Here is a 57,671-nt window from a genome sequence, read left to right on the forward strand (position 1 = left end):
CTTGCTACTTCGCTTGCTAAATCGTTATTCGCTTGCGTTAGAGCTGTCTTGTCTGCTTTGTCGACTAACTGCTCTTTCGCTTTGTCTAACTTACCTTGCGCTTCTGTTACTTTTTCTTGCGCTTCTTGAACTTCAGCTGCTGTCGCATTGTCACCTTTAGCTAATACTGCTTTGGCTGCTTCCTTCGCTGCTGCAACATCTGCTTCTGCTTCTTTCTTAGCGGCTTCGTATGCTTGAATACTTTCTGGTGTCTTACCTTCTGTACTTACAGCTTCATCTAACTTCGATTTATCCTCAGTTAGTTTATTTTTCGCTGTAGTTGTCGCTGCGGTTGTTACGGCATCTTCTGCCGCTTTCAAGGCTGCTTTGGCTGCGTTTACTTTCGCTAGCTCTGCTTGTACAGCTTCTGGTGCCGCATTGTCGTCCGCTATTACTTTTTTCGCTGCTTCCACTGCTTTATCCGCCGCTTCTTTTGCTTTAGTATATGCGTCAACTTTGCTTTGTGGCTTGTCATCTGTAGTTGGTTGACTTGCTACTTCGCTTGCTAAATCGTTATTCGCTTGCGTTAGAGCTGTCTTGTCTGCTGGTTTCACCACATACGTTACTCTTACGTTTTCTGTACTTTGATCTGTATAAGTAACAACAACGTCAAGAGTATGGTTCCCTACTGTAGTTGGATACTGTGTTCCTTCTTTCAGTACAGCTGATGCTTTGTTAGCTACATCTACAGCAGCAAGTAACTCTGCATTTGTAGGATTTTCACCGATTACTTTTGTAATCGTCTTAGTCGTCGGAGCTGTGTGTTCTGGAATAGGATGATTTTGGTTATTTGCTTGAGATTCAACATCGCCATTTCCTCTAGTAGAGGCTGTTGTGATATTTGTATTCCTGTTCACTTTTGTATAGTCAAGTGTAACCTTACCATTTGCTAGACTGATACCATCTGGTAAGGTTGTTGAAGAGCTCCAATTATTTCCTCGTTTAACCAGTGTTACTGTGGCATTGGTATTTTGTTTGTTCTTATAAGTTAAGGTCACTTTTTCTGCATCTGTCGGTAATGTAACTTCTACATCTCCATTTTGACGTGTAGCACTAGTTGTTGCACTCGGTTGTTCAAACTTAGCCTTAATTCGTTTAGTCTCTGAAATTTTCGTTGCGCTAGAAGCTTTTACCGCAACTTCCGTCCCGTCTTTTACTAAACTTTTTGGAAGGGTAAAGCTATTGCCACTAGCTGTAATTCCTGCAACAGCACTCCATCCTTGATCAGTTTTTCTAAAATGTTGTGTTTCTGAACGATTACTAGTTTGATTATGATAAGTCAAATCAAACTCAGTAGCTTCCTGCGGTACAGTAATTACAACCGAACCATCTGGTTGGGCTATACCACTTACATCCTCTAATCTTCCTAAAACCTTAGTAGTAGCTGCTATACTAAAGTCAGAGCCGTCCTTCTGCTGCTTAACTGTAACTGTTGAACCTGCTTCTGCTGTTTCAGCTTGGATTAGGATTTTGCCCAGTCCATTTTCATCATTTATAATCGAAATTGTGCTATCTGCATTGGCGTCATCCTTATTCCAGTTGCTACCAGTTTTAGTAAAACCAACAGTTTTTTCTTGTCCAGTAGCATTTGTATACGTAAGCATAACCTTAGTAGCTTCGTCTTGACCTACCATTGATGTTACCGTTAGAGTTTCTTTATCTTGTGAGATAGTTGGAGATTGAGGCGCTTGGACCGTCACTTTTGTAACCAAGTCATCTCGTGAGATAAACTTACTTTCTGATCCGTCCTGACTTGTAACAGTTGCATTTCCATCGCTATCCACTGTAACAGTCGCTCCTGGGTTAGCAGCTTGTAGAGCCTTCTTAATCTTTTCAATATCTGAAGAATTTAGTTTCTCTGGATCGGTTACAGGTACTTTCTGCTCTGGGTTGACTAACGGTTTACGGTTCTTTGCAGCTTCTTTTTGCTCTTCTGTCAGCTCCAACAAATCTTTGTGGGAAATCAAGCCACTTGTTCCATCTGGTTGTACAACATAGGCATCTCCATTTTGCCCAACGTTTACAGTAGCACCAGGATTTTTCTCCTGAACCTTCTGAGTAATCTTCGTCAATTCCTCTTTGGTTAGCTTATTTGGATTAGCTACCTTCACTTTTTCAGTTGGTTTTTGGATTTCTTTTGGAGAAGTCGAATCATCTGCAGAATCTGCTTGCCCATTTTGTTTCACAAAATCACTGACAGCAGCTTCTTCCTCTTGTCCATCCGGTCTGGTCACCTGAACCTTACCATCATCTGTTATTTCAACTTTAAATCCTGGATTAGCATCTTCAATAGCTTTTTTTAGCTTATCTTTCTCGGTTTGATTTAGACTACCTGGATTTTCAACGGTAACTTTTTCTGCTGGGCTTACAAAGTCACGGCTAACTTCTGTAGGAAGTTCTAGTTTAAGCGATTCTGATAGTGGTGATACAAGATAGTCTAAAACAGGTTCATCTGTACCTTCCTTAACCACTGCCGTAACTAGACGAAGTTCCTCATTCCCCACCAATTCTTGTCTATACTTATCAGGAGTAAACTCAACTGTTCCATCCGCCTTAACATCACCACTAGCAAGAATAGTATAGCCAGTAGCTTTTTTAGGCTTATTATCAGAAGCACCTGTGCCTACAGCATCCACATCATTCCCACCTTTAACCAAGAAGGTTTTCAGTTTTGCTTTATCAGGAATATTTGCTGCTTCTCCTTTTGTTCCAGAGTTTGCTTTGATGACCGGTTTTCCTGTAGTCTTTCCTTTCAAACTCTCAGCTGTTGTTTCAAAAGTCGGTTTCGTAAATGGAATGTATAGATAGAGTTTTTCTGTATTTTTTAGATTATCTGCGGTTGTAACCGTAACAGTAATTTGATGGATACCTGAATTGTCTTTTTTAATATCTCCTGTTAATGGCATCGTACTAGTTAGAGGACCAACCTGATTCATTTCACCATGAACCAAGCCTGTTTTTTCTAAATTAGTTACTTCAATATTTTTGATAATCTGGCCAGCAGGGACTTGAACCAGTACTTGTAGTTGTTTTTCAGTATAATTGTCACGATATAGTGCTTTATACTTACCTTCCTCAAAGCTAGGAGCTGCTCCGCCCTCTCCACTTTGTCCAAACCCAATACGAATCTGACTCCTATCGTAGTTGGCTTCTTTAGCATCTGATGATTCAGACTCTAAGAGTGAAGTTCGCTTGCCTTCTGCAGTCAAATAAGACTGATCTGAAACACGTGACTTGACAGTATAAGAACCTTTTGTAATAACAACATTTTTGAAGGTTGCATTTCCATCATCACCAGCAATACTGGTTGCTACTTCTTTTCCGTCATGGTAGAGAACCATCTCTACACCTTTGGTTCCGTTAGTTGCAGTGATATCCTTTATCGTCCCTGCTTGCTTTTGCAAATCAGTATTTAAACTTGGTTTTTTCGGTTTCACAACAAAATTTAACTGAACCAATTCACCAGAACCGTCAGCAAAGATTCGCTCTACAAGATAAGATTTCACTCCCGGAGTATTGACGATAGTCTTTGCAACCTCTTGGTTGTTTTCAACTTTGACACCATCCTTAAAAAGATTATAAGAAGTTGGATGTGATTCAGCATTATCCCCTACCTTATCCCTATTTTTAAAGTAAGATTCAAGGTCAATGCCTCCATCGCTTTTAGCAATTAAAGATGAAGAGGTACCTGGAGTTGTTGATACATTATTATTTCTCGGCTGCCAAATTTGCCCTTGTACAATCTGATAGTAGCCATTCCCTTCCAACTGAGCCGGATACTTCTCAGCCTGGTCTCCTTCACCGGCAGCTCTACCGTACCACTGATTGACTAGCAAGCGATTAACTGATTTCCCTGACAGCCTAAACCCTTTAACACCCAAGGCGTAATAGAGATTACGGAAAGTCGTATCTGGGGAAGTCGTCTCAAAGGTCAAATGGTAGCTATCATCACGTCCTCCGTCCAAAGAGAAGGTGTAGACTTTCTCGGTTTCATTTTTGATACCAGAGTATTTAGAAGCTGCCTTTTTCTCAACTTCAGTTGGGAAGTTTTTATCAGCATGGTAGTAGAAACCTTTCTGCACCCACCAGTTAACTTCTTCCTTGGCTAAGCCATCCAGACTATCCGTCCGATAACCATAACCTCCACTTTTTGCTGCCGCTCCTGTTGATGCAACAGTCCCCTGCTTTTCATCACTAATTCCATCAGCTGATTGTAAGGCCTTTAGAATTTGATCCTCTCCGTTACCTGCATCTCCACTAGTAGCAGTGGTGCCACCAGTCCTATGATCATAACGAGAAATAGTTACTGAGTTTGCTTTTACAGTGTGGTTTTTAGGTAGGGTAAACCAAAAAGTATTTGATAAGTAGTGGTGTGGACCCCGTCCTACTTTTCCCTTATTGATATCAATCTCCCATTTAAAACCAGTTTCTGTTTTCTTGACTATCCCGTAGATAAAATCTTTCGCTTCCGGAATACGAAACTCTTTTCCGTCCCAATATGCTCTTGAACGTTGCGAACCATAGACATAGGTTCCACGGGCATAAGGTGAACCTGCATGTCCATCTTCTAAAAAGTAGTTGATCCCATCTACATAAGCATTACTTGGCACAGCTATGTAGCCTGAAGGAACTTCTTGTCTGCTTCCTCTTGAACGAGGTTGAATCGCTGTTGTCACCGGAGTGTTTAACGGTTGTTCATCCTGTTCTGTATCATCCTCATCATCGTCAAGTGGAATAGGGTCATAGTCAGACTGGCTGTCTTTGAGCACCCGAGGCTGAAGGACTCCAGTGCTGCTTGTTTTGGCTGCTATCGTGTCAGCAGATCCTGCCCTTTTCTCTCTCACCTGAGAACTTTCTTGAACAGACTCTGGCTGGCTAGAGTCTACTCCAGTAGTTTTAGGGGCAGCTACTGTCTGTCCTTGATTAGATCCTTCCGCTGACCTCCCTTGCCCTTTTATCTCCTTTGTGATCTTGCCTTCAGCAAGTTGCTCAAGTACAACCTCCTTCGACTCTCCCTCATCCGACTCCTGCAGAGCCCCATCAGGGTTACCATCAAATCCAGCGACCACGTCATTAGTTGTAGCTGGAGTGACTGTCTCACTCGCTGCTACTGCACCGTTGGCAAAAAACATCAATGCGGCAACCGCAACACTGGCGGCACCAAAGTGGTACTTACGAATGGAGTAACGGAAGACCTTTTCTCTGTTAGACTTTCTAAAATCCATAACTCTTTCTCCTTAAAGATATGATTGAAGAGAACATGTCATTTTCCTCTTCAATTGACAATAATATTAAATAGCAACTTACGACTATTTACCCCACTATACCTCCTATGAAGAGTATACAGTCTAGTAGCAATTATACCACCCCCCCCCCCCGAATTTTGCAAGGAAAAACATTTAATTTTTTCTGTTTTTAGAGTATTTTATGGTAAATTGTTATCTTTCTAATTATATGTATTGGATTTTTTGATTAAACTGCAAAAAACGAGGACTATTGTATTTTTTTATTTATAAAATTTCGGGTATAAGTTTTACAAAAAAATCCAGTCTCAACAATGTCTCAGAATCACATTTGTACTAGTGTAGTTTCAGTTTACCATAATTATACTAGTACAATTTTTCATTGTCTTCACCTTCTAACTAGATATGATGGAAAGGATTGGTCGATGCTTGGCTAGGTAAAATCTCTAGTTCCCAGCCTTTTTCCTCTTTCCATTGAGTAAGGAGTGCTGCGATTTTTTCCACAAACAGCACTTCGATATAGTGACCTGGATCCAATGCCAGCAAGCCATCAGACAACATATCCTGGGCAGTGTGGTAGTAAATATCACCAGTGATATAGACATCCGCTCCTTTAGCTAAAGCATCCTTATAGAATGACTGCCCGCTTCCACCACAGATGGCCACTCTTGAAATAGGCTTCTGCAAATCTCTCTCTTGATAATGCACCATTCGAAGGCTATCTAGGCCAAAGACTTGCTTGACACGCTGGGCCAAGTCCCAAAATGTCTGAGGCTGAATATTCCCAATACGACCAATTCCACATTCTGGACCTGTTTCCTGAAGATAAGTCGTCTCATCAATGCCTAGCATCTGGCAAAACCAGTCATTGAGCCCATTATCAACGATGTCAATATTGGTATGGCTGACATAAACTGCAATGTCATGCTTGATGAGGTCAATGTAAATCTGATTTTGCGGACGGCTGGCGACCAAGTCCTTGATGGGACGGAAAATCGGCGCGTGCTTGACAATAATCAAGTCCACACCCTTTTCAATGGCTTCAGCCACCGTTTCTTCACGAATATCGAGAGCCACCATGACCCTTTGGATATCCTTGTCCAAAGTGCCGATTTGCAGACCACGACTATCGCCCTCCATGGAAAATTCCTGAGGGCAAAAGGCTTCATATGCGTTAATTACTTCACTTGCTAGCATGGAGAACCTCCTTGATGGCTTGAATTTTATCTACTAGAACTTGACGTTCCTCCAGATTTTTTTCTGGAATTTGTCCGAGGGCAAACTCTAGCTTAACAGCTTCTTTTTGCCATTTTTGGACAAAGACTGGACTGACCTCTTTGCACAAGAAAGGTCCAAAGCGAACATCAATGGCTGATAGCTTCATTTGTCCTGCTTCCACCACCAAAATCTCGTAAAACTTGCCAGCTTCTTCTAGAATGCTTTCTGCCACAATCTGAAAACCATTGTCTTGCAACCAAATGCGCAAGTCGTCTTCACGATTATTGGGCTGGAGAATCAAACGCTCTACGTTAGCTAACTTGTCCAAGCCTTCTTCTAAAATCCTAGCAATCAAACGGCCGCCCATCCCTGCGATGGTAATGACAGACACTCGGTCTTCCTCTTCAAAAGCTGCCAAACCATTGGCTAAACGGACTTGGATTTTCTCCTTTAACCCGTGACTTTCAACATTTTTGACTGCAGATTGGTAGGGCCCGTCCACCACCTCACCTGCAATGGCACTTTTGATTTGTCCTCTCTCAACCAACTCGATGGGCAGATAAGCATGATCACTTCCCACATCTAATAAAATGGCTCCCTGTGGTACAAAGGAAGCTACCAATTCTAATCTCTTTGAAATCATCTTCTCTCACTTTCCAAACTCTATTACCTCTTATTATACCACATTTCGGCTGGCAATCTTGTACCTAAAAAGACCGCAATCCACAGATTGCAGCCTTTCTTTATTTTCTGGCTTGATAGCGACTAGTCAGGATGAAAATCACGGTAAAGACCAACATCATGATACCATAAACAGGTAGCGTTTGTCCTGTAAGTGTCGAAATTTCAAGCAATTTTTGAATTCTTGGGAAGAGAGCTGTGGCTAGGAAGCCTCCTACTGACCAAACAATCAAGAGGACACGCCATAGGGTAAATGGCATGCAGGCTCTAAATACGGATAAGAAACCAATAGACCCAAGCAGATAATAAAGTAGGGTTGAGATTTCTATCTCAGACCAACCTTGACTCGCTCCAAATATTTTCACAAACAGGACGCTGAACACAACCATGAGAGCACTTGGTAGAGCACGAAGCATGGATCTTCTGAGGAAATTTGGCTCAACAGGTTTGATATTTCGCTCAAAAGTCAGAACGAATGGTGGGAAACCTTCCACAAACTGGTCAATCATAGTAATCTGGATTGGAATGAAGGGGAAAATCAAGATCCATTCAGACCGTCCCAGAAGAGCACTGGCGATACAGATAACTGCGAGCAAGAATGAGTAGATGGTCTTTATCAAGAAAATCGGGGCGATATGGGCAATGTTATTGACCACACGACGACCTTCAAAGAGAATCTCAGGAACATCATTAAAGTCTGAGTTCAAGAGAACCAGATTGGCAATCTGACGAGTCGCTGGATCTCCCTCAGCCATTACGATGGAACAATCTGCCTCACGAAGGGCCAAGATATCATTAACCCCGTCCCCTGTCATAGCCGTTGTATGTCCTGATTTTTTCAGCGTTTGGATGATGAGTTTCTTTTGATGAGGGGAAACACGTCCGAAAATAGCTGTCTCCTCCGCCATGGCCATCAATTCCTCATCGATGATTTTCGAACAATCTACATAGCTATGGTAGTCCGCAAAACCAGCCTTCTGGGCAATGCTGGACACCGTAACGGGATTGTCACCAGAGATAATTTTGAGGCCCACTTCCTGAGAACGGAGATAGTCCAGCGTCTCTGCTGCTCCCTCTCGAATAGGGTCCAAGATTTCCAACAAGGCCAGAGCCTGAATATCAGAAGGTTTCTGTGGTTTGTGATGGTCTAATTTCTCCTGACTGAGAGCTAAGACCAAGACACGTGAACCTCTCTCCAAGGCCTCTCTGGCTTCTGGGACTTCAGAGTCCAGCAACATCTCAGGTGCCCCTAAGAAAACTGTCCCCAAACATTCTAACTCCATGGCTCCCCACTTGCGGTCGCTGGAGAAGGGAAGCTTGGAAATCATAGGATAAGTAACTTCTCCCACAAAACGCTGTCGAATGGCTTGGGCAGTTGGATTCTTATCCTCACTATGAGCCATATAGCTGGCCAAGATGCTAGCAAGCGCTGACTCTCCATACTCTTCGGTCAAAGGAAGAACAGCCTCCACCTGCATCTTTCCTTGAGTGATGGTACCCGTCTTGTCCAGACAGAGCATATCCACGCGCGCCAAGGTCTCAACAGAGTACATCTCCTGCACCAAGACCTTTTTCAAGCCCAGCTTAATCACTGCAGCCAAGAGCGAAGTAATGGTCAAAAGGGCAATTCCCTTGGGCAACATTCCCAGAAGTGCTGTCGACGAGTTTACAACGGAAGACTTGAGAGGCAGGCCTTTTAAAAGCAAGGCTTCTAGCAAGAGAGCTAGACCAAAAGGAATGATAATCTTCCCAGTAAAACCAGCTAGCTTGTCCAGCGATTTCATGATACGAGAGTTGATGGGTTTAACGGTCTTGGCTTCCAGCATGAGTTTGGCAGCATAGTTCTCAGATCCAACATGGTGAACTTGAGCTGAAACTGCCCCACTGGCTAAGAAACTTCCTGACAAAAGCAAGGCATCCACTTCCTTTTGTACCAAATCACTTTCCCCCGTCAACATGGCTTCATTGACTTCCGCAAAGCCTTCCAAAACTAAGGCATCACTGGGAATCTGCTCTCCAGCAGACAGACGAATGACATCTCCTAACACCAATTCTTCAGGATTCAGAGCCACTTCTTGGCCATCACGAATAGTCTTGACCTTTTCCTTGGTCATGAGATTGAGCCTGTCCACCATGTGTTTGGCCCGTAGCTCGGTCACAATTCCAGAAAAAGCGTTAAAGCAGATAACAGCAAAGAAGACCAGATTGCTCCAAGCCTGCACAAAGGCAAGGGCCAAAGCAATGGCAAAGTTCAAAGCGTTAAAAAGGGTAAAGACATTTCGTTTGATGATTTGCCAAGTGCTGGTACTGGCCGAAGCAGTAAAATCATTGACCAAGCCCTTAGTCTGTCTTTCCTTGACTTCTCTTTGGGTTAATCCCATAATCTTATTTTTATCCATAAATTCTATCATATCATTTTTTCTAAAAGAATTCTAATCTCATCCCAAATATGCATCTAGTCAAGGGAAAAGTTTGCCAGCCCTCCTTTGATAAGGTATAATAATAACAAGAAAACAATCGAAGGAGATCGCATGTTTTATACTTATTTGCGTGGATTAGTTGTATTGCTCTTATGGTCCATCAATGGCAATGCCCACTATCATAATACTGATAAAATTCCTAATCAAGATGAAAATTATATTTTGGTTGCGCCTCACCGCACTTGGTGGGATCCAGTTTATATGGCCTTTGCGACCAAGCCAAAACAGTTTATCTTTATGGCAAAAAAAGAACTCTTTACCAACCGTATCTTTGGCTGGTGGATTCGTATGTGTGGCGCCTTTCCTATCGACCGTGAAAATCCTAGCGCCTCAGCCATCAAATACCCTATCAATGTTCTCAAAAAAAGTGACCGCTCTCTCATCATGTTTCCAAGTGGGAGCCGTCACTCAAACGATGTCAAGGGGGGCGTAGCTCTGATTGCCAAAATGGCCAAGGTCCGTATCATGCCGGTTACCTACACCGGTCCCATGACTTTGAAGGGCTTGATTAGCCGTGAACGTGTCGATATGAACTTTGGAAATCCAATCGATATCTCAGATATCAAGAAAATGAATGATGAAGGCATTGAAACAGTCGCCAATCGTATTCAAACAGAATTCCAACGTCTGGACGAAGAAACGAAACAATGGCACAATGATAAAAAACCAAAGCCACTCTGGTGGTTTATCCGCATTCCTGCCCTCATCCTTGCTATTATACTCGCTATCCTAACCATCATCTTTAGCTTTCTCGCAAGCTTCATCTGGAACCCAGATAAGAAAAGAGAAGAACTTGCATAGAAGAAATGAACCTTGGCCAAACAGCTAAGGTTTTCATTTATATAGTAGATTGGAACTAGAATAGTACACCTCTACTTCTAAAACATTTTTAGAAATCGATTTGACTGTCCTGATCGATTTGTCCTGCTTTTGTTTCATTTTACTATATTTATAAGAATCTCCTAATCAAATCAAAAGCCACTCTACAATAGAGTAACTTTAAGATTGTCCATTTATACTCAATGAAAAAGCCCTCTGAAAATCAGAGAGCTGATTTTCAGAGGGCTAAAATCCTAGTGAAACAAAAAAATCTCCACGATCAGAAAAGTCTCTATCGTGCCATTTTCATACATGATGTATAGTCCAAGTAGAATGAATACTAAGGGCACAATGATTCGCTCGTATTTTTCAATTGTCTCGAATATTAACGGAATAGAGGATAACACCCGACTAATCTCGCAAAAGATAATTATGCCGATTACAAACACAAGCAAGGCCACGAGGGTCTGTGACCAATCTAACGAAGCAAAATAAGGTATATAGATACCTAAATTATCTCCGCCAGACGCAATTGTCAGCAATGTAACTGTCCAAAACAGTTGATTTGCCTTGCTTTGTTCTAATCTTTCAATAATTTCTTCCTCTTCTTCTTCCGCATCTTCTCCAACAATTGCAAAGCGAATCCCTAAATAGATAGGGATTAAACCAAGCAATCCAACCATCCATTCTTCAGGCACGAAATTAACGACATAAGCAGCAACTAAACTCGCCCCTACAAGTAAGCCTGTGCCTAGATATTGCCCCGCATAAATATGCCATTTCTGTTTATTCTGTGATAGCTGTGCAAATAAAATAATTAAAATAATTAAATAATCGATACTGGTAGAAATATAAACACCAATAGCAGATATGATTGTCTGTCCCATAAAAAAACCTCCTGTATTAGTCAGTAATAAATCAGCAGATTTTAGGAGAGCACAGACACATTAATTTAGCTATCGCTAGTGGGTAATGTCGAACGTAGGAAAGCATTTTACTCCTCCTCAAAACGTAGTTACAAAGTAATTTCTAACTGGAATTCAGTGACTACTTCCATGTAAAGTATAAACATACTATACTTTACTTTGTAAAGAGTGGGCTCTTCTAGGGGGCTTGCAGACAGCTACTCGGCTTGAAAAGCCGAGTAACTGCGCACCTTTATGGTGTAATTAGCTGATACCATTTGAGGTTTTTGTAGTCTCCAAAATTGTTACCGATAAAACCTCAATAAAAAAGCCCTCTGAAGTCAGAGAGCTGATTTTAGCCCGGGCTAAAATCCTAGTGAAAAAGATGAAACTCCTTGTGCTCATCGAACACTGTGTCATTTCCCTATTTTCATACGGATTTTTGACGCCCTTAGCATCATGATTCTTGCTAGATCAATCGTTTATAGACGAGGCGAAGATCGTACGAAACTTTCAGTGAAACAAAAAAAATCTCCCCGAAGGGAGAAAAGCTGGTTTATTTTACCTTACAGTGCTAGGAACCGTAACCGAAGATTATACTTGAGTATAGCGAGGTAAGGTGACAACGCAAAAAAGCTACCCAATTTAGAGTAGCTTTATTATCAAGATATGCTCAATTGAACACGGCCTAAGCACTTGGCAAAAAAGATAAAATCTCCTAGAAACTGAAGTTTCTTCGTCAATTTTCCTATTTTTGCTTTGTGCTTTTGACGGCCTTTGTATCTTGAATTAGCGACGAAGTCCTAGAGAGTTGATCAACTCACGGTAACGGTTAACGTCGTTTTTACGCAAGTATGCAAGCAAGTTACGACGGCGACCGATTTTTTTCATCAATCCACGGTAAGTAGCGTGGTCTTTTTTGTGTTGTTTGATGTGTTCGTTAAGGTGGTTGATTTCCCAAGTAAGGACAGCAACTTGAACCTCTACTGAACCTGTATCACCTTCGTGACGTGCATATTGTGCAATGATTTCATTTTTTTTCTCTTTTGAGATTGCCATGATGTTTCTCCTTTTTATTTGGCTTCATCCGAGTGACAGGTTGGCATGCCTGTAACCAAGAAGAAGTTATTTGTCTTTACGACAATCCCTATTCTACCAATAACTAACTTCTTTGTCAACAGATTTACTTTCTTGTTTTAAACATGCTATAATAATCATAGCAAGAGATTTAAGTTGTCTGTTTTTTTAAAACGAGCTGATTATCATGCCTAGATTCTATTCCCATCTCCCCCACTATCTGGTCATCTTTTTCTTTTATTGGCCTCTTTATGAATTATTTTCACTGCTCTCATCCGGTCCCAATCTGCTAGGACTCATCTTCTAAATATCTTTATCTTTTCTCCGTTAGTAACCTTCATCGTTTCTCTTCTTTACGGTTACCGTTTCCCTTTTTCCCTTTTGACATTGGATTGCTCTTTTGCTTTACTATCATTTCTTTCCACGATTTTAGCATTGTCTACTTTTTAGCCTATGGAACCTTTGCTCTGGTCGGCATGGCTTCCGGTATTGGTATCAAGCATATTCTGCAAAAATGAAAAACAAAAAACTTTCACAAAATCCTTGAAAAATCTCACAATCATGCTATAATAATCCATAGAGACAAGTCACTTAGTCCCTTTCTACTAGAGAGTGCGTGGTTGCTGAGAACGCATAGAAAGACTATACTGATACTACTCTTGAGTTTTTTATGAAAACATAAAACGGTGGCCACGTTAGAGCCAATCAGAGGTGTCCCTCTCTTTTGAGGTACATAAATGAAGGTGGAACCACGTTGCGACGTCCTTTCTAGGACGTCGCTTTTTGTTTCTCTTTGCTTTTTGTTTCTCTTTATTTAAGACTGCGAAATAGGGAAACACTTCTGCTTTAGAAATAATGGATAACCAATATAAGGAGAACATCATGATTAACATTACTTTCCCCGATGGCGCTGTTCGTGAATTCGAATCTGGCGTTACAACTTTTGAAATTGCCCAATCTATCAGCAATTCCCTAGCTAAAAAAGCCTTGGCTGGTAAATTCAACGGCAAACTCATCGACACTACTCGTGCTATCACTGAAGATGGAAGCATCGAAATTGTAACACCTGATCACGAAGATGCCCTTCCAATCTTGCGTCACTCAGCAGCTCACTTGTTCGCCCAAGCAGCTCGTCGTCTTTTCCCAGACATTCACTTGGGAGTTGGTCCAGCCATCGAAGATGGTTTCTACTACGATACTGACAACACAGCTGGTCAAATCTCTAACGAAGACCTTCCTCGTATCGAAGAAGAAATGCAAAAAATCGTCAAAGAAAACTTCCCATCTATTCGTGAAGAAGTGACTAAAGACGAGGCACGTGAAATCTTCAAAAATGACCCTTACAAGTTGGAATTGATTGAAGAACACTCAGAAGACGAAGGCGGTTTGACTATCTATCGTCAGGGTGAATATGTAGACCTCTGCCGTGGACCTCACGTTCCATCAACAGGTCGTATCCAAATCTTCCACCTTCTCCATGTAGCTGGTGCTTACTGGCGTGGAAATAGCGACAACGCTATGATGCAACGTATCTACGGGACAGCTTGGTTTGATAAGAAAGACTTGAAAAACTACCTTCAAATGCGTGAAGAAGCTAAGGAACGTGACCACCGTAAACTTGGTAAAGAGCTTGACCTCTTTATGATTTCACAAGAAGTGGGACAAGGACTTCCATTCTGGTTGCCAAATGGTGCGACTATTCGTCGTGAGTTGGAACGCTACATCGTTGACAAAGAGTTGGCTTCTGGATACCAACACGTTTATACTCCACCACTTGCTTCTGTTGAACTTTACAAGACTTCTGGTCACTGGGATCATTACCAAGAAGACATATTCCCAACTATGGACATGGGTGACGGGGAAGAATTTGTCCTTCGTCCAATGAACTGCCCACACCACATCCAAGTCTTCAAACACCATGTTCACTCTTACCGTGAGTTGCCAATCCGTATCGCTGAAATCGGTATGATGCACCGTTATGAAAAATCTGGTGCCCTCACTGGTCTTCAACGTGTGCGTGAAATGTCTCTCAACGACGGTCACCTTTTCGTTACTCCAGAACAAATCCAAGAAGAATTCCAACGTGCTCTTCAGTTGATTATCGATGTTTACGGAGACTTCAACTTGAATGAGTACCGCTTCCGTCTCTCTCTTCGCGACCCTCAAGATACTCACAAGTACTTTGACAACGATGAGATGTGGGAAAATGCTCAAACTATGCTTCGTGCAGCTCTTGATGAAATGGGCGTGGACTACTTTGAAGCCGAAGGCGAAGCAGCCTTCTACGGACCAAAATTGGATATTCAAGTTAAGACCGCTCTTGGAAAAGAAGAAACTCTTTCTACTATCCAACTTGACTTCTTGCTTCCAGAACGCTTCGACCTCAAATACATCGGAGCTGATGGTGAAGAGCACCGTCCAGTGATGATCCACCGTGGGGTTATCTCAACTATGGAACGCTTCACAGCTATCTTGATTGAGAACTACAAGGGGGCCTTCCCAACATGGCTGGCACCACACCAAGTAACCCTCATCCCAGTATCTAACGAAAAACACGTGGACTACGCTTGGGAAGTAGCCAAGAAACTCCGTGACCGCGGTGTCCGTGCAGACGTAGATGAGCGCAATGAAAAAATGCAGTTCAAGATCCGTGCTTCACAAACCAGCAAGATTCCTTACCAATTAATTGTTGGAGACAAAGAAATGGAAGACGAAACAGTCAACGTTCGTCGCTATGGCCAAAAAGAAACACAAACTGTCTCAGTTGATGATTTTGTTGGAGCTATCCTAGCTGATATAGCCAACAAATCACGCGTTGAGAAATAAGAACCTAGCATAAAAGCCTTCAGTCCGGAGGCTTTTTCGTCTATTCTCACTCAAGGACTAGATTCACTTGAGCAAACTGAATCCGCGCTATCGTTCCTTTTCCGACCTCAGACTCGATACGAATCTGGTGACCCAGTTCTTCAGAAATTTTCTTAGATAGGTAAAGTCCAAGTCCAGATGACTGCTGGGTTAGGCGTCCATTATACCCTGAAAAGCCACGTTCAAAGACTCGGAGGACATCACTGTTTTTTATCCCGATTCCCGTATCCTTGATACAAAGCTCTTGCCCGTCCATATAAATCTCCAGACCACCTTCCTTGGTGTACTTGAGACTGTTTGAGATAATTTGCTCAATAACCACTAGTAGCCACTTTTTATCCGTCACGATTTCTTTATCAAGGTCATGTAGATTGACATTTAGGCCTTTTTGAATAAAGAAAAGAGCATATTTACGAATTATTTCCTTGACCAAATCCTCAATTTGAACCTGCTTTAAGACCAAATCATCATGGAAACTTTCTAAACGCAGGTACTGTAAGACTAGATTGGTATAGGAATCGATTTTGAAAATTTCCTGTTCTAACTGCTGCTTCAGTTGGCGGTCAGCTACTTCTGCAACTAAGAGTTGACTGGCTGCAATGGGGGTCTTAATCTGATGGACCCACAAGGTATAGTAATCCAGCAAATCCGTCAGTTTTCTTTCTGAATCTGACCTCTGCTGATAGAGTTCCATCTCACGCGCCTCTAATTTTTCAGCCAAGGCTCTTTCCAAAGGAGACTGAGCTTCCCTCTCCCCATAGAGAATTTCCTGACGATAGACCTGCGTTTCCACCAATATGTCCCAAGTGAAAAATAAGATGGTTACAAAGCAACACAAGAGGAAAAAGTAGAGAAAGTAAGTTCCCAAACTGGCAAATAAAAACTGAAAGAGCAAAATCAGAAATGCTAAAGCAAGCAGATAGACAAACAGACGACTACGGGAGCGCAGATAGGCTAGAAAAAATTGTTTCCAATCAAGCATGCTTCAGTCCGTACCCTATCCCTTTCTTGGTCTCGATAAATCCTACCAAGCCCTGCTCTTCCAATTTTTTACGCAAACGAGCCACATTGACAGAGAGGGTATTATCATCAATGAAAAAGTCACTGTTCCAAAGTTCCCGCATGAGGTCGTCACGCGCTACAATATTGCCTGCATGCTCAAATAACACGCGTAAAATCTGGAATTCGTTCTTGGTCAAATTCAAGACTTGGCCTTGATAATGCACATCCATGGATTTGGTATTGAGGATAACACCAGCATATTCCAGTAAACTCTCGTCACGCCCAAACTCATAGGAACGACGCAACAAGCCCTGAACCTTGGCTAAAAGAACCTGCTGATCAAAAGGCTTGGTCACAAAGTCATCCGCCCCCATATTGATTGCCATGACGATATCCATAGCCTGGTCTCTCGAAGACAGAAACATGATGGGTACCTTGGAAATCTTGCGAATCTCCTGACACCAGTGATAGCCATTAAACAAAGGCAGTCCAATATCCATTAGGACCAGATGAGGTTCCGACTGAACAAATAGACTCAAAACTTCCATAAAGTCTTCTACCAGGACCACTTCAAATCCCCATTCAGAGAGCATTTTCCCGACCTGTTGACGAATGACCTGATCATCTTCTACTAATAAAATCTTGTGCATGCGCTCCTCCTTTTCTATTATTATAACAGATTTTTCCATGCTCGAAGGTCTGAAACTGAATTTGAAAGAGCTTGTTTTTAACCAGCAGATATAGGCAAGCCGACTAGCTAATTTGAGGGAAATTTGATAAGATAAAGAAAAGAAAGGAGCTCTTATGGCCAATATTTTTGACTATCTGAAAGATGTCGCATACGATTCCTTTTACGACCTTCCTTTGAATGAGTTAGACATTCTAGCCTTAACAGAAATCACCTACCTCTCCTTTGATAATCTGGTCTCCACAGCTCCTCAGCGACTTTTAGAACTGGCACCTCAGGTTCCAAGAGAACCTAACATGTTGACCAGCAAAAATCGCCTCCAGCTATTAGATGAACTAGCTCAACACAAACGCTTCAAAAATTGCAAACTCTCCCATTTTATCAACGACATCGACCCTGAGCTGCAAAAGCAATTTGCTGCTATGACATACCGCCTCACTCTCGATACCTATCTGATTGTTTTTCGAGGTACAGATGATAGTATTATTGGTTGGAAGGAAGATTTCCACCTGACCTATATGAAGGAAATTCCTGCTCAAAAGCACGCCATTCGCTATTTAAAGAACTTTTTTGCCCAACATCCTAAGCAAAAGGTCATTCTGGCTGGGCATTCCAAGGGAGGAAATCTAGCCATCTATGCTGCTAGTCAAATTGAGCAAAGCTTGCAAAATCAAATCACAGCAGTTTATACCTTTGATGCGCCTGGTCTCCACAAAGAATTGACACAAACCGAGGGCTATCAAAGGATAATGGATAGAACCAAGGTCTTTATTCCACAAGGTTCCATTATCGGTATGATGTTGGAAATCCCTGCCCACCAAATCATCGTTCACAGTACTGCCTTGGGTGGTATTGCCCAGCACGATACCTTTAGTTGGCAAATTGAGGACAAACACTTCGTTCAACTAGATAAGACTAATAGTGATAGTCAACAAGTCGACACAACCTTCAAGGAGTGGGTGGCCACAGTCCCTGATGAAGAACTCCAGCTCTACTTCGACCTCTTCTTTGGCACCATTCTAGATGCTGGGATTAGATCCATCAATGACCTGTCTTCCTTCAAGGCTATCGAACACATTCGTCATCTCTTCGTCCAAGCTCAATCCCTCACTCCAAAAAAAAGAGAAACCATGGGACGCCTCACCCAGTTATTGATTGATACCCGTTACCAAGCCTGGAAAAATAGATAAAAAGCTTATGAAAAGGTAATACTCTTCGAAAATCTCTTCAAACCACGTCAGCTTTATCTGCAACCTCAAAGCTGTGCTTTGAGCAACCTGCGGCTAGCTTCCTAGTTTGCTTTTTGATTTTCATTGAGTATAAAAACCTTCTCATAAGCTTTTCTTGTTTTAAAGAAAAAATTACTCCTTCATCTGACTCTCTGCATCGGCCACGACTTGTTCTAGACTGGTCTGACCAAGTTCAGCCTCCATAGCCAACTGAATTCTCTCCAATTTTTGATCCAAAACATCATGAATATGAGCTCCGACTGGGCAATTTGGATTTGGATTGTCATGGAAACTGAAGAGTTGACCTGTCTTACCAAGACATTCGACCGCTTGATAAACATCTAATAGACTAGTGTCTTTGAGATCCTTAACAATCTCTGTTCCGCCCGTTCCGCGCGCTACTGAAATCAGCTCTGCCTTCTTCAACTGGGACAAGGTCTTTCTGATAATGACAGGATTGACCCCGACACTAGCAGCTAAAAAATCACTGGTCACCTTGCTTTCCTTCCCCTTGAGGGCAATGATTATCAGCATATGAGTCGCAATGGTAAATCTACTTGGAATTTGCATCCTCTTCTCCTTTTTACGAGGCTCCCCTGCCTCTACTCTTCTTTTTCTTTTATTATACCCTTTTTAGTTGTAATGTCAATTATTACCACTTTTCAACCAGACATCTAATTCCCTATCATAGCCCTCTTTCTGGGCCAATTCTCTCAGAAATTCCTGATGATGAGTATGGTGGATACCATTGACCAGACTTTCATAGTAAACCTCAAAATAGGGAAGTTTAAGATCTTTAGCCAGCTGCAATTCAGCTGCCACATCGTAGTCTACCCGTCGGAAGTCCATATCTACCAAACCCTTGTCATCAAACTCCAAAATCATATACTGGGCTCGCAAGTCCTTCCGCAACTGAGCATCTAGAAAGAAAGGCTGGCCAATCGAACCTGGATTGACAATCAATTGCCCACCAGTCCCGTAACGAAGCAACTGCTGGTGAATATGACCATAAACAGCAATATCACAAGGCGGATTGGTCACCAAGCGGTCAAAATCCTCTTGCGCTCCAGTATGAATCAACTCACGCCCCCAATTCTTATCAGGTAGATGATGGCTAATTCCCACCGTCAAAGCCCCAAACTGACGATGAAGCTGGAGTGGTTGATTGTGGAGCAATTCGATTTCTTCTAGGGAAATTTCCTCTAAAACATATTGGCACTGGCGCAAGAGATAGCGTTGACTGGGACGAGTACTATCCAATTCCTTGCGGACACCATGCCAAAGACTGTCTTCCCAGTTTCCCAAAACTCTAGCTGTAATCGGTAGTTGAGCCAACAAGTCCAAAATCCTTCTACGCCCTGTCCCTGGCATGAGAATGTCTCCCAAAAGCCAGTATTCATCCACTCCTAGCTGCCGAGCATCTGCCAAAACAGCCTCTAAAGCAGTGGTATTTCCATGAATATCTGAAAGAAGAGCTATTTTCGTCATATCCATCTCCTCGTTTTTTCTCTTGCAATAAGTATAACATAAAAAGTCACAGCTAGAGAAATCTAGCTTTTTTTGATATACTAGATAAAGATATTAGACAAGAGGAAACGAATGACCCCAAATAAAGAAGATTATCTAAAATGTATTTATGAAATTGGTATAGACCTGCATAAAATCACCAACAAGGAAATTGCTGCCCGCATGCAAGTCTCTCCCCCTGCCGTAACTGAAATGATTAAACGGATGAAAAGTGAAAATCTCATCCTCAAGGACAAGGAATGTGGCTATCTACTGACTGACCTCGGCCTCAAACTGGTCTCTGAGCTCTATCGTAAGCACCGCTTGATTGAAGTTTTTCTAGTTCATCATTTAGACTATACAAGTGACCAGATTCACGAGGAAGCTGAGGTCTTGGAACACACTGTCTCTGACCTGTTCGTGGAAAGACTAGATAAACTGCTAGGTTTCCCTAAAACCTGCCCCCACGGAGGAACTATTCCTGCCAAGGGAGAACTCCTGGTTGAAATCAATAACCTGCCACTAGCTGATATCAAGGAAGCTGGCGCCTACCGCCTGACTCGGGTGCATGATAGTTTTGACATTCTCCATTATCTGGATAAGCACTCACTTCACATCGGTGACCAGCTCCAAGTCAAGCAGTTTGATGGCTTCAGCAACACCTTCACTATCCTTAGTAAAGATGAGGATTTACAAGTAGGTATGGACATTGCCAAACAACTCTACGTCGAGAAAATCAACTAATTTCTCAAGTACCCCAACCAACCCTGAAAGTTTGATTTTCAGGGTTTTCTTATCTATTTTGTATATCAAAAACGATAGTAAGCGCTTCCATAATCCAACTAAATATTGTATAATAATTATATAAACTATTCCGTCACTAACAGAGGAAAAAAGGAGGTTTTATCATGAAAAACATCATATACATCAAAACCATTCAACTCCTTGTCATTGATGGAATCATGCTGGCATTTTTGACATTTAAAGAAGGGCTTACTTGGGATTGGATTTTAATTTATAGCGGTTGGCTCATTTTCTTTCATCCTGTGCTATTGACCTATCTTTCTAACCAGCTTTGTGACCACTTTAGTCAACTCTATTCCCAGATTAGACCGAGATTCTGGCGATTTGCCTTACAAATCCTCCTATGGGATAGCCTGATGATTCTCTCCTTGATATGTTTAAGTGGTACCCCACTTTTCCTTCAGGGGACTCTCCTCATCCTAGGACATCTCATCCCTTCCTATCGCACCTGCCAAATCCTGAAACAAGACTTTCCCCAAGCCTATCAAGCACCGATTTCTTTTGGAGTATTTTATGATAGATGAGAAAAACCAAGCCGGCTGGGCTTGATCTTTCTTATCTATTTTTAGTATCTAGGATAATGGTAACTGGCCCATCATTGACCAGCTCAACCTGCATATCCGCTCCAAAGATACCTATCTGAACAGGCACTTCTTGCGCTAGTTTTTGGTTGAAAACATCATAGAAGTCTGATGCCATATCAGGTTTGGCTGCTTCTGTAAAGGCTGGACGATTGCCTTTCTTGGTATCCGCAAAGAGGGTAAACTGGGAAATAGAAAGGATTTCTCCTTCAATATCTTTGACAGATAGGTTCATCCTGCCTTCTGCATCTGAAAAAATCCGAATATTGACCAGTTTTCTCACAGCATAGTCCAAATCTTCCTCTTGGTCCTCTGGTCCAACACCAACCAGCAATAAGAGCCCCTGATTGATTTTTCCCTGAACCTGACCTTCGATACTGACTTGGGCTTTTTTAACACGTTGGATAATGATTTTCATAATAGCCTTTCTAGTAAGAACTCAGACAATTAACCGTTGGTTCGTTTGACAGAGTAAACTTCTGGCACACTCTTAATCTTGTCCACAACCGTAGTCAGCGTCGAGAGGTTGGTAATGCCAAAGGACACATGGATATTGGCAAATTTCATATCCTTGGTTGGTTGGGCATTGACTGTTGAAATATTCTTGGTTGTGTTTGAGAGAACTTGCAGTACATCGTTCAACAATCCTGTACGGTTGAGGCCATAAATATCAATATGAGCCATATACTCTTTATTTGAGCTAGAGTACTGACCTTCCCACTCCACATCAAGGAGACGTTGCTCGTAGTTTTCTTGGGCGCGCAGGTTCATACAGTCCACACGGTGAATAGCCACACCACGACCCTTGGTAATGTAGCCGACAATATCATCACCAGGCACGGGGTTACAACACTTGGCAATCCGCACTAGGAGACCAGAAGCACCTTCAATGACCACACCACCTTCATGCTTGACCTTGAGGGTTTCTTTATTTTCAACCTTGACCTCGCCACCTTTGACAAGTTCTTCTGCCTCAGCCTTGGCCTTGGCACGTTCTTCTTCACGACGTTCCTTTTCAGTCAGACGATTAAAGACAGTAATAGCACCGATTTCCCCAAAACCAATGGCCGCAAAGAGGGAGTCTTCTGTCTTGTAGCTGGTCTTTTGCAGGACTTGGTCCATATGACGCTTGTCCATAAATTTATTGGCCACATAGCCATTTTCTTGGAACTGGGTCATCAACATTTCACGACCCTTATTAACAGATAATTCCTTATCTTGGTTTTTAAAAAACTGACGAATCTTGTTGCGCGCCTTGCTGGTCTTGACCATATTGAGCCAGTCGCGGCTAGGTCCAAAGGAGTTGGGGTTGGTGACAATTTCAACCTGATCCCCTGTTTTGAGCTTGGTTGTCAGTGGAACCATACGGCCGTTGACCTTGGCACCAGTCGCTTTTTCACCGACTTTAGTATGGATTTCATAAGCAAAGTCAATAGGTCCTGAATCTTTGGGAAGAGAACGGACAGCTCCATCTGGTGTAAAGACGTAAATCTCCTCAGCCAGATAGTTTTCCTTAACAGAGTCCACAAATTCCTTGGCATCATCAGCCTGATCTTGAAGCTCCATCATCTCCTTGATCCAGTTCATCCCAATAGCAGACTCCTTACTGTTAACCTGCCCCTTAACGCCTTTCTTATAAGCCCAGTGAGCCGCAACCCCGTACTCAGCCACCTCGTGCATGGCCTTGGTCCGAATTTGGAATTCAATCGGTCCTTTTGGCCCATAGACAGTCGTATGGATAGACTGGTAACCATTTGCCTTGCGGTTAGCGATGTAGTCCTTAAAGCGACCAGGCATGGGTTTCCAAAGTTCATGCACATAACCAAGCATGGCATAAACATCACTTTGGGTATCCAAAATACAACGAATGGCAATCAGGTCATAGATTTCCTCAAACCGTTTTCTCTTGTCCTGCATTTTGCGGAAAATTGAGTAAATATGCTTGGGACGACCATAAATCTTCCCTTTCAAGTGACGATCTATCGTATACTCCTCTAATTTTGTAACTACCTCATCCACCAAGGCTTCACGCTCTCTGCGCTTTTCCTTCATCATATGGGTAATCTTGTAAAACTCCGTTGGGTTGAGATAACGGAAAGACAAGTCTTCCAATTCCCATTTGACACTAGAAATCCCCAGACGGTGAGCAAGCGGTGCATAGATTTCCATAGTTTCTTTGGAAATACGCTCCTGCTTGTCTTTTCGAAGGTGTTTCAGGGTCCGCATATTGTGCAAGCGGTCAGACAGTTTGACCAAGATAACACGGATGTCCTCAGACATGGCCATAAGCATCTTGCGATGATTTTCCGCTAATTGTTCCTCGATTGATTTGTACTCGACCTTACCAAGCTTGGTAACCCCATCTACGATTACCCGTACATCAGGACCAAACTCCCTTTCCAAATCGTCCAAGGTCGCATCTGTATCCTCCACCACATCATGCAAGAAACCACAAGCTACCGTTACGGCATCCAGCTTGAGTTTGGCTAAAATACCTGCCACTTGGATGGGGTGAATGATATAAGGTTCACCTGATTTACGATATTGACCACTGTGGCAATCCACCGCATAGACCAAGGCCTTATGGACAAAATGGACATCCTCTTCCGTTAAATATTCTTTGGTTAAAGCGACAACTTCTTCGCCTGTTAAATTCACTTCTTTTGGCATCTCTACTCTCCAATTCTTCCTACCATTTTATCACTTTTTTAAGAATATGAAAACTAGATTGGAACAGAATAAGAAAAAAATAATTCAGAATTGCTTGATAATTCTGAATTATTAGTCTATAATATATTACGAAGTTAGATTTTAAACTTAGGTGATAGAAGGAGAGATAGAAGAACGGAAACCATATTGTAACCGAAAGACTTTCTGACTTCCCCAATTCCATTGAATATACGAAAGATAAACGGTGGAATTCGTGTCACATACACTGGTACCTTGACTGGATTTTAGAATTAAAATCCTCAAGATGCTTTCTTTTATCCTTTAGTTTATAAGGAGAACACCTATGAAAAAAACTGCTATTTCTATCTTTGCTCTCCTAGTGTTAGGAGTTAGCTGCCTGTTCCTATTCAGCCAGCAAAGTTATAAAAAAACAGTCGTTCAATACTATGCTAACGACCAGAACCTGCCCAATAGGATAACTTATAGTGAATATAGCGATAAACGAGAAGCCAACTATGGTGGCACTCTAAACATCACATCTATCAAACAAGCTAATGACGGAGTTTATGCAACCTATGAAGGGCAATTGACACCTCTCCGATATTGATAAATTGATAACCAGCCTGTCTTCATCTAGTCATGCTGGTTTTTAAGTTCATCCTAAATCCTTACCTATTCTCCCTAACTGTGCTATACTTAATTTAGTACATTCTTTGAGATTGGAGCTAGTATGAAAATCCATAAAACCGTGAATCCTGTTGCCTATGAAAACACCTATTACCTAGAAGGCGAAAAGCACCTCATCATTGTCGATCCTGGTAGCCATTGGGACGCTATTCGCAAGACGATTGAGAAAATCAACAAACCCATCTGTGCTATTCTATTGACCCACGCTCATTATGACCATATCATGAGTCTGGACTTGGTTCGTGAGACTTTTGGCAATCCTCCTGTCTATATCGCAGAGAGTGAAGCCAGCTGGCTCTACACTCCTGTCGATAATCTCTCTGGTCTCCCTCGTCACGATGATATGGCAGATGTGGTCGCAAAACCTGCAGAGCACACTTTTATCTTTCACGAAGAATACCAACTAGAGGAATTTCGTTTCACTGTCTTGCCAACACCAGGACATTCTATCGGTGGTGTTTCTATCGTCTTTCCACAAGCTCACTTGGTCTTGACAGGTGATGCCCTGTTCCGTGAAACTATCGGACGAACAGATCTTCCAACTGGTAGTACGGAGCAACTTCTCCATAGTATCCAGACCCAACTCTTCACTCTACCAAACTACGATGTTTATCCAGGACATGGTCCAGCTACAACCATCGCTCACGAAAAAACTTTCAATCCCTTTTTCTAGTAAAATGATGACAATCAATAGCACAATTTAAGTAAACTATCCAGCAAATCTTTCCACTATAAAAGGCATCCTATCAAGGTTTTCACACCTGATTGGATGCCTTTTTTCTGATGACTAAATTTTTTGCCTTACCAAATAATCACGCGCTCTTCTGGTGAACGCCACATACCGTCTCCTTCTTTGACATCATAGGTTGTAAAGAAATCATCGAAGTTTGGTACTTGTACATTGACACGGAGTTTGGCTGGCGCGTGCACATCGACGCTGGCCAAAAGTTTCATAAATTCTGGACGACCTTTCATACGCCAGATGCGACCGAAGTTGTAGAAGAATTCTTCTGCTGAGAAGTCTGGTTCTCTCTTAGCTGCTTCAAGGGCTGCAGCGATTCCTCCCAAGTCAGCCACGTTTTCTGACACAGTCAATTTACCATTGATGGTTGCTCCATAAGAATCCTGTCCATCAAACTGGTCAATAACTTTTTGTGTTTTCTCCTTGAAGGCAGCATAGTCGCTCTCTGTCCACCAATCCTTGAGGCTACCATTTTCATCAAAGGAAGCTCCGTTGGTATCAAAGGCGTGGGAAATTTCATGGGCAATAACTGCCCCAATCCCACCGTAGTTAGCAGAAGATGACTGATGCAAGTCATAGAAAGGAGCCTGTAAAATGGCCGCTGGAAAGACAATCAGGTTCTTCTGTGGATTGTAGTAGGCATTGACCATATGAGCAGGCATGCCCCATTCCTTATAGTCTACAGGCTGGTTCCACTTGCTCCAACTGTGCTTGATTTCCACACGCGCAAAGGCTAGAGCATTGTCAAAAAGACTAGCAGTCTCATCCACTACCTTGTCCTTGTAGCGTGCTGGCAATTCTTCTGGGTAACCAATATAAGGCTTGATGACATTGAGTTTGACGATGGCCTTGTCACGAGTTTCTGGAGTTAGCCAGTCATTTTTGGCCAAGCGCTCCTTATAGACATCAATCATGGTTGCCACTTTTTTCTCTACATCTGCCTTGGCCTCTGGAGAGAATTTTTCATGGGCATACCAAAGACCTAAGGCTTGTTTGAAAGGACCTTGTGCTAGCTGGTAGGCTGCCTTGACCTTGTCTTTGGCTTCTGGAACTCCTGAAAGCGCACGGCTATAGGCACCTGACAAGACACGGATTTCTTCTGTTAAATAGCTGGTTGAGAGATTCACAACACTTAAAATTAAGGTTGCCTTGAGGAGAGGCCAAGCTTCTTCACTATAGAATTGGTCTGCGGCTTGCCAGAAACGTTCCTCGTCTACGATAACCTTGTCTGGTACTTGTCCAAGAACAGCTTGGAAGAAGTCATCCAAAGGTAGGGCAGGCGCAAATTTCTTGAAATCTTCATAAGCATATGGATGGTAAAGTTTAGCATATTCTGAACTTTCTTCATTAGAAAGAACTACTGCTGCAATTCGGCTGTCCAATTCAAGTCTTTTCTCTAGCAAGTCTTCAATTTCTTCATCAGAGAAATCATAAGCCTTGAGGAGATTTGCGCTGCTTTCTTTCCAAAGAGTCAAGAGCTCCTCGCGCTGAGGATGGTCTTCTGCATAGTAGGTCGTATCTGGCAGGATCGTGCTTGGAGCACTAGCCCATAGAACATTGATTCTGGCATCCATAAAGTCTGGCGATACACCAAAAGGAAGGAAATTAGGTTTTCCTGCAAGCTCAAACTCTGCTAGTTTAGCTGTAAAATCCGCAAAAGTCTCCAATTCTTGGAATTCTTTAAGAAGTGGTAAGACAGGTGTGATACCGTCAGCTTCTCTCTTGTCAAAATCACGAACTAGGCGGTGATATTTGACAAAGTTTGCCAAGATAGCATCCTCAGGCACCTCTTCTCCTGCCAACCACTTGTCTGTTGTCGCCAGCATCAGATCTTCAATTTCCTGGTCTAAATCAACAAAACCTCCCGTTTGAGACTTATCTGCTGGAATTTCAGCTGTCTGTTGCCATTCCCCATTGATAGCATCATAAAAATCATCTTGATAACGTGTCATCTTGTTCTCGCTTTCATTTGTACTTGTTTTTAGCTTAACAAAAATTGCTTGGGAATGCAATTAAAAATGAACGGATGTTTCCCATTGTTTTTCAGTTATTATTTTAATTTTTTCAAAAATTAACTTGACTTAATTTTTTTTTTAATGTATATTAAGAGACAGGAGGAATATAAGTTTATGATACGTATCGAAAACCTCAGTGTCTCCTACAAAGAAACGTTGGCACTTAAGGATATTTCACTAGTGCTCCATGGACCGACAATTACAGGTATCATTGGCCCAAACGGTGCTGGAAAATCAACATTATTAAAAGGGATGCTGGGAATTATCCCACATCAAGGTCAGGCATTTCTCGATAACAAGGAAGTTAAAAAATCCTTACACCGAATTGCCTATGTCGAACAAAAAATCAATATCGACTACAACTTTCCCATCAAGGTCAAGGAATGCGTCTCGTTAGGACTCTTTCCCTCTATCCCTCTCTTTCGAAGTTTAAAGGCTAAACATTGGAAGAAAGTGAAAGAAGCCCTTGAAATCGTCGGTCTAGCTGACTACGCTGAACGGCAAATCAGTCAACTGTCTGGAGGTCAATTCCAGCGGGTCTTGATTGCCAGATGTTTGGTACAGGAAGCCGACTATATCCTCTTGGATGAACCCTTTGTTGGGATTGACTCTGTCAGTGAGGAAATCATCATGAATACGCTGAGAGATCTGAAAAAAGCTGGGAAGACGGTTCTCATCGTCCACCACGACCTCAGCAAGGTTCCCCACTACTTCGATCAAGTCTTGCTTGTCAATCGAGAAGTGATTGCCTTTGGTCCAACCAAAGAAACCTTTACCGAAGCCAATCTCAAAGAAGCTTACGGTAATCGACTCTTTTTCAATGGAGGTGACCTATGATTGCAGAATTTATCGATGGATTGCAAAAATTCCATTTCCTACAAAATGCCTTGATAACAGCCATTGTCGTCGGGGTCGTAGCTGGAGCTGTAGGATGTTTCATCATCCTACGCGGGATGTCACTCATGGGAGATGCCATTTCACATGCTGTCTTACCAGGTGTAGCCCTCTCCTTCATCTTGGGCCTTGACTTCTTTATCGGAGCCATTGTCTTTGGACTGCTAGCTGCCATCATCATTACCTACATCAAGGGAAACTCGATTATCAAAAGCGATACCGCCATCGGCATTACCTTTTCTTCTTTCTTAGCCCTCGGTATCATCTTGATTAGTGTCGCTAAAAGTTCAACTGACCTTTTCCATATCCTTTTTGGTAATATCCTAGCCGTCCAAGATACGGATATGTTTATTACTATGGGTGTTGGGGCAGTCATTCTCTTGTTAATCTGGATTTTCTTCAAGCAACTCTTGATAACTTCCTTTGATGAACTCTTGGCCAAAGCCATGGGAATGCCTGTCAATTTCTATCACTACCTTCTCATGGTACTCTTGACTCTCGTGTCTGTGACAGCCATGCAAAGTGTCGGAACTATCCTGATTGTAGCCATGCTGATTACCCCAGCTGCAACTGCTTATCTGTATGCTAATAGCCTGAAAAGTATGATTTTCCTTTCCTCAACCTTTGGAGCGACAGCTTCAGTTTTGGGGCTCTTTATCGGCTATAGCTTTAACGTTGCGGCAGGTTCTAGTATCGTGCTTACAGCCGCTAGTTTCTTTCTCATTAGCTTCTTTATCGCTCCAAAACAACGATATTTGAAACTAAAAAATAAACATTTGTTAAAATAAGGGGTAAAACCCCAATAAATTGGAGGATCTAATGAAAAAATTAGGTACATTACTCGTTCTCTTTCTTTCTGTTATTGCTCTTGTAGCATGTGCTAGCGGAAAAAAAGATACAGCTTCTGGTCAAAAACTAAAAGTTGTTGCTACAAACTCAATCATCGCTGATATTACTAAAAATATTGCTGGTGATAAAATTGATCTTCATAGTATCGTTCCGATTGGGCAAGACCCACACGAATACGAACCACTTCCTGAAGATGTTAAGAAAACTTCTGAGGCAGACCTCATTTTCTATAACGGTATCAACCTTGAAACAGGTGGCAATGCTTGGTTTACCAAATTGGTAGAAAATGCTAAGAAAACTGAAAACAAAGACTACTTTGCAGTCAGCGAAGGCGTTGATGTTATCTACCTTGAAGGAAAAAATGAAAAAGGTAAAGAAGACCCACACGCTTGGCTCAACCTTGAAAATGGGATTATCTTTGCTAAAAATATCGCTAAACAATTGAGCGCAAAAGACCCTAACAACAAAGAATTCTATGAAAAAAATCTCAAAGAATATACTGATAAGTTAGACAAACTTGATAAAGAAAGTAAGGATAAATTTAATAACATCCCTGCTGAAAAGAAACTCATTGTAACCAGCGAAGGAGCATTCAAATACTTCTCTAAAGCCTATGGTGTCCCAAGTGCCTACATCTGGGAAATCAATACTGAAGAAGAAGGAACACCTGAACAAATCAAGACCTTGGTTGAAAAACTTCGCCAAACAAAAGTTCCTTCACTCTTTGTAGAATCAAGTGTGGATGACCGTCCAATGAAGACTGTTTCACAAGACACAAACATCCCAATCTACGCACAAATCTTTACTGACTCTATCGCAGAAGAAGGTAAAGAAGGCGACAGCTACTACAACATGATGAAATACAACCTTGATAAAATTGCTGAAGGATTGGCAAAATAATCCTCTGAAAAACGTCATTCTCACATGAGCTGACGTTTTTTCTATGCACACATTTCCGGTCAAATCATTGGAAAATTCTGACCGTTTCAGCTACAATGGAAGAAAAAAGATTGGAGTATCCTATGGTAACTTTTCTCGGAAATCCTGTGAGCTTTACAGGTAAACAACTACAAGTCGGCGACAAGGCGCTTGATTTTTCTCTCACTACAACAGACCTTTCTAAAAAATCTCTGGCTGATTTTGATGGAAAGAAAAAAGTCTTGAGTGTCGTGCCTTCTATCGATACAGGCATCTGCTCAACTCAAACACGTCGTTTTAATGAAGAGTTGGCTGGACTGGACAACACGGTCGTCTTGACTGTTTCCATGGATCTGCCTTTTGCCCAGAAACGTTGGTGCGGTGCTGAAGGTATTGAAAATGCCATCATGCTCTCAGACTATTTCGACCATTCCTTTGGACGTGATTACGCTCTCTTAATCAATGAGTGGCACCTATTGGCACGCGCAGTCTTTGTCCTCGATACTGACAATACGATTCGCTACGTTGAATACGTGGACAATATCAATTCTGAGCCAAACTTCGAAGCCGCAATTGCAGCTGCTAAAGCCCTATAGAAAAAATCCTCTGTCACAAAGAGTTCCCCACTCTTTGAAACGGAGGATTTTTTATTTACGAGTAAATATCAATTCAATTAGCTAAAAACAACTACCTTATACTCTTCGAAAATCTCTTCAAACCACGTCAGCTTTATCTGCAACCTCAAAGCGGTGCTTTGAGCAACCTACGACTAGCTTCCTAGTTTGCTCTTTGATTTTCATTGAGTATTACTCTACAGATTTCAAGGCTTCTAACATATCAACCTTTCTCAAATGATGATTAACAAAGAAACCAAGTACGGTCAAAATGGTGCTTACTGCTACCACTGGGATTACATAGACTTCCCAGCCTACCTGCGGATAAAAGAGAATAGTCGCTGGTGAAATCATTTGAATCAAAAATTGGTGTAAATAGAAACCAGATACCAGACCAAGGACGATTCCAACAAGGGACAGCACAATCGTCTCACGGTAAATGTAGAGAGTGACTTCATTATTATGAAAACCGAGAACCTTGATAGTGGAGAGTTCACGGATTCTTTCAGCTACGTTGATATTGGTCAAATTGTAGAGGATAACAATAGCCAACAGAACCGACACGATGACCAAGATGGTCATGGTCTGATTGAGTGAGCTAGAGACGGAGTCAAAGAGGCGAATGGCTGAAGCATTTTGGACAACACTGGACACCGCAGCTTGATTCATAAGTAAGCCTGCCTGTCTTTCGATACTAGTAGCACTGGTATCTCTTAACGAGACCAAATAAGTGTTGGCTTGGGGTAGCTGTCCGTAAATTTGCTCATAGCTAGCCTGACTCATATAAATAAAGTGACCAACGTAGTTCTCAGTAATGGCAGCAACCTTTAGTTCCTTACCTTCAATTTCGAAAGTCTGCCCAACCTTGACACCTGCCAGCTGGGCTAGTTTAGTTGTAATAACGACTCCATCTTTCAATGTCAGCTCCTGCTGATGATTTTGCAGATGGATAAAGGGAGTCAAATCTTCCTTATCTGTCATCATAAGGGTAATAGTCTGAAGACCAGCCTTACCTTTGAAATCCTTATCTAGCGTTTTTGAATAGATTTTCTGATAGGTTTGAATATCCTGCCCTTTCAACACTTCTTCCAACTCTGCCTTGTCTTGATTGGTCGCACTAGGATTTTCAGAGACAATCATTTGATACTGTTGGATTTGTTGAAACTGTCTAGACGGAACTCCTGCTACAGAGGATTGGATGCCCAAGCCTGCAAAGAGCAGAGCGACTGAACCTGCCACACCAAATATTGTCATCAACATCCGCTGTTTATAACGGAAGATATTGCGGGCTGTTACTTTATGGGTAAAATTGAGACGACGCCAAATAAAACCGATACGCTCCAGTAAGATTTTAGCTCCTTTAACAGGTGGTTTAGGCAGTAAAAGCTGAGCTGCTTCATCGTGAAGTTCCCTCCGAGCCACCAGATAGGCTGGTAACACACTCGCCAACCAACTCAAGCCAAGAGCTAGTATGCTATAGGTCCAATAGAACTGAATCTGAGTTTCTCCCACCACCATACCTTTTGTAATAACACTTGAAATCACACTGGCTAGCAAATAATGGCCAAGTATACTACCTAGAGCTGTTCCGACAGTCCCAGCTACTAGACCGTAAAGGAGAAACTTGGCAATAATATCCTTGCTACGATAACCCAAGGCCTTAAAAATCCCTGCATGTGTTCGCTCTTCATCCACAAAACGGGTCATAGTTGTAAAGGTCACCATAGCTGCTACGGCATAAAGCACTACAGGAAAGATATTGCCCACTGCCCGAATACTGGCTGAAGCATTACTGTACATGAGGTAGCCTTGACCACCTGGCATGGTCTGACGATTATAGACTTGATACTTGGGCTCAGCTAATTCATCCAAGACTTGCTGATGTTTTTCTAATTTTTCCTTTTCTTGGGCTAGATTTTGTTCAGCCTGCTTTAGTTTGTCCTCTTCCTTGCTCAATTCCTGCTTGGCTTGGGTAAGTTGAGCAATGGCTTGCTCTCTCTGAACTTGAGGTAGCAAAGATAATTGACTTTCCTGAGCCTGTAAACGAGCTTGAGCAGTTGCTAAACGACGCTTGCCTTCCTGCAAATTAGCCTGTGCCTGGTCAAGGGTCTCTTTCCCCTTATCGATAGATTCTTGGCCTTCTTTTTTCAAGAGCTGCAGACGTGCCTTGCCATTATCTGATAAAGTTTGTTCAAGGTCTTCCTGATGTTGCTTGGATTTTTCTTCATAAGCTACTGAAAAGGCATTTAAGCCTGCTAAATCTTGATATTTCAAACGAGCTATATTGTAGACTTTCTGATCAAACTGACTAGGTAAAATCACCCCGTAGGCTGTCAGAGTCCCACTTCCACTTCCTGCATAGCCCATATCTCGCTGAGAGAGGATTTCAGCCGAATCCACAAAACCAGTAATGGTAAAAGTATGGTCTTTTAAAGAGGAATGACTGCCTTCTTTTTCTTTAAAACTAATCTCCTGTCCTACGCTATATTGACTCTGCAGATGACTGGCCAAAGCAATTTCCTGGTCTGACTGCGGAAGTCGTCCCTCTCTGAGCTGAAAGGTTGAAATTCGCTCTGGTTTGGAGTACAGCCGAATAGCATCCTGCCCATTAGCCATGGTCACATCTGTCAAGTAGCCAAACTCGACCTCTGCGCCCTCTAACTGTTCTAGTTCTTCTTGATCTGCTTGATCCAAACCATAGTTAGACATGACTGCCAAATCCAAGGTTTTAGCAGTTGTGAAATAAGCATTAGCGGTCGCCTCCATATTGGGGCCAGTTACTTTGAGACCTACTAGGGCTAGAGAGCCCAACATCATCAGGGTCAAGATGGATAAAAAACGCCCCTTGGAGCCTGTGAAGGACTGAATTAAGTCCTTCCAATAGGTTTTTCGCTTAATCATGCTAGTACTCCAAACTATCTATATCCTGAGGATGCTGGTTGATCACCACATCCTTGACACTGGCATCGTGCATATGAATCACGCGATCAGCAATAGGAGCTAGCGCGCTATTATGGGTCACAATAATCACTGTTGCCCCTTTTTGACGAGACATATCTTGGAGAATCTTCAAGACTTGCTTGCCCGTCTGATAATCCAAGGCACCTGTTGGTTCATCACAAAGGAGCAGTTTAGGATTTTTAGCTACCGCGCGTGCAATGGAGACTCGCTGTTGCTCCCCTCCAGAAAGCTGGGCTGGGAAATTATTTAGACGATGAGCCAGACCTACATCTGTCAGCACCTGCTCAGGATCCAAGGCATCTGTCACGATTTCAGAAGCCAGTTCCACATTTTCCTTAGCAGTCAGATTGGAAACTAGATTGTAAAACTGAAAAACAAAACCCACATCATTTCTACGATAATTGGTGCGCTGGTGGGAACTATAGTCTGCAATATTGACACCATCAATCCAGATTTCCCCCTCGTCATTGGTATCCATGCCTCCAAGAAGGTTAAGAACCGTTGACTTACCAGCACCTGACGCACCAAGGATAATCACCAGCTCCCCTTTTTCAATCTCAAAATTCACATCACGATTGGCCACAATCTCCGTGTCCCCAACCTGATAACGCTTGTAACAGTGTTTCATCTCAATATAAGCCATCAGTGCCACCCTCTCTTAAACAAATTACTTCCTACTATCATTATATCGCTTTTTCAAGCCATTGGAAACTGGGAACAAAAACAAAAAGCCTAGAAATCAATTCTAGACTTACATTTTTTTATTTTCCAAGGTAGTATTCAGAAACTACGTTCAATTTTTCGTCGAATTCGAATACCAATGGTGGGAAGTTAGGGATTTCCACGTCCATGATCTCGTCATCTGACAAACCTTTGATATGTTTTACAAGGGCACGGATTGAGTTACCGTGAGCTCCTACGAATACGTTTTTACCATCTTTAAGAGCTGGAGCGATTTTATCTTCCCAGAATGGAAGGGCACGTTCCAAAGTCACTTTCAAGTTTTCAGCATCTGGAATAACTGAATCGTCAAGTGAAGCGTAACGACGATCAGTGTGAGCTGAATGCTCATCATCACGGTCCATGTTTGGAGGCAATACATCGTATGAACGACGCCAGATGTGAACTTGCTCATCACCAAATTGCTCAGCAGCTTCAGCTTTGTTTTTACCAGTCAAACCACCGTAGTGACGTTCGTTCAGGCGCCATGATTTTTCAACTGGAACCCACAATTGGTCAGAAGCTTCAAGAGCCAAGTTCGTTGTTTTGATAGCACGTTTCAATACTGAAGTGTAAGCTTGGTCAAATTCGATACCAGCTTCTTTGATCAATTTACCAGCGTCAATCGCTTGTTGTGTACCTTTTTCAGACAAATCAACATCAGCCCAACCAGTGAAAAGGTTAGCTTTGTTCCATTCAGACTCACCGTGGCGAGCAAAAACCAATTTTACCATTAGATGGATTCTCCTTCAAATTTTCCGAGGTTTCCCCTCGTTTATCTATTCTATTCTACACAATTTTTCACAAAAAAGCTAGTCAAAACCAAAAAGGAAAGGACTGTTTGGCAATCCTTTTCCTTCTTAGTATCATACAACAACCTTATTTCTCTTCAAATCCTTCTGCGACTGCGTCCGCAAAGTTTTCTTCTACGATACTTGCACAGTGGTCACAGATGACTGCCTGGTAGCTGCGTTCTGCTGTTGTTGGGTCGATACGACGGCAACGGTCACATACTTGGCCTGCAGCGCGTTCAACTGTAAAGGCTACATCTTCGAAGCTAAGGGCAGCTTCCGGAGCTGGTCCCTCTGCGATGGTCAACTCAGACACGATCAAAAGTTGAGCTACATTGCTGTTTACTGCTTCGAGTAGAGTTTTCACAACTTCATTTGGATAAACTGTCAAGTGTGCTTCAAGTGATTTACCGATAACTTTTGCATTACGCGCTTCTTCCAAGGCTTTTTGAGCTTGTCCACGGAAATCCATAAAGGCAGCCCATGTATCCAAGACTTCTTCTTGATTAGCAAATGTCTCTGCTTCTGGTAATTCTGACAATTGAATAAAGTCTTCTGTTTCAAACTCAAGGTATGACCAGATTTCTTCCGCAGTGTGAGGAAGGATTGGTGTCAAGAGTTTGGTGATTTTCACAAGAATGTCATAGAAAACAGTCTGCATTTGACGGCGTTCGAGTGATTTGGCACCTTCGATATAAACAACATCTTTGGCAAAATCAAGGTAGAAAGCTGATAAATCAACGTTGATAAAGTTCACCAAGGCCTTGTAGATTGTCAAGAATTCAAAGTCTGCATAGGCATCACGAATGGTCTTGACAAGCTGGTTAAAGCGAATAGTCATGTACTTATCAACTGAGCGAAGCTCTTCGTAAGCGACTGCATCTTGAGCTGGGTTAAAGTCAGATGTATTGGCAATCAAGAAACGAAGGGTGTTACGAATCTTGCGGTAAGTTTCAGAGACTTGGCTCAAGATATCCATAGAAATACGCACGTCGTTGCTTGAGTCAACACTTGTTACCCAGAGACGCAAGATTTCCGCACCAAATAGTTTTTCAACATCACTTGGGGCAATGGTATTTCCAAGAGATTTGGACATCTTCTCACCTTTACCATCAAGGGCAAATCCTTGTGACAGAATTTGTTTGTAAGGTGCTACACCATGATTGGCAACAGATGTGATGAGTGATGAGTTGAACCAACCACGGTATTGGTCAGAACCTTCTAGGTAAAGATCTGCTGGGTAAGTCAACTCAGGACGGTTTACTACAACTCCATTCCATGATGAACCTGAGTCAAACCAAACGTCCATGATATCTGTTTCTTTTTTGAACTCACCATTTGGTGAACCTGGATGAGTAAATCCTTCTGGCAAGAGGTCCTTAGCATCACGTTCCCACCAAATACTTGAACCATGTTCCTCAAAGAGTTGAGCCACGTGTTCAATAGTTTCAGCAGTCATGATAGCTGTACCATCTTCAGCGTAGAAGATAGGAAGCGGAACACCCCAAGCACGTTGACGAGAGATAACCCAGTCACCACGGTCACGAATCATGTTGTAAAGACGCACTTTCCCCCATTCAGAGTGGAATTTTACTTTTTCAATTTCATCCAAGATTTCTTGACGGAATTTTGATACAGAAGCAAACCATTGTGGAACTGCACGCCAGATAATTGGTTTCTTAGTACGCCAGTCAAATGGATATGAGTGAGAAATTTCTTCTTGGGCAAGAAGGAGGCTGCCAAGTTTTTCAATAACAGTTGGTACAACCTTATCGTAGAATTGGCCTTCAAACTCAGGACCAGCATTCTTCATCATGATACCACGTTCGTCAACAGTCACTGCGACTTCAAGACCATTAGCAATACCAACATTATAGTCGTCCTCACCAAAACCAGGGGCTGTATGGACGATACCAGTACCAGAGTCAGTGGTAACGTGGTCACCAAGGATAACGAGCTCATCTACTGCAGTATCCCATGGGTGTTCTGTCACGATGTGGTTGAGTTCTTGACCACGGTAAGTTGCCAACACTTGAACATCAGCCCAACCAAATTTCTCAGACAAGCTAGTCAACAATTCTGCAGCAACGACAAACTTACGAGTTTCACCAGCAGGTTGAACTAAAACGTAATCAATATCTGCTCCAACCGTCAAACCACGAGAAGCTGTGATAGTAAATGGAGTTGTTGTCCAGACTACGATATAAGTCTCTGTATCTAGAACACCTTTGCCATCTTTTACCTTATTGGCATAGTAAAGGGAAGTTGAAACCAAATCATGGTATTCAATTTCCGCTTCGGCAAGGGCTGACTCAGATGACCATGACCAGTAAACTGGTTTTGCACCACGGTAGATATAGCCTTTATTAGCCATCTCACCAAATACACGGATTTGAGCTGCTTCATAATCAGGAGTCAAAGTCACATATGGATTTTCCCAGTCACCAGAAACACCCAAACGTTTAAAGTCTTCACGTTGTTTATCTACTTGAGAAAGAGCGTATTCACGGCAAAGTTTCAAGTACTCAACCAAGTCCATTTCTTTACGTTTGACACCTTGTTTTGCCAAAACTTGCTCGATTGGCAGACCATGAGTATCCCAACCTGGGATAAATGGTGCGTAAAAACCTGACATAGATTTTGAGCGAACAATGATATCTTTTGAAATCTTGTTCATAGCGTGTCCAACGTGGATATTTCCGTTCGCGTATGGAGGGCCATCATGCAAGGTGAAATGAGGTTTTCCTTGGTTCAATTCTTGACGACGTTGGTAAAGTTTTGCATCTTCCCATTCCTTTTGCCAAACTGGCTCTTTGGTAGGAAGGCCTGCACGCATTGGGAAAGCTGTTTTCCCAAGATTAAGGGTATCTTTGAGTTTCATGGTATCTCCTTTATAAATAATCACAAATTAAAAACCACGACTGCCAAAAAGGACGAAAATCGTGGTACCACCTTTATTCGGAAAAAGATTTAGTCTTTCTCCCTCTTATCCCGTAACGTGGGGAACGTCAAATCCTACTAACTTCAGACTTGAGTTTTTGAGAGGATAATCTTATCAATAGGGATTACAGGACTCACACCATCTCCTGCTCGCTGGAAATATAAGGATAAGATATTGTTCTCAGAATATTTCTTATAAAATTGTAACGGATTCTTGCGGTGCTTCAAATCCTGGTGCTGAATCAAATGTTTCTGTAGCTGGTGTTGGAGCCGAAGGATGTACTGGAGCTACTTCTGGCTCTTCATACATTGGACCAACTGGATGAGCAGGTTCTTCTTCCATTTGAGGACCCACTACAGGAGTTGGAGCTTCCACTTCCTGTTTAGTCTGAGCTTCAAATTCAGCCAATTCTTTATTGGCTGCTTCAATACGAGCCTGTAACTCTGCCATTTCTGCTTGAGAGAACTGACGTGTCATATCAATTGGTTCTTCCTCAATTGGAGCTGGAATCGGTTCTCCAAGTACCTCGCTAACCACTTCTTTAAAGGCTTCATCACTGGTTTGAAGATAAGTAGCTGTTGGGCGAAGAATATCTTCCCAGTCTGAAGATTCAACAATAGCCAACTGACTCTCAATTGTAGATTTGAGACGTTGGTGGAAGACACGGCTCTTGTTCTTCAACTCTTCGGTTTCAACAGCAACTTTCTTAGCATTGTCTGTTGCTTGACGAAGAATCTCGTTTGCCTTATATTTAGCTTCTTCCAACAAGCGTTGCGCATCCTGCTCTGCTTGATGAATGATATTGTTTGAACGTTCATGTGCTGCTTGTTTCACTCGCTCAGCTGTGTCTTGGGCAATCAATACAGACTGGCTCAATGAATCTTTCATTTCGTCAAAGTAAGACAAACGCTCTTCTAAACTCTTAATACGCAAATCTTTATCATGATTCGCACGAACAAGATCTTCGTAATCACGAACCACAATATCTAAAAATTCATCGACTTCTTCTGGATCAAAGCCTCTGAATCGAGTTCCAAAGGTCTTGTCCTTTATTTCTAATGATGTAATTGGCATTCTATTCCTCACTTACTTAATAATAACTGGACGGTTATTTTTTTCTTCTCTTTTTTCGTTTGTCCCTTATCTTGAAGTAATCTCAAGCGACCAAATTTTCTCACACTAATCAAATCTCCAACTTGAACAGTGTAATCTGATTTGTCTACCACATGATAATTTACTTGGACAAGTTTCTTTTCAATCAACTGGTTTGCTTGATTCCTAGATAGTTTCAAAACATTTGATAAAAGAACATCTAATCGAAAACTAGACACAGATAAATCCAGTTCTCGATACTGTTCTAGCTTATCTATTTTCTCGGCGAAAGGACGTTCCTCCAGCGAAACAGGTATACGGCCAATTTTCTTTAATCCATCTTGAAAGAGAAGAAGAAACTGCTGATTAATCATAATCTGCGCCCGTTCTTCATCTACTAGGATATCTCCAAAAAGTTTCCGTTCAATCCCTAATTGATTGATGACTGTCCCTAAAATCTTAGCATGCGTTAAATGTTCAAATTTATTGGAATACACAATTTCCTGAAGAGATATTTCAAAATCTGAAAACTCTGGTTGGAAATAATCTGGGTATAATAAAACTCGAACATACTCACTCGAGACAAATTCCCCACTACTGCTACAAGCAAGACCATAGGTTTTGGCCAAAATCTTTAATAGTTTCTCCTGATGAGGATTGATAAAAGGAGTTAAAAAAGGAGCATAGCTATCTTCTACCTTCTTTATCCATTCCATTCCCTTGTCAAGAAAGGGACGATCTTCTATGGAGAAATGCTGATAAATCCCTTTATTCATCCTATCATCGCCAGAAAACGGACTAGGTTTTCTCCTAAAAATCGAACCAAAACAATCGCAACCCAAACAGATAAATCAAGGCCCGCTATCTGTAAAGGCAGGCGTTGCAAGGGAGCAAGCACTGGTTTTACCAACGCTACAATCCAACGACCCAAACTGGATTCGTAGGCGCCTGGAAACCAAGACATGACAGCAAAGGCTACCAAAATCAGGGAGTAAATATCCACTGCATTATAAATCATACGAATTAAAAAAATCATTATCGTACTCTATTTCGTCTCATATCAAAATCAAACTCACCCTGTTGATCTTCATCTGGCAAACGAATATCTTCTACATTCACAATAACATTCACTGGTGTCAACAGATACATGGTAGAAGCTACTTTTTTCAGACTTCCAGCTAGAACATGGCAAGCCCCATCCAGGTAATCCAAACAACGACGAGCCTGCACTTCAGTCATATATTGAAAATCAATCAAGATACTTTCGTTTCCTGCCAATAAATCAACAATTTCTGTTGCATCTTCATATTTTCTAGGATAACGAACATCTATAATGACCTTATCCGTTGCACGCTGACTCTGATTTGCCAATTCCTGTTGTCTTGCATGAAGTCTGGTGATATTGTTCTCCTTTGTTCCAGCTGATTGTGGAGTTTGAGTGATTGGGAGAGCCGGTTCCTGTGAAGAATTTACTGGAGTAAACACAGGCTCATCTCTTTTTTCATAAGGGAGACTTGAATCCTCATCCTCCGTAAAATAATCTATAAATCTATCGAATCTATCTTTTAAAGACATGGTTCTCTCCTACTTAAAAAATGCTGTACCTATACGAACAAAGGTGGAACCGAATTGAATCGCTTCTTTATAATCACGACTCATTCCCATACTTAACTCGGTCATAGGCATATTTGGAATTTGTTTTTCTTGGATTTCTCTTTGTAAATCTTGGGTCGCCTTGAAAATTTCTTTCAACTGCTCACTTCTAGCCTCAAAAGGTGCCATCGTCATTAAACCAACATATTCAATCTTATCTAGTCTGGCTAACTCTGGCAAGATATCCAGCAGTTCCTCTCTCGAAAAACCGTGCTTGCTTTCTTCTTTAGAAATATTTACTTGAAGGAAACACTTGATGACTCGGTCACTTCTTTTTTGGATTTCCTCCGCTAGCTTTACTGAATCCAAGGCATGGAAATAATCGACAAATTGTATGACATCTTTCACCTTACGTCTTTGCAAGGTACCAATCAAATGCCAAGTCACATCTCGATCTTTTAAAGCTTCATATTTTTCCAGAAACTTATCGACACGATTTTCACCGATATGATGAACACCTAGCGGAAGCAAGGATTCCGCTGTCGGTACATCTACATACTTGGTAACTGCAATGACAGAGACTGAACCACTCTCTCGATGAGCACTCAGACTAGCCTCTGCAACTTCTCGAAAAACAAGTTCTGTATTTTCTTTTACATTCATTTACTTAACGATTTTTGAAAAATGGAGGTGTATCCAATTCATCTTCATCTTGTGAAATTGGGGCTTCAAAGCGTTCAACTGGAGAAACGACTGAATCTGTTGTACGAACAATCGATTCACGGCGAAGATCCCAATCACCAAAAGCAGATGCCTGAGTTGGTTCCAAACGACGTGGATTTTGTTTTGGCAATTCAGCTGTTTCTGCCATATCAAAATGACGATCAAAGCCATGTGAATGAGCTGGTTTCACTGTCTCACGGTAGTTAGTAGTCGGTCTAGCTTGTGGAGCCACAACCTTTTCTACGCGGTCTTGACGAACACCTGTTGCAACAACTGTTACACGAATTTCATCACGCATACTTTCATCAATTGAAGTACCGAGCCAGATGTTCACTCCTTGACCTGCTGCCTGGTTCACAATTTGTGAAGCCTCTTCTGCCTCAATCAAGGTTAAGTCAAGACCACCAGTTACGTTGACAATCACATCTTCCGCTCCATCAATTGTTGTTTCAAGAAGTGGAGAGTAAATTGCCTTACGCGCTGCTTCAACAACACGTTCTTCTCCACTACCGATACCAATACCCATAAGAGCATTCCCTTTGTTTGCCATTACCGTTTTCACATCGGCAAAGTCAAGGTTAATCAATCCTGGGTTGGTAATCAAATCGGTAATTCCTTGAACACCTTGACGAAGAACGTTATCCGCTTCGCTAAGAGCCTCCAAGAGCGGTGTCTTCTTATCAACAATTTCAAGCAAGTTGTTGTTCGAAATAATCAATAGAGTATCTACATGCTCACGAAGTTGATTGATTCCTTCTACAGCAAATTGTCCACGTTTGCTTCCTTCAAAACCAAAGGGACGTGTTACAACACCAACTGTAAGAGCACCTAAATCTTTGGCGATACGAGCAATAACAGGAGCAGCTCCAGTTCCAGAGCCTCCTCCCATACCAGCAGTGATGAAGACCATATCTGCACCACTGATAGCTTCCGTCAGTGTTTCTTCGCTTTCTTCAGCAGCTTTACGACCAACCTCAGGTTGACCTCCTGCACCCAAACCACGAGTCAATTTAGGTCCCAACTGAATAACAGTCTCAGCTTTTGTACTACTCAATGCTTGTACATCTGTGTTTGCTGCGATAAATTCTACGCCTGTAACACCTTCGTCGACCATACGGTTGATGGCATTGCCACCACCTCCACCGACACCAATTACTTTAATCACTGCCCCTTGAGCAGCAGCTGTATCAAATGAAAATGTCATAATTTATTTGTCCTCTTTATTCGTCAAACATGCTTCCGATCAAGCCACGGAAACGATCTGCTAATTTCGGTTTATTTTGTGAAGCTTGTTGGAAATCCGCCATTGGTTCTGTAGGCGCCACCGGCTCTACTTCTGGAGCAGGAGCTGGTTGAATAGGCGTTGATTGTACAAACTGAGCTGTCTTTTGCAGCATCCCACCAAAGCTAATTGGCTGATGACTTAAGTCATTCTCACCTTTTATAGCTCTCTGAGCCAAAAGATTAACTTCTGTTAATTGTCCAGCAAATTCTGATAAACTAATCACATGCGCAAAGGCTGGATTACGGATACCAACTTGATTTGGAACATAAAGCTTGACACGGACGTCAAAGACTTCCTGAGCAAGTTCAACCATACCTGGTAAAATGGCATTCCCACCGATTAAGACAATACCACCAGGGAGCTCCAATAGACGTCTTCTATCTAATTCTTGCTTGATTTGCTCAAGGATGTGCTTGATTCGTGCAGAAATAATTTCTGACAAGTAGGCTTCCGTCACTTCGACTGCTTCTACTTCTCCAATAACTTCTACTTGGAAGGTTTCTTTGCTTGCAAGAGGCGGATAGGCTTCCCCGTAATTCAGTTTCAAGCCTTCTGCTAATTTGCGAGAGGTTTTCAAAACCTTGGAGATATCTTTAGTTACATAATCTCCACCTTCTTGGAGAATATGTGTGAACTGAAGTTCTTGGTTACGGATTGTAGCGACAGTCGTTTGACCTGCTCCCATATCAATCACTGTAGCACCAAATTCACGTTCACCTTCGTTCAAAACTGATTGAACCATTGCTAGTGGTGAAATAATAACATTTTCAACCTGTAGTCCGACACGTTCTACTGTCTTACGTAGGTTATGTAAAATAGTGCGAGGACCTGTATAAAGCAAACCACGCATTTCAAGACGAACCCCCATCATGCCACGTGGGTCACGAATCCCTTGGAAACCATCCACAATAAATTCTTCAGGAATAAAGGTAATGACTTCACGGTCAGGTGTCATACTCTTTGTCAAAGCTGATTTGACAACATTTTCAACATCTTGATCCGTAATTTCCTTGGTATCAGATGTTACTGGAATCATCCCTTGAGTTGGTTCTACCTGCAAAAGATTACCAGGCAAGCCGACATTCACTGATTTAATCGAAATGCCTGACTTTTCTTCTGCTTGGGAAATGGCTGACTTGATAGCAGTTGCTGCTGCATCAATATCAACAATAATTCCATCCTTTACACCTTTACTTTTGGCATTACTCACGCCAATTACATTTAATTCACCATTTCTCTGCTCGGCTACAAGCACCTTGACAGAGCTTGTTCCAATATCTAGACCTGTAAAAAAGCCTTCTCTAGCCATTACATCGCATCCTCTCTATCTTCCAAGTTTCGCACTTCGTATTATTCCATAGCTAAACTTAGGCATAGCTATTCACAGAATATTATAACACAAAAAATTTAATCATGCTTGCTTTTTTCCTAAATTTCCCAGCCAATTTTTGAGTTTCTATGTTCAGAAATTCTTATTTTATAAGCTGCTTGTAAAAACTCTCTAAGACAAAAAAAGAAAGCTCTGTGTTAAGCTTTCTTTGCAATCATTTTTTCTGCTTCTTGAGCTAAAAAGAATTCTAAGATTTTCTTAGTCAAACTGATAGTAGCTACCAGCACAATTGAAACAAGTAAATAATTAGCTACTAGACCATGATCCCCAACCAATGGCGGTTTTGTCAAGAATCCGTAATCCCCACCTGTTACCAAATTGACCACAAAAATCAAGGCATTTAGGGCAAAGGTCATGAGAAAAATTCCCTTCACATCCAGCAATTTCGCACTATACTGTCTCAATAGATAAACTAGAGAGTTCCCCAAGAGTGCTAAATGACCAAAGATAAAGGATAAAATGGTGATATGTGGAAAAGGGTAAGCATCTGGCACTGGATAAACAAAGGCTGCTAATGTCCCAAATGTTCCCAATAATGCAAAGTATTGTTTATATTTGGACTGACCAGGAAGCAAGAGTACCACAAACATAGCCATACGGCAATGGTAAAAGGGTAGGCTTTCTGACAATGGCATATGATTGACCCAGTACCAACCATAAAGAAGGATCAACTGAACGGCCTGTAAAATCTGGAAAAATCGTTGGTAAACCTTCTTTTCACGATAGCGATAGGCTGTATAAAAGGTCAAGGCTAAGAGCGTAAATAGGCTAACATACCAAAAAAGGTCAAATTTAGGTGGTTCTGTTGGCTGAGTTGTAAAAAAAATATCCCATAAATTCATCTAGTCTTCCTCATAATTCAAAATTTTCCTGCATATTATTATACCATGCTATTTGTCAAAAATGGATTTAGAAATACGATAATCATCTTCTTAGTCAAGATATTGCTCCCTCTGACCTTGATAAACCTGCCAAAGAATCTCGATTTGCTCCTTGGTAATGCGTTTTTCAGATAAATTCGGCAGTTGGTCAATTGCAAAAAATTGAAGGTCAGCGATTTCTTGATTTTCTTGGAATTGTCCATCGAGAAGCTTACATTCAAAAACAAACTTTGCATATTGTTTGCTCTGTAGTTGGAAACGATTGGTATCAAAAACAGCTAGCAGTCTTTCAACTTTGGCTTTAAAACCGGTTTCTTCTTCAATTTCCTTGAGAATATTTTCAGTTGGAGAATAGCCGACTTCACCAAAGCCACCTGGCAAAGCCCAACTATCCTCTCCTTGTCCCCTAACCAGACAAATCTTCTCATCCTCAACAATCCAAGCACGGACGTCCATTAAGGGAGTCGCATAAGCGGAGGTCGGTTTCAAGAGTTCTGCCACTTCGTCTGCATCAAGGTCTGATACCTGATTCAACATTTCAGATAACAGACTTCGCAAGTCTTCGTAGCGCTCACAGTCAAAAGGATCTTTTGTAAAGGTTAAGCCAGTATCTGTAAGGGCAATCATTCTTTGCAGATACTTAACAAAATCACTTGGTTTCATTTTCTAAACTTTCTACCAACATGGCTAGGTTCATAGAGTTAGAGCCCTTGAGCAAGATTTGATCATTGGCACTGAGGCTTTCCTTGACCTGCTTGACTAGGTCTTCAAATTGGTCTTGGTCTTCTGTTTTCTTGAAATAGTAAACGTGGCCAATTGGGAACATTTGACTGGCAAGTTGGGCCAATTCAGCAATGTCTTCTCCGTAGAAAATCACGGTATCCAGCACATCTGGAGAAAGGCTCAAAATCATCTGATTATGGAGTTGAACTGACTGGTTACCCAGTTCCTTCATGTCCGCTAAAACCGCAATTTTCTTGCCCCCTTCATTGGCTGGAATGGCAGAGAAGGTCTCTAAAATCAGCTTCATAGCAGTTGGATTGGCATTGTAAACATCTGACAAGATGTCTGCTCCATTGGCTGCTTTCTTCCACTCGGTACGGTTACGCGTCAATTCAAGATTTTGGAAGGCCTGACAAATTTGTTCTTCTGAAACTCCTTCTTGTAGGGCCACATAAGCAGCAATCATAGCATTAGTGGCATTGTACTTACCAGTCACTGGCAAATCAAGGGCTTGTTCCAAGAAATTAGCTTTAAAGGTCAGACTGTCCTTACGCTCAACCAAGTCTGTGATTTCCAACTCTGCTCCTTGCCCAAAACGAACCACCTTTTTATCAGTTGGCAAGTAGGCCTCTACAATGGAGTCGGCTGGGGCCAAAAGCAAGGAATTCGAAGCCATGCCATCTGCAATTTGCATTTTTCCTTGGGCAATCTCCGAACGGTCTTTGAAAAAGGCCAAATGGGCTTCTCCAACCAAGGTCACGATGGCTATCTTTGGATGAGCCAATTCAGACAAGAGATGAATATCTCCCAAGTGATCCTGTCCCATCTCCAAAACCAACTTTTCTGTTCCTTCAGGCATATGGAGAACTGTGTAAGGAAGACCAATCTCGTTATTGTAGTTTCCTTGAGTTTTGTAGGTTTTGTAGATTGTTGACAGCAAATGTGCCAACATATCCTTGGTCGTTGTCTTACCATTTGAACCCGTAATAGCAAAGACATCAACAGTCGTTTTTTCAAGATAGTAGGCAGCTAGTTTTTGAAATGCAGTCAACACGTCGTCTACTAGAATGTAGGGATGATTTGCGATTTCTTTCTCAGACAGGGTTGCTACCGCACCATTTTCAAAGGCTGTTTCGATAAAGTCATGACCATCACGCGCACCTTTGAGTGGCACAAATAAATCTCCAGTCCCAATCAATCGACTGTCAAACTCAGCCTTTTCTAACTGGGCGTTCGCAAAAAGACTAACATCATTTTTAGCTCCAACAGCTTGGGCAACTTCATGGATTGTTAATTTCATTTCTACTCCTTTAAAAAGGGTCGAAGCCCGAGAACTCTAGTCACCTGGCAGTGATGGTTCTGGCTTCTACCCTCTCTTTCATTTTATAGCAAATGCGCTTCGCGCTTGTTAAAGCTTTCCTTGGCAAGGTCAACCAAACGCTCGATTAGTTCTGCGTAGCTGATTCCCATATTGTCCCAAAGTAGTGGATACATTGACCACTGGGTGAAACCTGGCATGGTATTGAGCTCGTTTAGGAAAATCTCTCCCTTATCTGTATAGAAGAAATCGCAACGAGAGAGACCGAGGCCTCCAATGGCACGGAAGGCCGTCTCTGCATTTTGACGCATGACAGCTACCACATCATCACTGATTTTGGCTGGGATGTCCATGGTAATCTTGTTATCAATATACTTGGCATCGTAGTCATAAAAGGCAACATCCTTGACTACTTCTCCTGGTAGCGTGCTTTTGACATCGTAGTTTCCCAAGAGACCAACCTCGATTTCACGGGCATTGACCCCTTGCTCTACCAAGACACGGCTGTCATATTGAAAGGCAAGTTCCAAAGCTTGACGAAGTTCTTCTTGATTTTCAGACTTAGAAATACCGACACTAGAACCCATGTTTGACGGCTTAGTGAAGACTGGATAAGTCAATTTTTCTTCCACTTCAGCGATTTTAGCAGTCACATCATCCCCTTCAACGATAGCCACATAGGGAACTTGTGCAATGCCAGCAGATTCTAACACACGCTTAGTCGTGATTTTATCCATGGCAAGACTGGATGACAAGATATTGCAACCGACATAAGGCAATTTCAAAACTTCAAGGAATCCTTGAACAGAGCCATCTTCTCCCATCGGACCATGAAGAACTGGAAAGACCACTGCCCCTTCTTCATAGATAGCACTTGGTGCAACTTTCTTATCCCAATCAATGGTTTCATTGGTCATGAGACGGTCCTCTTGACCTGGAGTCTGACTAAATTCCTGCGTTTTGATAAAGTCACCTGACTGACTGATAAAGAAAGTCTTGACTGTGAAACGGTCGTAGTTAACCGCACGCATGATACTCTCAGCTGAAAGGACAGAGACTTCACGTTCCGCACTCCTTCCACCATATAAAAGAATAATCGTTTGTTTCATATTATTTGTCCTAATTCTACTAGAATACTCGCTCTTTAGTATATCATATTTGCTTGGTTTTTTAAAACTTGAACCTGATCCTACTCATCACACTATACAAAAAGAGGCCGATAGGAACGATTTTCAGCCTCCTTGATTTTTTATAAATGAATGGAGTTCGTAAATTTGTCTACACTTACAACTCTGTTCGATTTTCAATAGCCCGTAAGAGTGTGACTTCGTCCGCATACTCGATATCTGCTCCCACAGCAAGACCTCGTGCCAAGCGCGTAACCTTGATCCCAGCTGGCTTGAGTAAGCGGGAAAGATACATGGAAGTTGCTTCCCCATCTGCTGTGGCATTGGTTGCTACGATTACTTCTGAAACCTCACTATCCATCAGACGAGTCATGAGCCCCTTGAGATTGATATCATCTGGACTGATACCATTCATAGGGGAAATGAGGCCATGCAAGACATGATAGAGCCCGTGGTATTCTTGGATATTTTCCATAGCTGCCACATCACGACTATCCTCTAGCACCAAAATCGTTGTCTGGTCACGAGTCGGATCGGTACAGATAGAGCAAGGGTCGTCGTCTGTCAAACGTCCACAAACGGAACAGTAGGTCAATTCTCTCTTAGCAGAAAGGAGATTTTTTGCAAATTCATTGACATCGTCATCAGACATCCCAATCGTATAAAAGGCCAAACGCGTAGCCGTCTTAATCCCGATACCTGGTAACTTAGAATAGCTGTCAATCAGCTTGGCAATGGGTGTTGGATAAAGCATAATTTCCTTTCTAGTTCATTGGATGGTATTTTTGATACAAATTGATAATATCACGCGCAATGGAAGGTCCTACACCATTTGTTAAATTGGTATTATGAGGAAAGACCACTGCAACAGCGATTTGGGGATTATCAGACGGGGCATAGGCCACCGCATTAGTATTGGTTGCTTGCTGACCATCTGCCACATAGCTTTCGGCTGTACCCGTTTTTCCGCTAATGGATACCAAGGCACCGTTTGAAAAGGCACGTCCAGTTGTCAATCCGCTAGTCCCATGAGCAACCTGATAAAAACCTTGGTGCAAGATGCTCATATCGGAGTCGGATATATTGACCTTATTCATCTCTGTCGGTTGCAGTTGCTGAATCAGGTCACCCAGTCCTCCCTTATCATTATTACCATAAATGCCTTCAACAATACGAGGAGCCACACGAACACCATCATTTGCAATAGTTGCTACATACTGAGCCAACTGCATGGGCGTATAGTTATCAAACTGCCCAAAGGCATTAGTAATGTAATTAGCAAAGCTATACTCTTTGGGAACAAATCCAGTAGATTCATCTGGTAGGTCAATCCCAGTCGCAGAGCCCAAGCCATATTCACCAAAGGTTGAACGCAATTTCCCCATAGCTGACTCTAGCTTGCTGGTGCCGACAAACATATTGGGTTGGTAGGTTTGCCCCATAAGACCTAAGGCTGTTTGGACCATATAAGTATTGGATGAATACTCCAGAGCTTGGACTGCTGTGATAGGGAATGAACCGTAAGCCTGAGTATACCAAGAATTGATGGAAGCTGAACCTTGGAAGACAATGGACTGGTCTGTCAAGGTCTGGTTTCCTGACAAGACTCCATTTTCCCAGCCAGAGCTGATGGTCGCCGCCTTGACAACCGAACCTGGGACAAAGACATTGGTTACCGTTCCCAAGGAATCAGGCGTCAACTCTCCCGTTTTCAGGTCATGTTTGAGTCCTGACATAGACAAAACAGCACCTGTTTTGGGGTTAAGGGCGACTGCATAGACACCTTCAGAATACTTGGCTCCTCCATTTCCTAGCTCGGAATTGAAATAACTTTTCAGCAGAGCATCCACGCTATCTTGGAAGGCCAAATCAATGGTCAGCTTGATATTGTTTCCCTTACTACCTTCCTCAATTGTATCCACGCTTTCCATATTACCATATTTATCCAGATGGATTTCTTTTACCGAGCGTTTTCCTTGCAAGGTCTCTTCATATTGCTTTTCCAAATAGGAGGTTCCTACACGATCATTTAGAGAATAGCCTTTTTTAAGATAGGCTTCTGCTTCTTCCGCTGGGAGACCAGCTTTTTCACTGGATACACTCCCTACTATAGAAGAAAGAGAAGTTTCCAAAACCTTTCGATCCCAAGAAGTAGAAATACTAATGCCAGGCATCTCCTTTGAAATAGAGGCAATAACAGCCACCTGAGAATCATTTAAAGGATCTGTCGCAATGGTACCTGTCGAAAAGTTTCCAACAGCATTTAACTGACTAAAAAGATAGATTTCTTTCTTTTCATCCTCTGTATAGTTTAGTTGACTCGTTTGGACACTATCGACCGCATTGTTATACAGTTCTGATTCGGATAGGCGATTGCCATCTGAATCCAAGCGTTTCTCGCTTGGGAGAGCCTCCACTGTCTGTTTATAGATTTCAGGATCAGCCAAATAGTAATCCGCCAGCTGGCGTTCTGTCAAATTTAGAGAGCTGATGCTCACATAAGTCAGTAACTTTTTAGCTGTTTCTTTTAAGTCTGTAGCCGTCATTTTATTGCTACGCGTAAAGGAAACAACCTTCTTTAGCGTATTTTCTACCAAAGGTTTCCCACTAGCATCATAAATTTCCCCACGGGCAGAACTGCTTGTGACCTTGGTCTGACTAGCTGATGCTAGCTTTTTTTCGTAAAAATCCTTGTTTAAAACCTGCATATACAACAAACGACCAATAATGGTCATAAAGAGTAAAATGATGATTGAAAACAATAAATTAAGCCGAATCGGAATCGAATGGCTGTTAAATTTTCTCATACAAATCAGTCTCATTTCTAATACTCAATGAAAATCAAAGAGCAAACTAGGAAGCTAGCTGCAGGCTGTACTTGAGTACGGCAAGGCAACGATGACGTAGTTTGAAGAGATTTTCGAAGAGTATAATTAAAATCTTACTCTTAATTGTACCACAATTTGAGTAGAAAATTATGGAAAAGTAAGAAGCTTTTTCGACTTTTTCGTTTTTAAAACAGAGATGCGTTTTTATTTATCTATCCTTATATTATGTGTTATAATGAAGTGTGACTATTCCCTGATCTAGTCTTCCAGTATGACTCATGTAAAGGAGCTTTCCCTATGGACAAACCAGATATCGCAACTATCATTGATTCACATTTTGAAGAAATGACAGACCTAGAGCAAGAAATCGCTCGCTATTTTTTGCAAGCTGAAACGATTACAGATGATTTATCTTCTCAACAAGTCACCCAAAAATTACATATTTCTCAAGCTGCTTTGACCCGCTTTGCTAAAAAGTGTGGCTTTACTGGCTACCGAGAATTTATTTTCCAATACCAACATCAGGCAGAAAATCAAGCCAACCAAGTCTCCAAGCACAGTCCACTGACCAAACGAGTCCTCAGAAGTTATAGCAATATGAGGGAACAAACACAAGACTTGATTGACGAAATCCAACTAGAACGAATTGCCCAGCTAATCGAAGATGCTGAGCGTGTCTACTTCTTCGGAACAGGGAGTTCTGGCCTCGTCGCCCGTGAAATGAAATTGCGGTTCATGCGTCTGGGTGTGGTCTGCGAAGCCTTGACCGATCAAGATGGCTTTGCATGGACAACCAGCATTATGGAGGAAAATTGTCTCGTACTGGGCTTCTCACTTTCTGGTACAACACCTTCTATTTTAGATAGTCTATTAGATGCCAAGGAGATGGGGGCAAAGACTGTACTCTTTTCAAGTGTTCCCAATAAAGATAGCCAGGCCTACACAGAGACTGTTCTTGTAGCCACCCACAGCCAGCCTTCCTATATCCAACGAATATCCGCTCAACTTCCTATGCTCTTCTTTATCGATTTGATTTATGCCTACTTTTTGGAAATCAATCGCGAAAGCAAGGAAAAAATCTTTAATAGCTACTGGGAAAATAAGAAACTCAACGGCTATCGTAGACAAAAACGTGTCAGAAAATCCTAGTTTGGCTTAGCCAAACTAGGATTTTTATTCATCACCAAACATACCTCTTCAAGATTATGAATTAGTCATATCTTGACTTAGTCTTGAATAATTTCATGTAATCACTTTTTGAAGGGAGTAAATAAGCAAGTCTGACGGTATCCTCAACAATTGTATACAATACAATGTAATCCTTACTCAAGGTCAATCCTCGCGTTTGGTAGCGAGGGTCTAATTTCTTACCAAATTTTTCATCAGCATCAAATCCAGCTTGGGGGAAAATTTCTAGCCGATTAATATCTTTTCTAATATTGGCTACTTTTCGTCTCGCAGCCTCTACAGAACCGATTTCCTCCGCTATATACTGATATATTTTATCCAGACTATCAATCACTCTAGGAGAATACAAAATCCTATATCTTTTATAATCCATAGCGTGTCACGACATCCTCATCTGTCAAGTAATTTCCAGCCTCAATCTTGGCATAACTTTCTTGAACTTCTGCTTGTAATTGTCTAAACAAATACTCCTTCTCTAATTCCTCTTCACTCAGTAAATCTACTTCATTTGTTACGGCAACATTCTTTAAAAATAATCTGAGTGCTGATGAAAGAGAGAGATTTTTTTCTTTTAACACTTCCATGGCATCATTTACTAATTCTCTATTAGCTTGGAAGGTCACAATCTTACTTGAATTCGCTATAGTCATTTTATATAATTCCTTTATATATTTTATTTATTATCTCACAATTATAAAGAAAGTCAAGGGAATTTGATTAGAAAATCCTAGTTTGGCTGAGCCAAACTAGGATTGTTTTGTCTTAAAATGATAATATGCACCAAGCATACCTGCTGTATTCTGGTGATGGGCAAATTCTAATCGTGTTTTTTCTGCTAAACTTGGTACCAAAGCCTCTTTCAAGGCTGTGCGGATCTTAGGTTTGAGGATAGCCTCTTGCCCCATGATACCACCACCAAGAATAACCACTTCTGGATTGGCAACGTAGCAAATATTTGCCAGACCTTTTCCTAGATAGTCTACCATGCGGTCAATACCTTCCATGCAGAGTTTATTGCCTTCAGTGGCTTCCTTGAAAATGCGTCGGCCATTCCACTGATCAACATCTTCTCCATGAGATGTTGCTACATACTCCACCAAGGCTGTGGTAGAAGCGAGATCCTGAAAAGCTCCATCTTGCATATGCATATACCCGACTTCACAGGCCGAATTGCTAAAACCATGGAAGACTTTCCCATCCATAATCAAGCAACCACCGATACCTGTTCCAATGGTCAAGCAAAGGGTGACACTTGCTCCCTTACCTGAACCAGATACTGCCTCAGCCAGACCTGCACAGTTGACATCATTTTCAATCTCACAAGGAATAGCAAAGCTTTCTTCGATTTCCTTCTTGAACTGGGTTCCTGCATAATTTGGAATCTGAGGTCCAGCGTAGAAAATTTCCCCCTTATCAGGATCCACCATTCCTGCAGAAGAAATGGCAACACCTGCTACTGGGCCTTTTTCTAAATAGCTGGCTACAATATCTTTGATTTTTTGTAAGATATGAGGTCCACCCTTATACGCTTCAGTTGGCATTTCATGCGATTCAAGAAGTTGCCCCTCTTGATCAACCAAACCATACTTGATGTTGGTTCCACCTATATCAATTGCAACGTAGTGTGTCATAAATACCTCCTTATGGATTAGAGGAAGCGCTCCTTTGTTTCACGAATCAAGGCTGCAGCTGCTTCTACAACTGGACGATCGTCTTCAATCACTGGTGTCAATGGTGAACGAACAGAACCAATATTCAATCCTTCATTGATCTTCAAGACTTCTTTAATGACACCGTACATATTTCCATGTGCAGCAGTCAATTTACCAATGATAGCGTTGATAGCATACTGTAACTCACGCGCTGTTTCTAAATCTTTATCCGCAATCAACTGATTGAGTTTCAAGAAGAGTTCTGGCATAGCACCATAAGTACCACCGATACCAGCTTTGGCACCCATGAGGCGACCACCTAGGAACTGTTCATCTGGACCGTTAAAGACGATATGGTCTTCCCCACCAAGGCTAACAAAAGTTTGGATATCTTGAACTGGCATAGAAGAGTTCTTCACACCGATAACACGAGGATTCTTCAACATTTCGGTATAAAGACTTGGAGTCAAAGCAACACCTGCCAATTGAGGAATGTTGTAGATCACATAGTCTGTGTTTGGAGCTGCAGAACTAATATCGTTCCAGTATTTGGCAACTGAGTATTCTGGCAAACGAAAATAAATCGGCGGAATCGTTGCAATAGCATCTACTCCCAAACTTTCAGCGTGGCGAGCAAGTTCCATACTATCTTTGGTATTGTTGCAAGCAACATGGGCAATAATAGTTAATTTACCTTTAGCAACTGCCATGACTTCTTCCAAAATCAACTTGCGGTCTTCTACACTTTGGTAGATACATTCACCAGAAGAACCATTGACATAAAGACCTTGAACACCTTTATCAATGAAGTATTGAACCAAGGCACGTGTACGCTCTGGGCTTACTTCTCCTTGATCATCATAACATGCGTAGAAGGCTGGAATGACACCTTCGTATTTTTTCAAATCTGACATAGATTTTCTCCTATTATTTTTATTTTCTGCTAAAGCAGATTCTTTCTTTACTTCTTTAGTATACACTTTACCGAAAAGGCTTTCAATATCTTATAGACACTTAGATTTTAGTTTCTAGCTTATAGAATAGCGTTTGAAGCCTTTGAAAGTAGTTTCAGAAATAAGACTCCTATTGATATTTTGCGAAAATTTTCTCCATCAATCCAGTCTGGATAAAGACCAATAGTCCAAACCCAAAAAGTAGGAAGACTGAGCCACCTAAGAGTAGACTGAAGGCGGACAGATAAAGAACCATCACAATGAGGACAAGAATGGCTAACATGAGGAAGAACCAAGGAAAGTTAAAACTAGCCAACATCAATCCTTTTTGAAGAATTTCTTTCCAAGATAGGTCATAACGTGCCGCGATAGGGTAACTAGCCAGCATCACGATAGTAAGAAACATCAGAATACCTAAACAAATGGCTTTCAGCAATTGGAAGGGCAGAGCTGTTTGACTCCAGAAAAGATAGAGATCTGAAAGGGTAAGAAACACAATTCCTAACTCCATTAAACCCAGCTGAAGACCTAGTTTCAGATTTTGCTTGAAAGATCTTAGATAGATTTTAAAAACAGGCACCCGTCTGCTCTTCTTAATCTCAAACATGGTCTCGTAGAGGCTGATTTTAGCCACTCCAATCGTCACGATGGGCAAACAAGAGACGACAAAAAGAAGATTGGCTGTCACGATGTCCAAGACTTTCTCACTAAAACGCATGAGAAAGTTATCTGTATCAAATGCTGCCTTGATAAGGCTTACTCCTTTTTGTGCCATGTTTGCTCCTCCATCATTTTTCTTTGTAAACTGTTTTCTTTTTTGTCAGTAAAGCTTTCATAAGTCCCTACCATGAACAAATCTATTTTTTCTTTTTTCTTTTGGACTTTTTTCTACTTTTATCTATGGACATATAATCTATATATATCCCGGACAGCGAAGCAATTAAAATAGTACTCCAAGTATGCTCATTAAATCCATCTAGCCCTCCACGGATTATCATTGCAAGCACTGTCCAAGCTAACATATTCAATAAAAAAATACAAAGTGCTTTCAATAAAAAAATACAAAGTGCTTTCATTCTCGCATTTTAAAAGTTTATACGACCATTGTTAGGGATTTTATCATGTGCATCCCAAGCTGCAGCAATATTGTAGGCAAAATTACCATATACATCAGCTACATTCACAGCTATTTGTAAAATCCATCCAGAAATCTTGGTCAATAATCCTACTCTTGCTGCTGCAGTTGCAGCTGCCCTACTTAAGATCGAGCGCGCCATACTAATACCATACTTAGCCGCATAAGTACCTAATTTTATGTATTTACCAATCAATCCAGTCACAATGCCCTTAATTATCCAAGCCATCTCATTAACTGTAATTCCCTTTCCATCTAAGAAACTAGCTCTTGCAGCATACTTAGAAGATACCATTTCTAGCAATTCAATTTTACGTTCATCTGATATGTCTGGATAGACTCCTTTGCTATCTTCCACCAAATCCTTAATTTCTTGTTCAGTTAGCAAGTAATTTTGAGATAATTTTGCATCTATTCGATCCATTTCTGACTGTATAGTTTGGATATGCGAGACTTCATTCGCATACACAATTGAAGGTAAAATATTACTCATTAGCAATAAACAGACTGACAAGAAGATACCAATTTTTAAATATTTTATTCTCATTTCTCTACCTCACAAAGATCAATTTCATGGTAGAGTATTATCAAAGCTTTACAAAAAAACAATTCATCCTATTTTTAATCAATCAAAATTTTAAAGAGATATTTTCGAACCTTTTCTTCCATGCCTGCATAGCCAGTTGGCTGATGTGGCTCACCTGGGAAGAAAATCGCAAAATTGTGATAACCCAATAAGAGTGGGGAGTGTTCATGACAATGAACAAAGCCAATGTCAGTCGCTTCGTCGAATGCTACTGCCTCGTCTTTGATACGTGAACCGTAGCTCGAATATTCATGCCCTTCTACCAACAAATGCAAGTCTGCATAGTTCTTGTGATGTTCAAACTGGTCGTTTTCAGCTTTATTTAGGACATTTTCTTGAACAACTAGAAAGACTTTATCTCCGTCAATCTCATACTTACCTAGTTCGAAAGAATCCTTACGATGTTGGTAGAGATAGTCGATAGCCTTGTCTAAATTGGGATGAATCCCTTTGTAAAAGGTGATGTTTTTCAAATCGTCAAAAATCATACTCTTTCCTTCGTTTCTGATAGTTAACTAAAACCATTCTTAAGTTGATAAGTGTCTGACAAAATCTCTAAGGTAAGCAAATACCCAACATTTTGTAGACACTTATAACCTCTATATTCTCTTATACTCAATGAAAATTGAAGAACAAACTAGGAAGCTAACCGCAGGCAATACTTAAGTATGGCAAGGTGACGCTGACGTAGTTTGCATTCGATTTTCGCAGAGTATTATCCTTTGACCGCTCCCATAGTAATCCCTTGTGTGAAGGATTTCTGGAAGACTAGGAAGACTGTTACAATTGGCACGGCAGCAAGGGCAGCTCCTGCCATGATCAAACCATAGTTGGTTGCCATTTCAGCCTGCATGGTCGCAACCCCAAGTGAAATAGTCAAATTGTTACGTGAAGTCAACATTACCAACTGCATGAAGTAGTCGTTCCAAGTATTGATGAAGGTAAAGATTGCAAGAGCCGCAAATCCTGGTTTCACAATTGGGAAGGCTACGCTCCAGAAGGTACGAATCTCACCACAACCGTCAATCTTAGCTGATTCGAGCAACTCTGTAGGGATATTTTCGCTGAATTGTTTCATAAGGAAGACACCAAATGGCCATCCAATCAAAGGCAAAATAACTGCCCAAAGAGTGTCATGAATTCCCATGAAGTTGACGATACGTACCAATGGTACAAGGACAACTTGTTTTGGAAGCGCCATAGCAGCGATGAAGATAGCGAAGAGAATGCGTTGACCATAGAAACGTTTTTTAGCCAA

Annotated in this window: 51 protein-coding genes and 1 pseudogene (1 of these 52 running past the window's edge); 13 read left to right on the forward strand and 39 right to left on the reverse strand. The window is 41.7% G+C overall.

Going from position 1 to position 57,671, the window contains the following annotated elements; all coding sequences use genetic code 11:
• The 4 genes from B4W83_RS04795 to B4W83_RS04810 all read right to left on the reverse strand — a co-directional run.
• The coding region (locus tag B4W83_RS04795) for a YSIRK-type signal peptide-containing protein (RefSeq protein ID WP_142246431.1) at positions 1-5,264 on the reverse strand (5,264 nt) is incomplete at its 3' end.
• Positions 5,265-5,681: 417 nt separating this feature from the next.
• Positions 5,682-6,479 (reverse strand): Nif3-like dinuclear metal center hexameric protein, encoded by a 798-nt coding sequence (locus B4W83_RS04800; protein ID WP_000881143.1) that lies wholly within the window; start codon positions 6,477-6,479, stop codon positions 5,682-5,684.
• Positions 6,466-7,143, reverse strand: coding sequence for a tRNA (adenine(22)-N(1))-methyltransferase (locus B4W83_RS04805; protein ID WP_000624064.1), 678 nt, complete (start codon positions 7,141-7,143; stop codon positions 6,466-6,468). The genes B4W83_RS04800 and B4W83_RS04805 overlap by 14 nt, the downstream gene beginning before the upstream one ends.
• A 100-nt stretch (positions 7,144-7,243) precedes the next feature.
• Positions 7,244-9,580, reverse strand: a complete 2,337-nt coding sequence (locus tag B4W83_RS04810) for a cation-translocating P-type ATPase (RefSeq protein ID WP_025172077.1) — start codon at positions 9,578-9,580, stop codon at positions 7,244-7,246.
• Positions 9,581-9,712: 132 nt separating this feature from the next.
• Between B4W83_RS04810 and B4W83_RS04815 the strand changes: the two genes are divergently transcribed.
• Complete coding sequence (locus B4W83_RS04815; RefSeq protein ID WP_000500196.1) at positions 9,713-10,462, forward strand: lysophospholipid acyltransferase family protein; 750 nt, start codon at positions 9,713-9,715, stop codon at positions 10,460-10,462.
• A gap of 272 nt (positions 10,463-10,734) precedes the next feature.
• Here B4W83_RS04815 and B4W83_RS04820 read toward each other — a convergent pair whose 3' ends face one another.
• Together B4W83_RS04820 and rpsO are read right to left on the reverse strand one after the other, a co-directional pair.
• Complete coding sequence (locus B4W83_RS04820; protein WP_000531724.1) at positions 10,735-11,367, reverse strand: CadD family cadmium resistance transporter; 633 nt, start codon at positions 11,365-11,367, stop codon at positions 10,735-10,737.
• 807 nt (positions 11,368-12,174) lie between these two features.
• Positions 12,175-12,444 carry a 30S ribosomal protein S15 gene (gene rpsO, locus B4W83_RS04825; protein ID WP_001018251.1) on the reverse strand — a complete coding sequence of 90 codons (270 nt, stop codon included), beginning with the start codon at positions 12,442-12,444 and terminating at the stop codon, positions 12,175-12,177.
• Between the two features lie 205 nt (positions 12,445-12,649).
• On the opposite strand from rpsO, the pseudogene B4W83_RS13350 reads away from it, so the two are divergent.
• Positions 12,650-13,009: pseudogene (locus tag B4W83_RS13350) on the forward strand (hypothetical protein).
• Between the two features lie 335 nt (positions 13,010-13,344).
• On the forward strand, positions 13,345-15,288 hold the full coding sequence (gene thrS, locus B4W83_RS04835) for a threonine--tRNA ligase (RefSeq protein ID WP_000608343.1): 1,944 nt from the start codon (positions 13,345-13,347) through the stop codon (positions 15,286-15,288).
• Between the two features lie 46 nt (positions 15,289-15,334).
• Here thrS and B4W83_RS04840 read toward each other — a convergent pair whose 3' ends face one another.
• Positions 15,335-16,309, reverse strand: coding sequence for a sensor histidine kinase (locus B4W83_RS04840; RefSeq protein WP_000887963.1), 975 nt, complete (start codon positions 16,307-16,309; stop codon positions 15,335-15,337).
• Positions 16,302-16,979 carry a response regulator transcription factor gene (locus B4W83_RS04845; protein ID WP_000548993.1) on the reverse strand — a complete coding sequence of 226 codons (678 nt, stop codon included), beginning with the start codon at positions 16,977-16,979 and terminating at the stop codon, positions 16,302-16,304. Before B4W83_RS04845 ends, B4W83_RS04840 begins: the two co-directional genes overlap by 8 nt.
• Before the next feature lie 154 nt (positions 16,980-17,133).
• On the opposite strand from B4W83_RS04845, the gene B4W83_RS04850 reads away from it, so the two are divergent.
• Positions 17,134-18,207 (forward strand): DUF2974 domain-containing protein, encoded by a 1,074-nt coding sequence (locus tag B4W83_RS04850; protein ID WP_001273811.1) that lies wholly within the window; start codon positions 17,134-17,136, stop codon positions 18,205-18,207.
• Positions 18,208-18,378: 171 nt separating this feature from the next.
• On the opposite strand, the gene B4W83_RS04860 is transcribed toward B4W83_RS04850, so the two are convergent.
• Positions 18,379-18,816, reverse strand: a complete 438-nt coding sequence (locus tag B4W83_RS04860; protein ID WP_001166800.1) for an Rrf2 family transcriptional regulator — start codon at positions 18,814-18,816, stop codon at positions 18,379-18,381.
• Positions 18,817-18,891: 75 nt separating this feature from the next.
• Entirely contained in the window at positions 18,892-19,734 is an 843-nt protein-coding gene (locus B4W83_RS04865; RefSeq protein WP_000160951.1) for a metallophosphoesterase family protein, read from the reverse strand.
• Positions 19,735-19,845: 111 nt separating this feature from the next.
• On the opposite strand from B4W83_RS04865, the gene B4W83_RS04870 reads away from it, so the two are divergent.
• Both B4W83_RS04870 and B4W83_RS04875 read left to right on the forward strand, forming a co-directional pair.
• Entirely contained in the window at positions 19,846-20,496 is a 651-nt protein-coding gene (locus B4W83_RS04870; RefSeq protein WP_000188501.1) for a metal-dependent transcriptional regulator, read from the forward strand.
• Between the two features lie 164 nt (positions 20,497-20,660).
• The gene (locus B4W83_RS04875; protein ID WP_000789565.1) at positions 20,661-21,080 is read left to right on the forward strand and encodes a hypothetical protein; all 420 of its coding nucleotides are present in this window, start codon (positions 20,661-20,663) and stop codon (positions 21,078-21,080) included.
• A gap of 31 nt (positions 21,081-21,111) precedes the next feature.
• On the opposite strand, the gene dtd is transcribed toward B4W83_RS04875, so the two are convergent.
• A complete protein-coding gene (gene dtd / locus B4W83_RS04880; protein ID WP_000691416.1) occupies positions 21,112-21,555 on the reverse strand; it encodes a D-aminoacyl-tRNA deacylase in 444 nt (147 codons plus the stop codon).
• 29 nt (positions 21,556-21,584) lie between these two features.
• Positions 21,585-23,807 carry a RelA/SpoT family protein gene (locus B4W83_RS04885; RefSeq protein ID WP_001123788.1) on the reverse strand — a complete coding sequence of 741 codons (2,223 nt, stop codon included), beginning with the start codon at positions 23,805-23,807 and terminating at the stop codon, positions 21,585-21,587.
• Positions 23,808-24,186: 379 nt separating this feature from the next.
• On the opposite strand from B4W83_RS04885, the gene B4W83_RS04890 reads away from it, so the two are divergent.
• Positions 24,187-24,414 (forward strand): hypothetical protein, encoded by a 228-nt coding sequence (locus tag B4W83_RS04890; protein ID WP_345694211.1) that lies wholly within the window; start codon positions 24,187-24,189, stop codon positions 24,412-24,414.
• A gap of 123 nt (positions 24,415-24,537) precedes the next feature.
• Entirely contained in the window at positions 24,538-25,167 is a 630-nt protein-coding gene (locus B4W83_RS04895; protein ID WP_000690840.1) for an MBL fold metallo-hydrolase, read from the forward strand.
• A 128-nt stretch (positions 25,168-25,295) separates the two neighbouring features.
• Here the strand turns inward: B4W83_RS04895 and pepO are convergent, their stop codons facing one another.
• Positions 25,296-27,188 (reverse strand): endopeptidase PepO, encoded by a 1,893-nt coding sequence (gene pepO / locus B4W83_RS04900; protein ID WP_000199257.1) that lies wholly within the window; start codon positions 27,186-27,188, stop codon positions 25,296-25,298.
• 177 nt (positions 27,189-27,365) lie between these two features.
• Here pepO and B4W83_RS04905 point away from each other — a divergent pair, with 177 nt between their 5' ends.
• The 4 genes from B4W83_RS04905 (at position 27,366) to tpx (ending at position 30,508) form a co-directional block, all read left to right on the forward strand.
• Positions 27,366-28,088, forward strand: coding sequence for a metal ABC transporter ATP-binding protein (locus tag B4W83_RS04905; RefSeq protein WP_000619152.1), 723 nt, complete (start codon positions 27,366-27,368; stop codon positions 28,086-28,088).
• Entirely contained in the window at positions 28,085-28,933 is an 849-nt protein-coding gene (locus tag B4W83_RS04910) for a metal ABC transporter permease (RefSeq protein WP_000559787.1), read from the forward strand. Before B4W83_RS04905 ends, B4W83_RS04910 begins: the two co-directional genes overlap by 4 nt.
• 31 nt (positions 28,934-28,964) lie before the next feature.
• On the forward strand, positions 28,965-29,894 hold the full coding sequence (gene psaA / locus B4W83_RS04915) for a metal ABC transporter substrate-binding lipoprotein/adhesin PsaA (protein WP_000733084.1): 930 nt from the start codon (positions 28,965-28,967) through the stop codon (positions 29,892-29,894).
• Positions 29,895-30,016: 122 nt separating this feature from the next.
• Positions 30,017-30,508 (forward strand): thiol peroxidase, encoded by a 492-nt coding sequence (gene tpx / locus B4W83_RS04920; RefSeq protein ID WP_000256026.1) that lies wholly within the window; start codon positions 30,017-30,019, stop codon positions 30,506-30,508.
• Positions 30,509-30,718: 210 nt separating this feature from the next.
• On the opposite strand, the gene B4W83_RS04930 is transcribed toward tpx, so the two are convergent.
• From B4W83_RS04930 to pbp2b, 17 genes are all read right to left on the reverse strand, one after another.
• On the reverse strand, positions 30,719-33,427 hold the full coding sequence (locus B4W83_RS04930) for an ABC transporter permease (RefSeq protein ID WP_000595893.1): 2,709 nt from the start codon (positions 33,425-33,427) through the stop codon (positions 30,719-30,721).
• A gap of 1 nt (position 33,428) precedes the next feature.
• A complete protein-coding gene (locus B4W83_RS04935; RefSeq protein WP_000323361.1) occupies positions 33,429-34,130 on the reverse strand; it encodes an ABC transporter ATP-binding protein in 702 nt (233 codons plus the stop codon).
• A gap of 118 nt (positions 34,131-34,248) precedes the next feature.
• Complete coding sequence (locus tag B4W83_RS04940) at positions 34,249-34,941, reverse strand: phosphoglycerate mutase (RefSeq protein ID WP_000240129.1); 693 nt, start codon at positions 34,939-34,941, stop codon at positions 34,249-34,251.
• Between the two features lie 145 nt (positions 34,942-35,086).
• The gene (ileS, locus tag B4W83_RS04945) at positions 35,087-37,879 is read right to left on the reverse strand and encodes an isoleucine--tRNA ligase (RefSeq protein ID WP_000768058.1); all 2,793 of its coding nucleotides are present in this window, start codon (positions 37,877-37,879) and stop codon (positions 35,087-35,089) included.
• A 252-nt stretch (positions 37,880-38,131) separates the two neighbouring features.
• Positions 38,132-39,013 carry a DivIVA domain-containing protein gene (locus B4W83_RS04955; protein ID WP_001123177.1) on the reverse strand — a complete coding sequence of 294 codons (882 nt, stop codon included), beginning with the start codon at positions 39,011-39,013 and terminating at the stop codon, positions 38,132-38,134.
• Positions 39,014-39,021: 8 nt separating this feature from the next.
• Positions 39,022-39,807 carry a YlmH family RNA-binding protein gene (locus B4W83_RS04960; protein WP_001032411.1) on the reverse strand — a complete coding sequence of 262 codons (786 nt, stop codon included), beginning with the start codon at positions 39,805-39,807 and terminating at the stop codon, positions 39,022-39,024.
• Positions 39,804-40,067, reverse strand: coding sequence for a YggT family protein (locus B4W83_RS04965; protein ID WP_000576513.1), 264 nt, complete (start codon positions 40,065-40,067; stop codon positions 39,804-39,806). Before B4W83_RS04965 ends, B4W83_RS04960 begins: the two co-directional genes overlap by 4 nt.
• On the reverse strand, positions 40,067-40,606 hold the full coding sequence (locus B4W83_RS04970) for a cell division protein SepF (protein ID WP_000053381.1): 540 nt from the start codon (positions 40,604-40,606) through the stop codon (positions 40,067-40,069). The genes B4W83_RS04965 and B4W83_RS04970 overlap by 1 nt, the downstream gene beginning before the upstream one ends.
• A gap of 9 nt (positions 40,607-40,615) precedes the next feature.
• The gene (locus tag B4W83_RS04975; RefSeq protein WP_001101087.1) at positions 40,616-41,287 is read right to left on the reverse strand and encodes a YggS family pyridoxal phosphate-dependent enzyme; all 672 of its coding nucleotides are present in this window, start codon (positions 41,285-41,287) and stop codon (positions 40,616-40,618) included.
• Positions 41,288-41,291: 4 nt separating this feature from the next.
• Positions 41,292-42,551, reverse strand: coding sequence for a cell division protein FtsZ (ftsZ, locus tag B4W83_RS04980; protein ID WP_000144271.1), 1,260 nt, complete (start codon positions 42,549-42,551; stop codon positions 41,292-41,294).
• 16 nt (positions 42,552-42,567) lie between these two features.
• A complete protein-coding gene (ftsA, locus tag B4W83_RS04985) occupies positions 42,568-43,941 on the reverse strand; it encodes a cell division protein FtsA (RefSeq protein WP_000090407.1) in 1,374 nt (457 codons plus the stop codon).
• A 218-nt stretch (positions 43,942-44,159) separates the two neighbouring features.
• Positions 44,160-44,864, reverse strand: a complete 705-nt coding sequence (locus B4W83_RS04990) for a YwaF family protein (RefSeq protein WP_001055261.1) — start codon at positions 44,862-44,864, stop codon at positions 44,160-44,162.
• Between the two features lie 90 nt (positions 44,865-44,954).
• Positions 44,955-45,566 (reverse strand): NUDIX hydrolase N-terminal domain-containing protein, encoded by a 612-nt coding sequence (locus B4W83_RS04995; protein ID WP_000804584.1) that lies wholly within the window; start codon positions 45,564-45,566, stop codon positions 44,955-44,957.
• Positions 45,553-46,926 (reverse strand): UDP-N-acetylmuramoyl-tripeptide--D-alanyl-D-alanine ligase, encoded by a 1,374-nt coding sequence (locus tag B4W83_RS05000; RefSeq protein WP_000778737.1) that lies wholly within the window; start codon positions 46,924-46,926, stop codon positions 45,553-45,555. The genes B4W83_RS04995 and B4W83_RS05000 overlap by 14 nt, the downstream gene beginning before the upstream one ends.
• A gap of 83 nt (positions 46,927-47,009) precedes the next feature.
• Positions 47,010-48,053 (reverse strand): D-alanine--D-alanine ligase, encoded by a 1,044-nt coding sequence (locus B4W83_RS05005; RefSeq protein WP_000814626.1) that lies wholly within the window; start codon positions 48,051-48,053, stop codon positions 47,010-47,012.
• A gap of 175 nt (positions 48,054-48,228) precedes the next feature.
• Positions 48,229-48,825 carry a recombination mediator RecR gene (recR, locus tag B4W83_RS05010; RefSeq protein ID WP_000966761.1) on the reverse strand — a complete coding sequence of 199 codons (597 nt, stop codon included), beginning with the start codon at positions 48,823-48,825 and terminating at the stop codon, positions 48,229-48,231.
• A gap of 10 nt (positions 48,826-48,835) precedes the next feature.
• Entirely contained in the window at positions 48,836-50,893 is a 2,058-nt protein-coding gene (gene pbp2b / locus B4W83_RS05015) for a penicillin-binding protein 2B (protein ID WP_080572898.1), read from the reverse strand.
• 303 nt (positions 50,894-51,196) lie between these two features.
• On the opposite strand from pbp2b, the gene B4W83_RS05020 reads away from it, so the two are divergent.
• Positions 51,197-52,048: a MurR/RpiR family transcriptional regulator gene (locus B4W83_RS05020; RefSeq protein WP_000360337.1), complete on the forward strand. Its 852-nt coding sequence runs from the start codon at positions 51,197-51,199 to the stop codon at positions 52,046-52,048.
• A gap of 61 nt (positions 52,049-52,109) precedes the next feature.
• Here B4W83_RS05020 and B4W83_RS05025 read toward each other — a convergent pair whose 3' ends face one another.
• From B4W83_RS05025 to B4W83_RS05065, 9 genes are all read right to left on the reverse strand, one after another.
• Positions 52,110-52,460: a type II toxin-antitoxin system RelE/ParE family toxin gene (locus B4W83_RS05025; RefSeq protein WP_000384968.1), complete on the reverse strand. Its 351-nt coding sequence runs from the start codon at positions 52,458-52,460 to the stop codon at positions 52,110-52,112.
• Positions 52,450-52,737 carry a type II toxin-antitoxin system RelB/ParD family antitoxin gene (gene relB / locus B4W83_RS05030; protein WP_000150673.1) on the reverse strand — a complete coding sequence of 96 codons (288 nt, stop codon included), beginning with the start codon at positions 52,735-52,737 and terminating at the stop codon, positions 52,450-52,452. Before relB ends, B4W83_RS05025 begins: the two co-directional genes overlap by 11 nt.
• Before the next feature lie 96 nt (positions 52,738-52,833).
• Positions 52,834-53,718 carry an ROK family protein gene (locus B4W83_RS05035; protein WP_000150275.1) on the reverse strand — a complete coding sequence of 295 codons (885 nt, stop codon included), beginning with the start codon at positions 53,716-53,718 and terminating at the stop codon, positions 52,834-52,836.
• A 17-nt stretch (positions 53,719-53,735) separates the two neighbouring features.
• A complete protein-coding gene (locus B4W83_RS05040; RefSeq protein WP_001281492.1) occupies positions 53,736-54,653 on the reverse strand; it encodes a dihydrodipicolinate synthase family protein in 918 nt (305 codons plus the stop codon).
• Positions 54,654-54,822: 169 nt separating this feature from the next.
• Positions 54,823-55,467 carry a YesL family protein gene (locus B4W83_RS05045; RefSeq protein ID WP_000057480.1) on the reverse strand — a complete coding sequence of 215 codons (645 nt, stop codon included), beginning with the start codon at positions 55,465-55,467 and terminating at the stop codon, positions 54,823-54,825.
• A gap of 82 nt (positions 55,468-55,549) precedes the next feature.
• Positions 55,550-55,744: a hypothetical protein gene (locus B4W83_RS13355; RefSeq protein WP_001810112.1), complete on the reverse strand. Its 195-nt coding sequence runs from the start codon at positions 55,742-55,744 to the stop codon at positions 55,550-55,552.
• Positions 55,745-55,777: 33 nt separating this feature from the next.
• A complete protein-coding gene (locus B4W83_RS05055) occupies positions 55,778-56,122 on the reverse strand; it encodes a hypothetical protein (RefSeq protein WP_025170608.1) in 345 nt (114 codons plus the stop codon).
• Positions 56,123-56,448: 326 nt separating this feature from the next.
• Positions 56,449-56,901 (reverse strand): NanQ anomerase/TabA/YiaL family protein, encoded by a 453-nt coding sequence (locus tag B4W83_RS05060; RefSeq protein WP_000575445.1) that lies wholly within the window; start codon positions 56,899-56,901, stop codon positions 56,449-56,451.
• 227 nt (positions 56,902-57,128) lie between these two features.
• Positions 57,129-57,671: the 3' portion of a carbohydrate ABC transporter permease gene (locus tag B4W83_RS05065; RefSeq protein WP_001192006.1), read on the reverse strand. The gene runs 297 nt beyond the window's last position; only the last 543 of its 840 coding nucleotides appear in the window; its start codon lies off the right edge, out of view; its stop codon occupies positions 57,129-57,131.

It is taken from the genome of Streptococcus pseudopneumoniae ATCC BAA-960 = CCUG 49455 (assembly GCF_002087075.1).
Lineage (GTDB): Bacteria > Bacillota > Bacilli > Lactobacillales > Streptococcaceae > Streptococcus > Streptococcus pseudopneumoniae.

Bases quoted from the DNA above. Each gene is read 5' to 3' on its own strand.
- B4W83_RS04800 (WP_000881143.1), bottom strand. From the start codon at position 6,479: ATGCTAGCAAGTGAAGTAATTAACGCATATGAAGCCTTTTGCCCTCAG.
- B4W83_RS04805 (WP_000624064.1), bottom strand. From the start codon at position 7,143: ATGATTTCAAAGAGATTAGAATTGGTAGCTTCCTTTGTACCACAGGGA.
- B4W83_RS04810 (WP_025172077.1), bottom strand. From the start codon at position 9,580: ATGGATAAAAATAAGATTATGGGATTAACCCAAAGAGAAGTCAAGGAA.
- B4W83_RS04815 (WP_000500196.1), top strand. From the start codon at position 9,713: ATGTTTTATACTTATTTGCGTGGATTAGTTGTATTGCTCTTATGGTCC.
- B4W83_RS04820 (WP_000531724.1), bottom strand. From the start codon at position 11,367: ATGGGACAGACAATCATATCTGCTATTGGTGTTTATATTTCTACCAGT.
- rpsO (WP_001018251.1), bottom strand. From the start codon at position 12,444: ATGGCAATCTCAAAAGAGAAAAAAAATGAAATCATTGCACAATATGCA.
- thrS (WP_000608343.1), top strand. From the start codon at position 13,345: ATGATTAACATTACTTTCCCCGATGGCGCTGTTCGTGAATTCGAATCT.
- B4W83_RS04840 (WP_000887963.1), bottom strand. From the start codon at position 16,309: ATGCTTGATTGGAAACAATTTTTTCTAGCCTATCTGCGCTCCCGTAGT.
- B4W83_RS04845 (WP_000548993.1), bottom strand. From the start codon at position 16,979: ATGCACAAGATTTTATTAGTAGAAGATGATCAGGTCATTCGTCAACAG.
- B4W83_RS04850 (WP_001273811.1), top strand. From the start codon at position 17,134: ATGGCCAATATTTTTGACTATCTGAAAGATGTCGCATACGATTCCTTT.
- B4W83_RS04860 (WP_001166800.1), bottom strand. From the start codon at position 18,816: ATGCAAATTCCAAGTAGATTTACCATTGCGACTCATATGCTGATAATC.
- B4W83_RS04865 (WP_000160951.1), bottom strand. From the start codon at position 19,734: ATGACGAAAATAGCTCTTCTTTCAGATATTCATGGAAATACCACTGCT.
- B4W83_RS04870 (WP_000188501.1), top strand. From the start codon at position 19,846: ATGACCCCAAATAAAGAAGATTATCTAAAATGTATTTATGAAATTGGT.
- B4W83_RS04875 (WP_000789565.1), top strand. From the start codon at position 20,661: ATGAAAAACATCATATACATCAAAACCATTCAACTCCTTGTCATTGAT.
- dtd (WP_000691416.1), bottom strand. From the start codon at position 21,555: ATGAAAATCATTATCCAACGTGTTAAAAAAGCCCAAGTCAGTATCGAA.
- B4W83_RS04885 (WP_001123788.1), bottom strand. From the start codon at position 23,807: ATGCCAAAAGAAGTGAATTTAACAGGCGAAGAAGTTGTCGCTTTAACC.
- B4W83_RS04895 (WP_000690840.1), top strand. From the start codon at position 24,538: ATGAAAATCCATAAAACCGTGAATCCTGTTGCCTATGAAAACACCTAT.
- pepO (WP_000199257.1), bottom strand. From the start codon at position 27,188: ATGACACGTTATCAAGATGATTTTTATGATGCTATCAATGGGGAATGG.
- B4W83_RS04905 (WP_000619152.1), top strand. From the start codon at position 27,366: ATGATACGTATCGAAAACCTCAGTGTCTCCTACAAAGAAACGTTGGCA.
- B4W83_RS04910 (WP_000559787.1), top strand. From the start codon at position 28,085: ATGATTGCAGAATTTATCGATGGATTGCAAAAATTCCATTTCCTACAA.
- psaA (WP_000733084.1), top strand. From the start codon at position 28,965: ATGAAAAAATTAGGTACATTACTCGTTCTCTTTCTTTCTGTTATTGCT.
- tpx (WP_000256026.1), top strand. From the start codon at position 30,017: ATGGTAACTTTTCTCGGAAATCCTGTGAGCTTTACAGGTAAACAACTA.
- B4W83_RS04930 (WP_000595893.1), bottom strand. From the start codon at position 33,427: ATGATTAAGCGAAAAACCTATTGGAAGGACTTAATTCAGTCCTTCACA.
- B4W83_RS04935 (WP_000323361.1), bottom strand. From the start codon at position 34,130: ATGGCTTATATTGAGATGAAACACTGTTACAAGCGTTATCAGGTTGGG.
- B4W83_RS04940 (WP_000240129.1), bottom strand. From the start codon at position 34,941: ATGGTAAAATTGGTTTTTGCTCGCCACGGTGAGTCTGAATGGAACAAA.
- ileS (WP_000768058.1), bottom strand. From the start codon at position 37,879: ATGAAACTCAAAGATACCCTTAATCTTGGGAAAACAGCTTTCCCAATG.
- B4W83_RS04955 (WP_001123177.1), bottom strand. From the start codon at position 39,013: ATGCCAATTACATCATTAGAAATAAAGGACAAGACCTTTGGAACTCGA.
- B4W83_RS04960 (WP_001032411.1), bottom strand. From the start codon at position 39,807: ATGAATAAAGGGATTTATCAGCATTTCTCCATAGAAGATCGTCCCTTT.
- B4W83_RS04965 (WP_000576513.1), bottom strand. From the start codon at position 40,067: ATGATTTTTTTAATTCGTATGATTTATAATGCAGTGGATATTTACTCC.
- B4W83_RS04970 (WP_000053381.1), bottom strand. From the start codon at position 40,606: ATGTCTTTAAAAGATAGATTCGATAGATTTATAGATTATTTTACGGAG.
- B4W83_RS04975 (WP_001101087.1), bottom strand. From the start codon at position 41,287: ATGAATGTAAAAGAAAATACAGAACTTGTTTTTCGAGAAGTTGCAGAG.
- ftsZ (WP_000144271.1), bottom strand. From the start codon at position 42,551: ATGACATTTTCATTTGATACAGCTGCTGCTCAAGGGGCAGTGATTAAA.
- ftsA (WP_000090407.1), bottom strand. From the start codon at position 43,941: ATGGCTAGAGAAGGCTTTTTTACAGGTCTAGATATTGGAACAAGCTCT.
- B4W83_RS04990 (WP_001055261.1), bottom strand. From the start codon at position 44,864: ATGAATTTATGGGATATTTTTTTTACAACTCAGCCAACAGAACCACCT.
- B4W83_RS04995 (WP_000804584.1), bottom strand. From the start codon at position 45,566: ATGAAACCAAGTGATTTTGTTAAGTATCTGCAAAGAATGATTGCCCTT.
- B4W83_RS05000 (WP_000778737.1), bottom strand. From the start codon at position 46,926: ATGAAATTAACAATCCATGAAGTTGCCCAAGCTGTTGGAGCTAAAAAT.
- B4W83_RS05005 (WP_000814626.1), bottom strand. From the start codon at position 48,053: ATGAAACAAACGATTATTCTTTTATATGGTGGAAGGAGTGCGGAACGT.
- recR (WP_000966761.1), bottom strand. From the start codon at position 48,825: ATGCTTTATCCAACACCCATTGCCAAGCTGATTGACAGCTATTCTAAG.
- pbp2b (WP_080572898.1), bottom strand. From the start codon at position 50,893: ATGAGACTGATTTGTATGAGAAAATTTAACAGCCATTCGATTCCGATT.
- B4W83_RS05020 (WP_000360337.1), top strand. From the start codon at position 51,197: ATGGACAAACCAGATATCGCAACTATCATTGATTCACATTTTGAAGAA.
- B4W83_RS05025 (WP_000384968.1), bottom strand. From the start codon at position 52,460: ATGGATTATAAAAGATATAGGATTTTGTATTCTCCTAGAGTGATTGAT.
- relB (WP_000150673.1), bottom strand. From the start codon at position 52,737: ATGACTATAGCGAATTCAAGTAAGATTGTGACCTTCCAAGCTAATAGA.
- B4W83_RS05035 (WP_000150275.1), bottom strand. From the start codon at position 53,718: ATGACACACTACGTTGCAATTGATATAGGTGGAACCAACATCAAGTAT.
- B4W83_RS05040 (WP_001281492.1), bottom strand. From the start codon at position 54,653: ATGTCAGATTTGAAAAAATACGAAGGTGTCATTCCAGCCTTCTACGCA.
- B4W83_RS05045 (WP_000057480.1), bottom strand. From the start codon at position 55,467: ATGGCACAAAAAGGAGTAAGCCTTATCAAGGCAGCATTTGATACAGAT.
- B4W83_RS05055 (WP_025170608.1), bottom strand. From the start codon at position 56,122: ATGGTATCTTCTAAGTATGCTGCAAGAGCTAGTTTCTTAGATGGAAAG.
- B4W83_RS05060 (WP_000575445.1), bottom strand. From the start codon at position 56,901: ATGATTTTTGACGATTTGAAAAACATCACCTTTTACAAAGGGATTCAT.